Raw genomic sequence first — 57,671 nt, 5'->3', positions numbered from 1 at the left:
GATGCGTGGTTCGCCCGCATGTTTGAGGCCGGCGCCGACGCGCTCGGCATGCATCTGGAAGCCTGCACCGAAGAGGTGCGACACCAGATCATGCCCGGCAAGGCGCAGGTGTCGGTCGAGCGTTATTTCGAGGCCTTCGCCGCCGCCGTGCCGGTGTTCGGGCGTGGGCAGGTGTCGACCTATATCCTCGCCGGGCTCGGCGACAGCCGAGAGGACATCCTCTCTGTGTGCGACCGGCTCACCCGCATGGGCGTCTATCCCTTCGTGGTGCCCTTCGTGCCGATTTCAGGCACGCCGCTGGAAAGCCACCCGACGCCCACGCCCGCCTTCATGAACGCCATCCTCGGCCCACTCTCGGGGATGCTGCTGGCCACCGGGCTGAAATCCATTGACGTTAACGCCGGCTGCGCCAAATGCGGCGCCTGCTCGGCGCTCTCCACCTATGAGCGGCAGGCCCTTGGTCGGGAAGAGCTGCGGCAGGGGGACAGGCAGCACGGGGGCTGCGCATGATGTACGGCACCTTCCGCCCCTTTCGCGCTGCCGATTTCCAGGTGAAGTTCGCCACCCAGACCTGGGAGAAGCGCGGCGCCGCGCGCCTGCGTCACGAGGTGTTCTGCGACGAGCAGGGCCTGTTCGCCGGCGACGACCGCGATTGTATCGACGACATCGCCATTCCTATTGTGGCCGTCTCGCTGCTCGGGCTGCTGGCCGATGATGTGGTCGGCACGGTCCGCATCCATGAGGCCGAGCCGGGCCTGTGGTGGGGCTCGCGCCTCGCCGTGGCGGAGGATTATCGAAAGGTCGGCGCGCTGGGCGCGGCGCTGATCCGCCTCGCCGTCTCCTCGGCTCATGCGCGCGGCTGCACCCGGTTTCTCGCCCATGTGCAGGCGCAGAACGCGCTGCTGTTCCGTCGCCTGCACTGGAAAATGGTGGAGGAGAAGGAACTGCACGGCCGGCCGCATGTGCTGATGCAGGCCGACCTTGCGCATTACCCGCCGATCCTCGACGCCGAAACCGGCTTCCACGCCCAGCCCAGACGGGCGGCGTGACATGGAAGCGCGCGCACTGAGCACCCGCTTCTCCGACGTCGCCTTCTCCGAGGTGGTAAGCCGGCTACGCACCTCGGCCGGGCTCGCCTCCAAGGCCGATATCGCTCGCGCCGCCGCCCGGCTCGGCTTTGACGGGCGCGAGGCGATCCGGGTCGGCGACGACTGCGCCGCGATCCCCGATGGCGACGGTTATCTCCTCTTCGCCATTGAAGGCTTCATGAACGAGTTCGTCGCCACCGACCCCTGGTTCGCCGGCTGGTGCGGGGTGATGGTCAACCTTTCCGACATCGCCGCCATGGGCGGGCGCCCGCTCGCGGTGGTGGATGCGGTGTGGGCCAAGGGCGAGGACGGCGCCGCCCCGGTGCTGGAGGGGCTGCGCGCCGCCTCCGCCCGCTTCGGCGTGCCGATCGTCGGCGGCCACACCAATCTGGCCAGCGATCGCGGCCAGCTCTCCGTCGCCGTGCTCGGCCGGGCGAAAAGGCTCCTCACCTCCTTCGACGCCCGCCCCGGCGAGGTGCTGGTGGCGGCGATCGATCTGCGCGGGCGCTACCGCGAGCCGTTCTCGAACTGGGACGCCGCTACCGACGCCCCGGCCGAGCGCCTGCGCGGCGACCTCGACCTGCTCCCCCGTCTCGCCGAGGCCGGGCTGGCCCGCGCTGCCAAGGATATCAGCCAGGGTGGGCTGGTGGGCACCGCCGCCATGCTGGCGGAAGGGTCCGGCGTCGGTATCGAGATCGACCTCGACGCGGTGCCGACGCCTGAAGGGGTCGATCCGGTGCGCTGGCTGATGACCTTTCCGAGCTTTGGCTACCTTGTTCCCACTGCACTGACTGTCCACCCCACTGTCCTCACTACCCTCAGGGAGCGCGGCATCGCCGCCGCCGTCATCGGCACCGTCACGGCGGAGCGCAAGGTCACGGTGAAACAGGGCCTAAGCCACGAGACGATATGGGATTTTTCCCGCGCGCCGCTGATTGGCTGCGGGCCGGCGGAGGATGCGGCATGACGCGCCCGCTGCGCCGCCCTCTTCGCATCGCCCTTCTCGCCCATTCCACCAACCCGCGCGGCGGCGTCGTCCACGCGCTGGAACTCGGCGAAGCGTTGGTACGACTGGGTTTCGAGGCGGTGGTGCATGCGCCCGACCCGAAGGGCGCGGGCTTTTTTCGCCCCAGCCTGTGCGAAACGGTGAGCGTGCCCGCCGGCCCGGCGGGCGGCGACATCACCGGCATGGTGCGCCAGCGGATCGGCGAATATGTGAGCCATTTTAATGTGTTGGAGAATCGCCGCTTCGACGTGTTCCACGCCCAGGACGGCATCTCCGGCAATGCGCTGGCGACGCTGAAGGAGCGCGGCGTCATCCCCGGCTTCGCCCGCACGGTCCACCATATGGACGCCTTCCGCGATCCCGAGCTTAAGGCCTTGCAAAATAGATCGATTTTCGCCGCCGACCGGCATTTCGTCGTCAGCCATCTCTGGCAGGGGCTCCTCGCCGAGCGGTTCGGCATCGCGGCCGCCATGGTCGGAAATGGCATTGATATCAAGCGCTTCTCCCCCGTGCCGGACGGTCGGGAGGCGGCGCTGGCGCGGCGTCTGGGGCTTGATGTCGGGCCTGTCGTACTCAGCATTGGCGGGGTGGAAGAGCGCAAGAATACCACCCGCATCCTGGAGGCCTTCATCCAGCTGCGGGCTATGCACCCGCGCGCCCAGCTCGTTATCGCCGGCGGCGCCAGCCTGCTGGACCATCACGAATACGCGAATGAATTCAAGGCACTGCTCGCATCCTCCGGCCTGCCGGCAGAGGCGGTGATCCGCGCCGGGCCGCAGGCGCAGGAGGATATGCCGGCGCTCTACCGCCTCGCCGACGTCCTCGCCTTCCCTTCGGTGAGGGAGGGGTTCGGCCTGGTGGCGCTGGAGGCGATGGCCTGCGGCGTGCCCACCGTGGTTTCCGCCATCGCGCCCTTCACCGAGCATATCGGCGCGGAGGAAACCGTGTGGTGCGACCCGCTGAACGCCGGCTCCATCGCCAACGCGCTGATGCTGGCCCTGCAGCCTCAAACCCTTGCACGCCTTGCGCAAAAGGGGCCGGAGGCCGCCGCCCGCTTCGACTGGGCCGCCACCGCCCGGGCGCATTTGCCCACCTATGAGACCCTCGCGGAGCCTGTCCATGCCTGAAATGCGCTTCACCATCCGCTGGCCGGACGGCACGGTCGAGGGTTGCTATTCCCCCTCGCTGGTCATCAAGGACTACCTTGTCCCCGGTGAGAGTTACAAGCTGCTGGAATTCCTGGAGAAATCGCGCGAGGCGCTCACCATCGCAAGTGATCGCGTCGAGGCGCGCTACGGCTTTCCCTGCTCGCGCGCGCTGGGTCAGCTCGCCCGCATCGAGGCCGCCGGCCGCACATTCGCACCCCTTCCCGACGCCTGCGTCGCCGTCGAGTCCTTCGACGAATGAACCGGAGAGACCCCATGAACGAGAACCGCGTCACGCATTACCCCGTGGTCATCGTCGGCGGCGGACAGGCCGGGCTGTCCACCAGCTACCACCTCTCCCTTCAGGGCATCGACCATCTGATGTTCGAGAAGCACCACGCGATGCACGCTTGGGAAACGCAGCGCTGGGACAATTTCTGCCTCGTCACGCCGAACTGGCAATGCGACCTGCCCGGCCATCCCTATGCCGGTCCGGACCCGGACGGCTTCATGAAGAAGGAAGAAATCCTTCGTTATCTCAAGGAGTTTCGCACTAAGGTCGATCCTCCCATCCGCGAGGGTGTGAGCGTGCGGCGGGTAACGCCCCGGCCGGAAGGCGGCTTTCTCGTCGCCACCAGCGCGGGCGATTTCAGCGCCGACAATGTCGTGGTCGCCTCCGGCGGCTATCACGAGCCGATCGTGCCGCGCATGGCCGAGCGCCTGCCGCCGTCGATCACGCAGATCCACTCGGCGCAATACCGCAATGCCGGCCAGCTTCCCGAAGGGCCGGTGCTGGTGGTCGGCTCCGGCCAGTCCGGCGCGCAGATTGCGGAAGACCTTCACCTCGCCGGTCGCCAGGTGCATCTGGCCGTCGGCAACGCCCCGCGCTGCGCCCGCTTCTATCGCGGCCGCGACGTCGTCACCTGGCTCGCCGACATGGGCTATTACGACATGCCGGTGGAAGAGCACCCGCTGCGCGAAGGCGTGCGCGACAACACCAATCACTATGTTACCGGCCGCGACGGTGGGCGCGACATCGACCTGCGCAAATTCGCCCTTGAAGGCATGGAGCTCTATGGCGCCCTGCGCGCGTTCGACGGGGAGCGGCTTCTCTTCGACGCGAACCTCGCCCAGGCGCTCGACGATGCCGACAGGACCTATAACGGCATCAACGCCGCCATTGATAAACATATAGCGCAGAAGGGGTTGGAGGCGCCGCCACCCTCGGTCTACGAGGCTGTCTGGCAGCCGCCGGAGGAGCGCCCGACGCTCGACCTTGCCGCATCCGGCATCGCCTCGATCGTCTGGTGCATCGGCTTCCGGCCTGACTTCCATTGGCTTGACGCGCCGGTGTTCAACGGCGCCGGCCACCCCCAGCACCGGCGCGGCATCACCGCGCGCGAGGGCGTGTACTTCATCGGCCTGCCCTGGCTGCACACATGGGGTTCCGGCCGCTTCGGCAGCGTCGGGCGCGATGCCGCACACATCGTCGCCCATATTGACGCGCGGGCGCAGCTGGCCCGCCGGGGAAGCGCCGCATGAACCTGGTCCCGTCTCCCGGGTTGTTTGCGACCCCGCCGGCGCTCATCGCGGAGGCAACGGTTCAGCTCGGCATGCCGCAGCTCTGTCTCGGCGGTCTTTCGGAAACGTGGCTGCTCAAGGAGTTGGGCCATCGCCACTGGATGGCCCTGGCGGCAATGGCCGGCCGCGCGGTTCCCGATTTCCGCGACGCCGACGGCGCTCCGGTCTACGCCGCCTTCAGCGCGCTATCGGTGGAGGACGCCGATTTCGCCTCGCTCCGTGAAAATGACCGGCTGACCATCCGCAGCGAGACCTGCCGCCTTTCCCGCACCCAATGCGCCAGCCGGCATGATCTCGCCTGCCGGGGGCGCGCCGTCGGTTCGGTGCATCTGGTGTCCGCCTTTGTGCGGCGCGCGCCCGGTGGCGGCAACCATACGGTGGCGCGCGTGGCACTGGACGGCTTTCCCGCCCCGCCCGTGATGGGTGCGGGCCGGCGCGAATCAGCGCTCGCCGCCCGCGCCGCTTCCTTCCGCGCTGGCCGCGGGGCACCGGATGCGCGATTCGGATCCGGCCTTTCCTCGGAACCGGAGGCGGTGCTGGAGATCGACCCGTGCCCGGCGCAGGACTTCAACGGCGCGGGCTTCCTCTATTTCACCAGCTTTCTTGCCTTCATCGACCGTGCCGAATGGCAGTTCGACGGACGCCGCGCGCCGCTGGCGACCACGCGCGCGCGCGAGGTGTATTTCCACGGCAATATCGATCCCGGCGAGCGGGTGGTGGTGCGCCGGCTTAAGGGCGAACGCCAGCCGGGAGAGCTGTTTCATCACTGCCGCCTGGAGCGAGCCGGCGATGGCGCCCGCCTCGCGGACGCCTTCACGCGCCGAGCGCTGTGAGGTTCGAAAGGCCCGTCGCGACCGGCGGAAAGAGACGCTGTCATCGGCCTGTGAGAAATCTGCGAAACCCCGTTGCATTCTCTGCGAGGCTGGGGCATAGAGACGGCCCGTTCGGGGCCGCAGACAAGCGGCGCGGGACGGCGGAGCGGGCGGGTGTAGCTCAGGGGTAGAGCACAACCTTGCCAAGGTTGGGGTCGTGGGTTCGAATCCCATCGCCCGCTCCAATTTTACCCAATAAAATCAGATGGATAACAAGCGCCCTTAGGGGCGTTTTCTGTTTTGACTTGTCGGCCGCGCGCGCGAATCTGAGCGGATCAGTGCGCCCGGAAGAGAGTGTCCGCATGCCATGGCGTGGGGTGCAAAGCGCTCGGTGGAGCGCCCCAGTTGCCGCGGCGCGTTCGTAAAAACCGGCGCCTGCCGTCTCCTTCTGCGCCATCACCGCACCGGTGAAAGTCGGTTCGCCGGATGCTCTCCAGCCTTTTGCTGTTACGCATCTTCATCACGCGAACCGGAACCCATTTCGCGCAAAAATGGTCTAACTCTGGCCGAGCGAGACCAGCCAGTCGTGCAGCCGAAGGGGCGAGGCGTCACCCTCGCTGCCCTGCCACTGCGCCATGTGCGGGCGCACCACCGCCAGGGCGAAGGGAGCGGCGGCGAAGGCGATGCCCTCATACTGGGCGAAGTTCTCGAAGCGGGCCCGCACCCCGCCCGGCAGCGGCGCGAGGCTTGCCACTTCCAGCAGGCCAAACGGCACGGTCAGCCCGCAGCGCAGCGCCTTGGAGAGCGCTTCCTTCAGGCACCACAGCAGCAGCAGGCGCTGGGGTTCATTAAAGGGCAGGGCGGCGTGCGCCCGTTCCCGTTCCCGCGGCGTGGTCTGCTCGCGCAGCGCGCCAAGCTGCTCAGGCGCGGCCCGCTCCAGGTCCACGCCCATCGGGCAGGATTCGGGGTGCGCCACGGCAAGTGCCGCCCCGCCGGCATGGGCCAGCGTGACCTGCAGATTGGCCCGGCCCGGCAGCGTGGCCACGGGCTGCTCGAACAGGCCCGGCAGGATGCGGATGTCGCGGGCGGCAATGCCGGGCGCGAGCAGGCCGAGAGCGTTCTTCGCCGCCCATCGCCCGGCGAGGAGCGACTGGCGCCGGGCGGGGGCGAGCCGCTCGGTCAACAGTGCCGCCTCCTCGGGGGCGAGCCAATCAGGCGCCGCCGCGTCCAGCGCCTCCAGCGGCGCCGCTACCAGCGACATGGCGCAGGCGAGGGTGCGGCCGCCGGCCTGGAGGGCGAAGGCGGCCTCGCGGGCGAAGACCGGAGAGGCGGCGCCGGGGACGGTCATGTCACGCCGAGGCCGACGTCGCTGCGGTCGCCGGCTCGGACTCGTCGCGATGGCTGAGCAGCAGGTAGAAGGCGGGCACCACGAACAGGGTGAACAGCGTGCCGATGGACAGGCCGGAGGCGATGACCAGACCCATATTGTAGCGCGAATTGGCGCCCGCCCCGGTGGCGATGATCAGCGGGGTCACGCCCAGCACCATCGCCGCCGTGGTCATCAGGATCGGCCGCAGGCGGATGGTCGCCGCCTCGATGACCGCCTCGCGCTTGGCGAGCCCCTGCTTGCGCAGCGTGTTGGCCACTTCCACCATCAGGATGCCGTGCTTGCTCACCAGACCCATGAGCGTCACCAGGCCCACCTGGGTGTAGATGTTGATGGTGGCGCCGCCAATGCCGAGCCAGATGAAGACCAGCGCGCCGGCGAGCGACATCGGCACCGAGACCAGGATCACGAGCGGGTCGCGGAAGCTGTTGAACAGCGCCGCCAGCACCAGGAAGATGATGACCAGCGCCAGCGCGAAAGTGGTGACGAAGCCGTTCGATTCCTGCTCCAGCTGGCGCGAGGAGCCGGCGAAGTCGTAGCTGTAACCCGACGGCAGCGAGCGGGCGGCGATGGCCTCCAGTTCCGCCAGCGCCTCGCCATCGGACACGCCGGGCATGGCGATGCCGGAAATGGTCGAGGAATTGAGCTGCTGGAAATGGTTCAGCGACTGCGGCACGGTCTTCGTCTCGATCCAGGCGATGGTCGAAAGCGGGACCGAGGTGCCGTCCGAGGCCTTGATGTAATAGTTCAGCAACTGGTCGGTGTTGAGCCGGTGCTGCTGCTTCACCTGCGGGATGACCTTGTAGGACTTGCCGCCGAGATCGAAATAATTGGCGTAGTTGCCGCCCAGCATGGTGGCCATGGCGGCGCCGACATCGCTCATGTTCAGCCCCAGCGAGGAGACCTTGTCGCGGTCGAAATGGATGGCGGCGTGCGGCTGGTCGATCTTCATGTCGCTGTCGAGAAAGATGAATTTGCCGCTCTTCATCGCCTCGCCGAGGAAGTTCTGCGAGGCCTCGTAGAGCCGCTCATAGGTGTCGTTGGACTTCAGCACGAACTGGATCGGCAGGCCGCTGCTGCCCGGCAGGGGCGGCAGCTGGAAGGCGGCGACGCGCACGCCGGCGATCTTGTTGAACTCCTGCTGGATCAGCGGGGCGAGCGCCAGTGCCGAGACGCTGCGCTGGTCCCAGGGCTTGAGCACCCAGCCGCCGATGACCTGCCCGGGCATGTCGATCTGGAAGACGAGGTCGGTTTCCGGCCGCTTGTCGAGAATGTCGTAAATCTGCTGCACGTAGAATTCGCGCTGCTCCAGCGTCGCATTCGGTGCCGCGCTCATCATGGTCAGGATCACCCCCTCATCTTCCGGCGGCGCCAGCTGCGAGGTGGAGTTGGAGTAGAGCCAGTAGATGCTCGACAGCACCAGCGCGCCGAACAGAATGGTGAGCGGCAGCACGTGCAGCGAGGCGGAGAGCGCGGCGCGGTAGACCCGGGTGACGGCCTTCATGGCGCCGTCGATGGTGCGGACCATGCGCGCCTCCACCGTGCGCGCGGAGGGGTCGTAGGGCGCCAGCAGATAGGCGCAGCTCATCGGCGACAGGGTGAGCGCGATGACCGCCGACACCATCACCGCCGCCACCAGGGTGAAGGCGAATTCGGTGAACAGCGAGCCGGTGAGCCCGCCCTGGAAGCCCACCGGCACATAGACCGCGATCAGCACCGCCGTCATGGCGATGATCGGCCCGGCCAGCTCCCGCGCCGCGGCGATGGCGGCGTCCACCGGCTTGAGGCCCTGCTCCATGTGGCGGTTCACCCCTTCCACCACGATGATGGCGTCGTCCACCACCAGGCCGATGGCGAGCACCAGAGCGAGCAGGGTCAGCAGGTTGATGGAGAAGCCGAAGGCCAGCATCAGCGCGAAGCTGCCAATCAGCGAGAGCGGAATGGCGACGATGGGAATGAACACCGAGCGCCAGGAGCCGAGGAACACGAAGACGACGAGGGTGACGATCAGCGCCGCCTCGAACAGCGAGCTGACCACCTCGTGGATCGAGGTGTTGACGAAATCGGTGGCGTCATAGAGCACCGTGCCGGACAGCCCGGTTGGCAGGTCGGCGAAGATGGTCGGCAGCATCTCCCGCACGCCGGCGACGACGTTCAGCAGATTGGCGGAGGGTGCCACCTGGATGCCGATATAGACGGCGGACTTGCCGTCGAAGCTGGTGCGGGAATCGTAGTCGTCGCTGCCCAGCGAGACATTCGCCACGTCCTTCAGGCGGATCACCGCGCCGTCGACATTCTTGATGATGAGCTCGCGGAACTCCTCCACCGAATGCAGATTGGTGGCGGCGGAGAGCTTCACCTGGATCAGCCGGCCCTTGGTGGTGCCGACGCCGGCGATATAGTCGTTGGTCTCCAGCGCGGTCGCGACATCGGTGGCGGTGAGGCCGAGCGAGGCCAGCTTGTCCGGGTCGAGCCAGGCGCGCAGGGCGAAGTTCTTGCCGCCGAGGATTTCCGCCACCTGCACGCCGGCCACCGCCTGCAGCTTGGGCTGCACCACGCGGGCGACATAGTCGGTCACCTCGTTCTCGGCCAGCACCGTGCTGGAGAAGGCGATGTACATGGCATCGATGGTGGAGCCGGTCTTCAGCGCGAGGATCGGCTGCTGGGTGCCGTTCGGCAGCTGGTTCAACACCGAGCTCACCTTGGTGCTGATCTCGGTGAGCGCGTCGCCGGTATTGTAGTTCAGCCTGAGGTTGACGGTGATCGAGCTCACCCCGGTCTGGCTGGACGAGGTCATGTAGTCGATGCCGTTGGCCTGGGCGATGACGTTTTCCAGCGGCGAGGTGATGAAGCCTGCGATGATGTCGGAATCGGCACCGGCATAGGTGGTGGTCACCGTCACCACGCCGTTCTGCATCTCCGGATATTGCAGGATCGGCAGCGCGAACATGGCGCGCACGCCGATCACCAGGATCAGCGCGCTGACCACCAGCGAGAGCACCGGGCGGCGGACGAAGATGTCGGTGATGGGCATGGCCGCTCCTGTCAGTCCGACACGTTCGGATCAAGCTCGACCTTGGGAATGTGGCTGTTGTCGACTACGGCGGGGGTGCCGTTGCGCAGCTTGATCTGGCCGGCCACCACCACTGTCTCGCCCTCGCTCAGCCCGGAGGTGACGGCGATGAAGTCGCCGCGCGCCTGCCCCAGCTTGACGAAGGTCTCGCGCGCCACCAGCCCCTTGCCGTCGGCGGTCTTCTCCAGCACGAACACGGTCGAGCCATAGGGGTTGGCGACGATGGCGGTCTGCGGCAGGGTGACGAAACGCTCGGCGGCGCCGACGTCGAGGGCCACCTTGGCGAACATGCCCGGCACCAGCTTGCCATCCGGGTTCTTCAGCGTCGCCCGCACCTTGACGTTGCGGCTGCCGCTTTCGACCTTCGCATTGATGGCGCTTACCGTGCCGGGGAAGCTCTCGCCGGGATACGCATCCACGGTCACCTTCACCGGCTCGCCCACCTTCAGCTGCCCGAAGAACTTCTGCGGCACGAAGAAATCGGCGAAGAGCGGGTCGAGCGCCTGCAGGGTGACGATGGTGGTGCCGGCGCTCAGATACTGGCCGAGATCGACATTGCGAATGCCCAGCCGTCCCGTGAACGGCGCCTTGAGCGCGTAGTAGGAGACCAGTGCCTCCTGCTGCTTCACCAGCGCCTGCGAGTTTTTCAGATTGGCCTCGTCGGTATCGACCGTGGCCTGGCTCACCGCCTTGATCTTCAGCTGCTCGGTATCGCGCTTCAGGATGATGGCGTTGAGCTCCGCGGTGGCCTTGAGAGAGGCGAGCTTGGCGACCTGGTCCTCGGCGACCAGCTGCAGCAGCGGCGTGCCGGCCTTCACCGTCTGCCCGGACTCGAAGGCGAGCGATTCCACGACGCCGGAGACCTGGAGCGACAGATCGGCGCCTTCGGAGGCCCGCAGATCGCCCACCAGTTCCATGGTCGGCTGCCAGGTCTGCATCTGCGCCGGCTGCGCTGCCACGGTCTGCGCCGGGGCGCCGCCATGGGCCGGGGCGCCTGCCGGGGACATGCGCTCCTTCACGACATAAAAGGCCCCGCCGGCAAGGGCGGCGACGGCCAGCCACAAGATGACACGCGGTTTGCTCACCGGGATTTCTCCTTGCCAGTGCCGGGCTCGGGCGTGGGCGGCAGGTCGGGCAGGCCCGGCCGGGTGGCGGCGAGGGCGGGCCCGTCCGGCCCCTCGAAATAGCCGCCATTGCGAATGGCGGCGTCGCTGGTTTCGTCGACGCGGTTCCACCAGCCACCGCCCAGCGCCTGGAACAGCGCCACGGTATCGCTGTAGCGCATGGCCTGGGCCTGGATGCGGGCGATGACGGCGTTCTGATAGGCCTGCTGCGCCTCGATGACGATGGCGTAGCCGATGGCGCCGACCTTGAACTGTTCCTGCGCCATCTTCAGGCTGTCCAGCGCCGATTGTTCCGCCAGAGCCTGCGCACGCAGGGTGCCGGCGTCGTACTGCACGGCGCGCAGCGCGTCCGCCACATTCTGGAAGGCGGTGAGCACGGTGCTCTGGTACAGCGCATAGTCCTGCTCGAACGCGGCGACGCTGGCTTCCTTGGTGCGGTAGAGCTGGGCGCCGTCCATCAGTGTCTGCGCGATGCTGGCGGCGGCGGTCCAGGCGAGGCCCTGCGGCGTGAACAGCTGGCCGACGGTCAGCGCCTGCGAGCTCACCGACGGGGTGAGGGTGAATTGCGGCAGCAGGTTCGCCGTGTTGACGCCCACCGTCGCCGCCGCCTGGTGCAGCGTCGCCTCGGCCAGACGGATATCGGGACGCTGGCGCACGAGCTGCGAGGGCAGGCTCACCGGCAGTTTGCGGGGCAGGCGCAGGCTTCTGAGATCCACGCTCTCGCCGCGATCCTCACTGGGCAGGCGGCCGAGATAGGCCATGAGCTGGTTGCGGCCCTGGGCCAGCTGCTTCTGCAGCGGTGGCAGGGTCGCCTGGGTCTGCGCCAGCGTCGTCTGCTGCGCCAGCACGTCGGCCTGCGATACCGCGCCGACCTCGAACTGGCGCTGGACGCGGAGCAGCTGGTCGGTTTCCGCCGTCACGATTGCCTGGGTGGCGGCGATCTGCGCGCGCAGCGAGGCGTCGGTGATCGCTGAGGTGACGACATTGGCGGTGAGGGAGAGATAGGTCGCCTCCATCTCGAACCGTTGGTACTGCGCCTGCGCCTCGGCCGATTCCACCTGCCGGCGAATGCCGCCGAACACATCGAGCGTGTAGGAGACGTTCACCGTCGTCTCGTAGAGATTGTAGAGCGTTGGGGCGCCCGTTGTTCCGCCGGAGGCGGCGGTGATCTGTTCGCGCGTGGCCGAGACGTTGCCACTCACCTGCGGCACGAACTGACCCCGCACCTGCAGCGTCGTCTCCCGGGCCGAGCGCAGGGCATATTGCGCCGCCCGCACATCCGGATGGTTGCGCACGGCCTCCTCGACGAAGGCGTTGATCTGCGGCGAGTTGAACTCCCGCCACCATTGCCCGCCCACATCAAGCGCTTCGACGAAATTCTGCTGCGCGCCGCCGACGACATCGGTCGCCATCGCTGGCCGCAGCCGGGTCTCGACGGTGTAGCCGCTCACGTCAGGCGCCGGCGGGGCCTGGAAGTTGGGCCCCACCATGCAGCCCGCCAGCAGCAGCGGAGCGGCAATGGCGCTCAGCCGCCCCGCGAGCACTGCGGCGGCAGCCGGGCGCGCATGGCGGGGACCATGTGGCTTTGTCTGTCGCGTGCGAATCGGGGGGGCGCCCATGGCGTTATTCTACCTGCGCGCCGGGCAAGGCACGTCGAGAAAAGCGGCGATGGCCGCCGCTGCCTGCGCCGCCCCCTCACCCGAGAGCATGGATACATGGTCGCCGGCAACCGTGTTCACGCCGAGGAGGCGATCATTGAGGCGCGACCAGCCCATGTCGGGCGTTGCGAGGATCGCCCGGTCGGCCTCGCTGAGATCGCCCTGGTGCAGGCTGGCGGCCCGCACCAGGCACAGCGGCAGGTTGCGCGGCGCCCCCACAGCGGGGGCATAGGCGAGGAATGCCTCATAGAGGGCGCGGCTGGCGCGATAGGCCCGGCCAAGCCAGGCGACATTGGATTCCGGGGCGATCAGCCCGGCCTCGCGCATCCGCGCCCAGGCGAGGGCAAAGCGGGCCGCCTCGTCGAGCGGCAGCAACTCGTCGACGTCGAGATCGAGCGGGGTGCGGTGGTGGCGGGCCCGCACATCGGCCATCCGCAGCAGCCAGTGCGCCTGTGCGTGTTCCGGGTCCGGCGGCAGCACGGAGCGGCTGCCGAGCGGGGCGGGGGTGTCAATGATGACGAGCCGCTCGGGCGGGGTGCCGCGCGCGCTCAGCTGGCAGGCCATCTCATAGGCGACGATGCCGCCGAAGGAATAGCCGCCGAGCAAGCGCGGGGCCGGTACACCCCGGCGGGCCAGCGCGGCAAGGTTAGCCTCCGCCAGCGCCGCGACGCTTGCCGGTGCCTCCTGTCCTGGCTCCAGCCCCGGCGCCTGAACCGCCCAGAAGCCGGTTTCGGGCGGGAAGGCGCGGGCGAGTTCGAGGAACGCGCTGACATCGCCGGCGATAGGATGGACGCAGATGAAGGGCTCGCCGCCCCCGCCGGTGAGCGGTACCACCGCGTCCCATACCGGTTGCGAAGGGCCTGCACGCGACAGGGCGCGGGCCAGCGCGGCGGCGCTGCGATGCTCGATCAGCGCCGTGACCGGCACCGGGCGGCGAAGGCGCTCGGAGAGGCGCGCGGCCACGGTCGCAAGACCGAGCGAGGTCAGCCCGGCATCGAGCACGTCCTCGGTGAGGCCCAGGCGACGGCCGAGAATCGCCGAGAGCACGTCGAGCGCCGCTGCCTCCGTGGCGTTGGCGGGAATAGGCGCGGGCGCCTGCCGCTCCGCCTCCGCACGCGCCGCCGGCGCACCGTGCTCCGCCGCGCTGGCAACCGGGGCGGCGGCGGGGAGCGGCACCAGTGCGACCGTTTGCTCGATGGCGCCGGGAAGGGCGGCGAACAGCGCGGCAAACTCAGCAATCATCGCCTCGCCGAGGGCTTCGGCGGTGCCGTCCGTGTCCGGCAGCACCAGCGACAGGCCGACGCGCTCGCCCGGGATGACCACGCCGGTGAGGCTGTAGGCGGATTTCAGCGCGTTGTGCACGCTCTCCACTCGCAGCCCGCCGGCGCCGGTCCAGGCGTCGGAGCCCGCCGGCATGTTCTCCACCACCAGCAGCGTGTCGAATAGCGAGGAGGCGCGGTTGCCAAGGCCCGCGGCTTCCGTCACTTCCATCAGCGACAGCTGCGCCTGCGACTGCAGGGCGACGATCTGGCGCTGCATCTCCTGCGCGAGAGCAAGCAGCGGGCTTGAGGGCGCGAAGCGCAGGCGCACCGGCAGATTGTTGATGAACAGGCCTACCATCTGCTCGACGCCGGGCACCTGTGGCGGCCGGCCGGAAACGGTGGTGCAGAAGACCGTGTCGTCGACACCGCGCCGCACGCCCGTCCAAAGCCCCCAGGCCAGATGCGCCAGCGCGGCGATGGTGAGGCCGCGCCGGCGCGAGAGATCGCTCAGGGCCTTGCTCTGTGCCACCGAGAGCTGGCGGCGGACGGTCACATAGGCCGCCGCGCCGTGGCCACCCGCAAGCAGCGCCGGCTGGGCCGGCGCGCCGGCGAGAAGCGGGACGAAGGCGGCGCGCAGGCCGGCCCGCTCGAGGGTGGTGGTCCAGGCGATGAAATCGCGAAAACGGGCGGGCGGCGGCAGCGCCGGCGAAACGCCGCGCCGGAAGGCCTCATAGGCAGCGCGCGCCTCGCGCTCCAGCTGGGCGAGGCACCAGCCATCCGCCAGCATGTGGTGGAAGCTGGCGATGAGATAGGCCTCGCTCGCGCTCACCCGGATCAGGATCAGCCGGGCGAGCGGGCCGGCCTCCAGGTCGAAGCCCTCCCTACGGTCTTCCGCCAGCCGCTGTTCCAGCCGCTCGGCGCTGAAGCCCGGCCAGGTTTCCAGCTCCACCGGCGGGCGGGCGTTGCGGCGGACCAGCTGCAGCGGGCGCTCCAGCCCGCGCCAGCGGAACACCGTCCGCAGCACCGGGTGGCGCTCGAACACCAGCGCCCACGCCTTGCGCAGCGCGGCCACGTCGAGCGTGCCGCTGAAGCGCATGCAGCTCTGCTCGAAATTCACCGCCGAGCCCTGCCGGCTCAGCGAATGCAGCAGCATCGCCTCCTGCATGGGCGAGAGCGGGTAGATGTCCTCGATATCGCCGCCGCTTCCGGCCACTTCGTCCAGCGACGCCGCATCAAGGCCGGCGAGCGGGAAGTCGCCCGGGGTCAGCAGAGGTGCCGTCTGGTGCGGCGCCCATTGCGCGATGGCACCCAGGGCCTGCGCGATTGCCTCCAGCCGCGCCTGCGCCGCCGGGGCAGGCGCGGCCTGCGACCAGCCGAGCGCGAGGCGTCCGCCGCTCACCCGCACGGTGAGGCTGGCGCGTACCGAGGCCGGGACGTTCGGCGTGTGGGGATGCAGGCGGATCGCCGGGTCGTGGGCCGGGGCCGGCAGCAAGGCGAGGCCGATCGTGGGCGGCGCCAGACGAAAGGCCGAGCGCACGGCGCTGAAGGCGAGGCCGAGCGGCTCGGCGCGCTGGCGGGCCGACTTGGCCTCGCGCAGCCGCAGATCGAGCGGGCGGTCCGGTGGGCACGCCTGCAGCGGCAGGAGCGTATCGAGATTGGCGACGAGGCCGGCGGCTTCCGGCGCCCCGGCGGGCAGGGTGCGGCGGCCATCCACCAGCTCGATGGCGGGCGCGCCGCCCAGCGCCTCGCCCAGCGCCACCAGAAGCGCGTCGAGCAGCGACACCCCGAGCCGGCCCGGCAGGTCCTCCAGCAGCACGCGCGAGGTGCCGGCGTCGAGCACAAGCTCTGCCCCGGCAAAGGTGGCGGCGGTGGCGGCGAAGCCCTCCGGCGGGGCCTCGGCCTGCGCGGTCTCGCAGGCGATCGCCGCTTCGCGCACATGGGGGCTGGCGGCGTGGCTGGCGAGCCAGGCCAGCCAATGGGAGAAGCTCAGCGAGGGGGCCGGCTGCCGGGCGCTGTCCGGCCCTGCCGCCAGCGCGGCCTCCAGCTCGGTGGCGAGCAGCAGCAAGGCGCGGTCGTCGGCCACCGCCTCGTGCAGCGCCAGCACCACGGTGGAGCCAGCCCCCGAGGGGGCTTCCTGCTTCACCAGCGTCGCGGCGATGGTGACGCCCGCCGCGAGATCGATGCCGCGCGCCAGCCGGGCGCCGTGTTCGTTGATCCAGCCGTCGAGGTCGTCGAGCGTGCCCGCGGCCACGTCGACGAAGCGCACCGGCACGGCGGGGAGGAAATCCGAGACGGCGAGAGAGCGTCCGCTCGCATCCTCCACCCGAATAAGGCGCAGCGCGTCGTGCCGCTCGGCGAGGCGCTGGATGGCATAGCCGAGATCCACCGCCGAAACCGTCGCGGCGACCGTGACGCTGACGAAGCGGCAGGGATTGCGGGGGTCGCAGGCGGCGGCGATCAGCTCCGCCCCGTAGCGGGCACCGTGGCCCTGCGCCTGCACCGCCCGCTTGCGGCGCAGCGCGATGGCGGCGAGGCCCTCGATGGTCGGCTGGTCGAAAACGTCCTTCAGCTCGATGTCGAGCCCGGCTTCAAAAGCCCGCGCCACCAGCCGGATGGTAAGGATGGAATCGCCGCCGACATGGAAGAAATTGTCCTGGATCCCCACAAGCGGTCGGCTTCCGGCACCGCTGCCGAGCAGATCGCCCCAGATGCGGGCCAATATCCTCTCTTCCGGCGTGCGCGGTTCCAGCGGCGGCTCGGCCGGGGTATCGATTAGTTCCGCCGGCGGCAAGGAGCGGGCGTCGATCTTGCCATTGGCGTTCAGCGGCAGCTTCTCGAGCACCATGAAGGCGTGCGGCAGCATCTGCCGGGGCAGGCGCGCCTCCAGATGCGCGCGCAGTTCCCCCGCGGTAAGCGTCTGGCCCGGCTTTGGCGCGACATAGGCGAGCAGGTCGCGCTCGCCGCTTGGCCGGCGGGGGGCGAGAACGGCCGCGCCGCCGACTGCCGGGTGCAGCGCCAGCACCGCCTCGATTTCGCCGAGCTCGATGCGGAAGCCGCGGACCTTCACCTGCTTGTCGGCGCGGCCGAGGAAGACGATGTTGCCGTCCGCCCGCCAGCGGCCGAGGTCGCCGGTGCGGTACATGCGCGCCCCGGGCGCGCCGGCGAACGGGTCCGGGCGGAAGCGCTCGGCGGTCAGCGCGGCATCGCCGGCATAGAAGAGCGCAAGGCCGTCGCCGCCCAGCCAGATATCGCCCACCAGGCCCGGCGGCAGCGGCCGGCCCGTGGGGTCCAGCACATAGGCGGTGCTGTTGGAGATCGGCATGCCGATGGGGATGCTGAGCTCGTCTTCGGCGAGGCCGGCAATGTCGAACAGTGTGCTGAAGGTGGTGTTCTCGGTCGGGCCATAGCCATTGAGCAGCACCAGCCCCTGGTCGCGGCCCGCCGCCAGCACCGCCCGCGCCGCCACCGGATTGACCACGTCGCCGCCTGTTATGACCACGCGCTCGCCGGCGAAGGCGGCGGGGTCGAGCGCGGCGATCTGCTGGAACAGGCCGGCCGTGACCCAGAGCAGCGAGACGCGCGCCTCGGCCAGGAACAGGCGCAGCGCGCGCGGGTCCATCACCACGGTGCGGTCCACCGGCAGCAGCGTGCCGCCATTGAGCAGGGGCAGCCAGATTTCCAGCGTCGAGGCGTCGAAGGCGGGGTTGGAATAGACGGCGGCGCGCAGCCCAGGCGCCGCCAGCCCACGCGCCCGTGCCAGCCGCACGATGGCGCGGTGCGGCACACACACGCCCTTGGGGGCGCCGGTGGAGCCGGAAGTGAACATCACGTAGGCTGGGCTCTGCGCGCTCACGACGAACCCGGGGTGCGGCGCGGCGGTCTCGGCCTCGACCACGAGCTGCGCCCAGTCGAGCGTGGCGCAGCCGGCTGTGGCCAGCGTGTGATCGAGCACCACGGCGTGCCGGGCCCCGGTGATACGGGCGCGCTGGTCGCGCTGTTCGGCCGGAAAGGTCGGGTCAACCGGGGCATGGGCGGCACCGAGCGTCAGCACCGCCAGCTGCGCCTCGATAAGCGCCGCCGAGACGGGCAGGGCGAGAAGGGCGACGTCGCCCTGGCCCAGCCCACGGGCGGCAAGGACGCTCGCCAGACGGCGCACCCGCGCGGCGAGTTCCCCATAACTCAGCGCGACGCCGTTCTCCTCGATGGCGGGAGCGTGGGGATGGCGCTCGGCCTCGCGGAAGAACAGATCGATGGCGCTGGCCTCGCGCTCATAGGCAAGGGCGGTGGCGTTGAAGCGCGCCACCAGTGCCGCGCCATCCGCCGGCGCCAGCAGCGGAACCTCCAGCACCGCCTGGTCCGGCTCCCCGGCCAGCGCCTGCGCGAGACGGCCGAAGCCGTTCAGCACCGCCGCGATGGTCTGCGCCTCGAACAGGCTGGCATCGTAGCGGCACCACAGGCGCAGCCCGTCCTCGCCGCTCGCATAGACCACGGACAGATCGGCCTTCGCCTCCTGGTCGAGCTGCTCGGGCAGCCGCTCGAAAACCGTGCCGTCGCGGGCGATGAGCGGGGCGGAAGGTGGCTGCGCCGCGCCGAACAGCACCTGCAGGAACGGCGCTGCCTCGCCGCGCCGCTCGACGCCGCTTGCCTCGACGATGCGCTCGAAGGGCAGGTCGCGATGCGCCATCGCGCCGCGCAGCGCGTCGCGCAGCTGCGCCACCAACACGGGAAAGCGGGTGTCGTCGGCCAGCACGGCGCGGATCGGCAGCGTGTCCACCAGCAGGCCGACCATTTCGGCCAGTTCCGGCCGGTCGCGCCGCGAGGCGGGAATGGTGACGACGAGATCGTCCAGCCCGCTCCAGCGCCGCAGCACCGCGAACATGAGGGCGAGGTAGAGGCTGAACTCGCTGGTGCCCTCCTGCCGCGCCAGCGCCGCGAGGCGGGCCGCGACATCGCCCGGCACCTCAAGCTCGGCCTGGGCCGACGGCGCCCCGTGCAGGCCGCCCGGGCGCCGGTCATAGGGAAGGTCGAGCCGCGCCGGGGCACCCTGCAGCGCCGTGCGCCACGCCGCCATGGCTGCCTCCAGCGCCGGGCCGCCGGCGCCGAAACACTCCTGCTCCCAATCGGCGACATCGGGAAACTGCAGCGCCAGCGCGGGGCGAGGCCCCAGGCCGGCACCCAGCGCCGCGTCATAACCCGCCTTCAATTCGTCGAGGAACAGGTCGAGCGAGGCGCCGTCGCAGATGATGTGATGGAACACCGCCACCAGCGCCGCCCCGTCATCGCCGGCGCGCAGCAGCAGGAAGCGGGCGAGCGGCCCCGCCGAGAGATCGAAAGGCTCGTCCACCAGCGCCTGGGCCCGTGTGGCCATCAGCGCCGTAAAGGCCGGGCTGGCGAAGGGCAGTTCCGTGGCCTCCACGGCCAGGGGGAGTTCCACCTCATCGGCCACCGCCTGCACCGGGGCGCCGTCCACCAACGGAAAGGTCGCCCGCAGGCCATCATGGCGGCGGACCAGCGCGGCGAGCGCGGCGCGCAGCGCGGCGTCGTCCACCCGCCCCGAGAGCCGCACGAGAAGCGGCATGGCGAACAGGGTGCGCCCCGGCCGCAGCAGTTCCGCCATCCGGATCTGTCGCTGGCCGAAGGAGAGGCCGGCAATGTAGCCGCTCGCCATCAGCGGCCTCCCGGCAGAGGGGGGAGGGTCACGAGGGCAGCTCCACGCGGGCGCGCTGGCGCCCAGCGAGGGCGGGGCCGGTCTCCGGCCGGTTCGCCGCCGCCAGCCGCTCCGCCAGCGCCGCCAGCTGCGGTGTCTCGAACAGGTCGGCAAGGGTCGCCGTCGGCGCCAACTCCCGACGCACCCGGGCGATCATCTGCATGGCGAGGAGCGACGTGCCGCCGAGGGCGAAGAAATGGTCGTGCCGCCCGACCCGGACCCCGCCCAGCGCCTCGCTCCACAGGGCGGCCAGCGCGGTCTCGAAGGCCCCCTCCGGCGGGGCGTCGACGGCCTCGGCGAGAGGGGCGTGCGGAAGAGCGGACAGGTCCACCTTGCCATTGGCGGTGCGCGGCAGGTGGGCCTGGCGCAGGAAGGCGTGCGGAATCATGTAGGCCGGCAGCCGGGCGGCGAGAAGCCGGCGCAGCGCGGCGTCGTCCGGCGTGGCAGGCCCGGCGCCGAGATGGGCGACGAGGCGGGCGGGCCGTCCCTCGGTCTCGTCCACCAGCACGGCCACGTCGAGAATGCCGGGCAGCGCCTGCAGCGCCGCCTCGACCTCGCCGGGCTCAACCCTGTAGCCGGCAATCTTCACCTGCCGGTCGCGGCGGCCATGGAAGAACAGCCGTCCGTCAAAGTCGAGTGAAACCCGATCGCCGGTGCGATAGGCCGCAACGGCCGGAGTGCTGCCCGGGTCGCCGAGCGGGGTGCGCAGGACGATCCCCGGCTCCGCGCCGATATAGGTGCGCGCCACCGCCGGCCCGGACACGACCAGCTCGCCGACGGTGCCGAACGGGCAGGGCCGGCCCTCGGCATCCAGCACATGCAGTCTTGTACCGGGAATGGGATGGCCGATGGCGACGCTGGCGCCTGTTGTTTCCGGCCGGCAGCGCTCGACGCAGACCCACACAGTGGCCTCGGTCGGGCCGTATTCGTTGCACAGCACAGCGTGCGGGGCGCGGGCGGCATGGGCCGAGACCAAGGCCGGCGGGCAGGGCTCGGCCGCCACCTTGGCGAGGCGCAGCCCGGGCAGGCCCTGCGGGCCGGCAGACTCCAACAGCAGCGCCCAGAGCGAGGGGGTCAGGCAGACATGGGTGACGGCGTTGGCACGGATCAGCGCCAGCAGCTGGTCGACGTCGCGCGCCTGCGCGGCATCGGGCAAGACCAGCGTGCCGCCCTCGCACAGGGTGCAGAACAGCCCGGTCACCGAGCCGTCGAAGAACAGCGGGAAGGTCAGCAGGAAGCGGCCGATCGGCAGGTCGGCATTCTCGGCCGCGCTGGCCGCCACATGGGTGCGCAGATTGTCATGGCCGACACTCACGCCCTTCGGCCGCCCGGTGGAGCCGGAGGTGAAGATGACATAGGCCTCGTCGGCCGCCGCCGGCCGCGTCACCGTGTCGAGATCGGCCGGTTCCGGCGCGATGTCCTCCATCGCGAGGGTCGCAAGCGCGGGGAAGCCGTCGGCGAGGGCGCGGCGGGTGACGAGCGCGGCGACGCCGGCGGCCTCAAGGATCATTGCCCGGCGCTCGGCTGGCGCCTCGGGGTCGAGCGGGACATAGGAGGCCCCGGCGCAGAGGATGCCGAGAATGGCGGCGACCGCTTCCGGCCCGTGTTCCAGCATCACCGCGACCCGGGCACCGGGCCGCACCCCGGCTCCGGCAAGCCGTGCCGCGATGGCGGCGGCGCGCCCGCCGAGGTCGCCATAGGTCCACACGCCGCCGGTGGTGATGAGCGCCGGCGCTTCCGGCCGCGCCCGCATCTGCGCCAGGATGAGGTCGAGGGCCGTGCCCGCTGGCGTGGGCAGAGGCCGCCCTGTTAGAGCCGCTTCGATATCCCGGCGCATGGCGTCCGGCATCACGTCCAGCGCGTTGGCGGGGGCATCGAGATGAGCGGGAAGGCGCTCCAGCGCGGTCGCGAGCATGTCGAGAAGCTGGCGCGCCTGCGCCAGCGAGACATGCTGCTGGTCGACCATCAGGCGCAGCTCGAACGCCTCGCCGATCTCCACCATCAGGTTGAGCGGCATGTCCGGCAGGGTTACGTCGCCGCTGGCGAGAATGTCCAGCCCGGCGGCGCGGAAGGCGGCGGCAAGCGCGAGCGGATAGGTCTGCACCGCGATCAGGCTGCGCAGCGGCAGCGCGTCGCTCGGCAGGGCGAGGAGGTCGCGCATTGTGTCGAGCCCTAGCGGCCCGGCCTCACGGCCGGTGGCCCGGGCGTTCTGCATCTCGGCGAGCCAGTGCCGCAGGGGTGTGGCGTCGCGGCGCACCCGGCTGGGGAGCAGGCCGATCTGCGGCCCGACCATGTGGCTTGAACGATCACCCAGAAGCTCGGGCGGGCGCACCGTCTCGACGCAGCCCATCACGAGGTCGTCGGTGCCGTCAGTGCGGGCCAGCACCAGCGCCCAGGCGCCTTCCACCAGCGTGCTGAGCGTCAGCCGCTCGGCACGCGCGAGGGCGCCGAGCTTGTCGGCAAGGGCGGGGGCGAGAACATGGCATGCCTCGCCGATGTGCGGGGCATGAACGGTGGAGCTGCGGGCCGCCACATCCGGGCTGTGGCCGGCCAGCACCGCGCCCCAATGCGCCCGCGCGGCGTCAACATCGCGGCCCTGCCACCATTCCACATAGCGGCGGAACGACAGGGCGGGCGGCACTGTGCCGCCGCGATACAGGGTCAGGACCTCGTCCATGATTTCGCCCAGCGACCAGCCATCGACCGCGAGATGATGGCGCGTCCACACCAGCAGATGGCGCGGCGCCGGGCCGTGAGGTGCAAGGGTGACCAGGCGCACCCGCATCAGCGGTGGGCGGCGCAGATCGAACGGGTGAGCCCGGTCCTCTTCCAGCAACGCGTCGAGGGCGGCGCGCCAGTCATCGCGGGCGCTCCAGTCGAGGCGCTCGACCTCGAAGGCGGGCGCGGTGGCCACCACTTGGGCCGGCACGCTCTTGAGTTCCCAGTGGAAGCCCGAGCGCAGCGCGCTGTGGCGCTGAACGACGGCAGCCCAGGCGGCGGCGAAGCTCCCGGCATCGAGAGGGCCGGCCAGCTCCGCCCACCACTGACCCATGAAGAGAGGCTGGTCAGGATAACTTACGCATCGCACCAGCATAGCGCGCTGAAGATCGGTCAGGCCATAGATGTCTTCGATCGGACCTCGGGCCACATCACAACCTTTTGAAGAAAAGAGCAGTGCCACGGGCTCGTCCAGCGTGTAACCGCCGCGGAATCTGCTTATCGGCGTTCATTCCGTGTGCCGTCGAAAGACCGCCGGGCAAAGGTGCGTCGAGCCGCGCCTGCCCTGCACGACATAATCCTGAATCTACAATTTTTGCGTGTATCGCCGGCCCTCCGGCGCGGGGAACCGGCGGCGGCCATGGCCGCCGCCGGAAGTATCAGAGGCTTTCGATGTAGAAGCCTTCGCCCTTGATGTCGCCGTCGCAAAGCTTCTGCAGCTTCTCGACGATCCCGCCGCCGTCCTTGGCGCGGGGGTTGGCGGCCATCTTGTCGAAAGCAGCTTCGCTCTCCCACACAGTCGCGATACCGTACATGGACGGGTCCTTCTTGGACTTCATAAGTCCAAAGCCGACCAGGCCTTCGATGACATCGCCCGGCTTCTTGCCGTCGTTGGGGAGCATTTCCTTCTCGAGAAGCGCGCGCGCATCCTGCTCGCTACCCGCCTTAACGTGACAACGAGAGATCGTCATAAACATACTTGCCACAGGATCTTCTCCAGCCAGAGTTGCGGATGATGGCATACAGCGGGGCGTGCAAACCGGCAACTGTCTATTTTTGTTCCCTTCGCAGTATTTTCTCGCAAGCCGTTCAATAAGGTTCTAGCAATTCATGAATGCTCCACATGTCCAGAGTATCATGTCTAGCTCAGTCGACTTTGAGTTCGGTCCTATCTGCAGATCAACCCCCGCGTGCGGCGCGTGCGCTGGAAGTGTCGCGGCGCCGGCGGTGGAGGCCTGCAGCGGACGGCGGCGCGCACCCGTCGCCACCCCGGGAGCCGGGTCGGTGTGGCGATGATGGGCCGCTGCTGATGCATTCCGTAGAGGAAGTCGCTCGCCATTCGGGCAAGAGCGCGGGTGGGCCCCTCTCTGCCCCCGGCCGGAACGGTGCCGGCTGCGCAAATGATCGCGACGCCTCGGCAGGCGGGCGGACCGCGCCCGTCCGGTGCCCGGCGAGCACGTGGGACCATTGCGCCGCCGCCGGACGGCAGCCTGCCCTCTCGAGTCGGCTCGACACTGTCCCGACCCGGCCCACGCGGTGGCGCTACGCCCGCCCGGCCCGGGCGGGCTCCGCACCTATTGGATGTAGCTTACCTGTGTCGAACCGCCGGTCCCCCGGCCTCTCAGGCGCGGGGCGAGAGAACCGGGAACAGATTTCCGCGAATGGGCGCGCCGACGGCGAGATCCACCTCGAAGCCCTCGGCCACCAGCCGGTCGACCACGGTGCGGCCATGCGGCGCCAGCACCGCCGTCTCGTCGACCCAGCGCGTCACCATGCGGCGTGTGTCGTGGTCGAGCGTGTTGCCCGGCGAGCCGTGCAGCGTGCGGGCGTGGAAGACAAGGCAGTCGCCCGGCTCCATGTCCCAGCTCAGAATGTCGTACTCCGCGCGGTGGCCCTGGATGTCGGGCACGCGGGAGAAGGTGTCGCTGGCGGAAATATCGAATTCGCCGTGGTAGCGGGCATAGAACTCCTCCACCGCCGGCAGCGCCTCCTGTTCGCCCTCGAAGAAGTTCGCCGGCATGAACAGCTTGTTCCAGCGATGGGAGCCGCGGACGAATTCCAGCGCGGCTTCGCGCGGGATGGGGTCGAGCGCGACCCAGATGGAGCAGAACGGTCCAAGCACGACATTGTCGTGGTGCCAGGGCGTGCGCGCCTGGGTGCCGGGGCTCTTGTAGAACCAGGTGTCCTGCAGCAGCCGCACGGTCGGCGTGCGCAGGCAGCGGGCGGCGATGGCGGCGGACGGCGATTCGAGCGCGAAGGTCTCCAGCTGGGAGATGTGCCGGCGCGACCAGATGTCGGAATAGAAGGCGCCCTTGTCATTGGGCGAGAAGCTCTGGAACAGGGCGCCGGGGCTTTCGATGTTGCGCCTTATGCCCTCCGCGGCGAGATCGACCCATTCCGGTCCGAAGGCGCCCCTCAGGCAGATGGCGCCGTCGCGGTCGAGGGTCTCGATCATGGCCTCGTCGATGGGGGAAGTGTCGTTCGGCATGAATCCTCCTGGACATGTGCGCGGCTCAGCCGTTTTCCCCGGGCGCTCCCCCTTGGGAGAAGGCGGGCCGCGCGAAGGGCGCGGCGTGCGACGGGGCGGTCACGTGGCACCGCATGCCCACGGTGGGGCACATTGGCGGGCGCTGTCCATTGGCGAATTTTGGCATGATTTCGCTCCCGTCGACGGTCCGGGCCGATCCCGAAGCGGTGTCGCCCGCCCTGCTGCGCTGGGTGCGCCGGCCGGCGGGCGCGGCGACGGTCATCTGCTTTCCCCATGCCGGCGGCAGCGTCCTGTCCTGCCTCGGCCTCGCCGCCGCTCTGCCCGCTACGCTCGCCATCGCGACGGTGGAGCTGCCCGGCCATGCGCCCGATGTGCCGGGAGCGCCGGAGACCGATGTCCGCCTGCTGGCGGCCCGGCTGGCGGGTGAGATCACCGGCACCCTTGGTGCTGAACTCGCGCCGGAGGGGGCGGGGCTGACCCTGCTGGGAAACAGCTTCGGCGCGCTGCTCGCCTTCGAGACGGCGCTGGCGCTGGAGCGTGCCGACGCCGCCTGCGCGCCCCGGCTGCATCTCGTCGTCTCCGGCTTCCGCGCGCCGAGCCGTCCGCCCTTTGAGGCGCCCTTGCACCTTCTCCCGCGTGCCGTGCTGCTGGCCGAGCTGCGCGAGTGCTTCGGCGCCGTCGGGCCTGATCTCACAGAGCTGCTCGGCCCGCGCGAGGAGGCGGCGCTGCGGGCCGATCTCGAAGCCTGCGAGACTTATCGGCTGGGCGACGCGCCAGCGCTGCGCTGCGCGGTTTCCGTTATCCGCCTCACCGCCGACCCCTCGGTGTCCGCCGAGGAATGCGAGGCCTGGCGCGAGGTGTGCGCCGGACCCGTTCGCAACCGCGTGCTCGACGCCGGTCATTTTCCCTGGAGCGGCACCACCGCCGCCTTCGCCCGCCTTGTTGGCGAACTGGTCGCGCCCGCGCGCCCGGTTGCTGCCGTTCCGGCGCTCGCCGGGCGGTCCGCCCTCTCCCAGCCCACACGCCAATCATAAAGAGCCGCCATGTCCACCCGGCATTTCGACTGGTTCAAGAAACACGAGACCGAGGACGAGGTGCAGCACAAGCTGCAGCGCCTCTACGGCCTCGCCTGCGACCGGCTGGCGATGAAGCCGGACAAAGGTTTTATCGCTGCCGCCATGGCCGCCGATCCGGAAGAGGCCCGGCGCGACCCGGCGCGCCGGCTTGCGCATCACCTGTTCACCTACAAGCTGGCGATGCCCACCGGCGCCTGGGGCCTGCTGGGGCTCGGCCTGCTGCATTCGGTGCTGCAGGAAGTGGCGCGCGACGACGGCAAAAAGCCGGCGCCGGTGCGGATCCTGCGGACCGAGGCGCATGATCTCAACGGTTTGGCGAGTCGCCTCCTGCTGCCGGACGTGGACCAGAAGGATGTGCGCCGGGCGGCGGCGTTCGTTGAATATCTGCTGAAGGCCAAGGGCGCGCGCGGCTTCATCAAATTCGGGCGCAAGATGGGCGCCAATGGCAATGTCGACGCCGCAAGCGAGGCCGTGGCCGGCATCTCGGCCGGGGCGCTGGAGCTGAAATGGCAGGACGCCATCCGCGCCGGCACACCGGAGCGGGGGCCGACCCATCTGGTGGCCTGGGTGGCGAAGGCGGCGGCGCGGCACAAGATGCTGCTGTTCTGGTTCCTGCTCGCCAATGCGGTGCAGATTCTCTACGCCGTCTATGTGCCGCTCTGGCTGCAGGCGCTGTTCGACGAGGGCATCAAGCCCAGCGATGTCGCGGTCATCCGCACCTATCTCGCCTATCTGACCTGGGGCTTCCTGGCGGCGTCCTTCTTCGGCGTGATCCTCGACTATACCGTGGCCAAGCTTGGGCCGCGCATCATCAACGACCTGCGCGCGCGCATGTTCGCCAAGATCAACAACATGGACGCGCGCGAGCTCGCCAGCTCCGACACGGATGAGATCATCGCCGATTTCTCCAACGACATCACCGTGGTGGAGAAGGCGGTCATCTGGGCGGTGCCGGGCCTGTTCTCCAAGGGGCTGATGCTGATCGGCTCGGTGGTGGTGGCGTTCTCGCTGGACACCCAGCTGGCCATCGCCACCCTGGTCTCGCTGCTGATCGCCTTCTGGCTGCCGAGGGGCTTCAGCAAGCGCGCCGTGCGCTACAATTACGAGCGCGGCGCGGAAGACGCCAAGGTCGCCCATATCGTCAAGGAAACCCTGCTCATGCAGCGGGTGATCCGCATCTTCGGCTTGCGCGAACTGCAGTTGAAGCTGTTCACGGGGCAGCTCGGCAAGCTCTTCAAAGCCAGCTACCACCAGTATTTCTCCTCCGGCCTCGTCGGCCGGCTGACCAGTTTCGGGGTCAGCGCCGCGCAGCTGCTGGTCATCGGGCTCGGCGCCATGCAGTCGGTCGAGGGCGAGGTGTCGTCGGGCACCATCGTCGCCTTCATCACGCTGCTGCTCACCATCGGCGGCGCCGCCGGCTTCATCGGCGCCCAGCTGCCGCTGCTGATCCAGGGCGTTGGCGGGCTGGAGCGGGTGCAGGCGCTGCTCGGCAAGCCCGATGCGGCGGCGGACCCGGAAAGGCCGGAGGACATTGGCGGCAAGGTGCACTCGCTGCGCTTCGACGAGGTGAGCTTCAGCTATGATGGCGGCGGCGCAACGCTGGACAAGGTGTCGATGGCCATCGACTGCCCGCGCAAGGTGATGGTGGTGGGGCCGTCCGGTTCGGGCAAGTCGACCATCCTGCGCCTCATCGAGAACCAGTTCTCGCCGGGCAGCGGCCATGTGCGGGTGAACGGGGTCGACATGCGGCTTCTGGGCGAGAAGCAGGTGCGCTCCCTCATCTCGCTGGTGCCGCAGGAAGCGATCCTGTTCCAGACCTCGGTGCGCGAGAATATCCGCATGGGCAAGCTCGGCGCCAGCGATGCCGAGGTGGAGGCCGCCGCCAAGGCCGCCGACATCCACCCCATCATCATGTCGCTGCCGGACGGCTATGACACCGATGTCGGCGAGGGCGGCAGCAAGCTCTCGGGCGGGCAGCGCCAGCGCATCGCCATCGCCCGCGCCATCCTGCACGACCCGCAAATCATGCTGCTGGACGAGGCCACCTCGGCTCTCGATCCGGCAAGCCGCGTGGCGGTGGAGGAGACGCTGCGCAAGGTAACGCAGGGGCGTACCGTGATCGCGGTCACGCATGATCTGACCCAGTGCGAGCAGGCCGATCTCATCTATGTCGTGAAGGCGGGCCGGGTGGTGGAAAACGGCACTCATCAGGCCCTGCTCGACGCCGACGGGGTCTATGCCGATCTCTGGCAGCGCAGCGTGATCGCCGGGTCCGAGGGCACCGTGCCGCGCGACCAGCTGCTCGACCGGCTGCGCAAGCGGCCCATTCTCAAGGGCGTGCCGGATGTCTTCCTGGAGCGCCTTCTGGCGCGGATGACCCTGGAGACGGTCGGCCCGGACACGGTGCTGATCGAGGACGGCAAGCCCGCCGACCGGCTGATCTTCCTGACCCAGGGCGAAGCGCAGGCGAGCATCCGGCTCTCCGACGGAACGTTTATGCCGGTTGGCATTCTCGAGCCGGGGGATTCCATGGGCGATTATGCGGTGCTTGGAGATGCCGAAGAGTTCACCCGCGTGGTCACCCGCAAGACCTGCCATCTGCTGAGCATCGAGGCCGGCGCCCTGCGGGCCTTCGTCGCCGGCGACGCCGACACCGAGCTGCGCATCCAGACCGCGCTCGCCGCCCGGCATGAGGCGATGCTGGAGCATTATGCCTGGCAGAAGCTGCAGCAGCAGGCGCAGCCGCAATGAGCGCCGCGTCCATGGGCACCATCGCCACCCGCCTCGCCGACCTCGCCGCGAGCCCCGATCACCGCTGGTCCATCACCTTCCTCGACAGCCATGGCGCGGTGTTCGAGCGCTGCGGCGCGGCGGAGCTGGCGGCGCGGGCGGCCCGCGTCGCCGGTTTTCTGGAGAGGGAGAGCGCGCCCGGCGCGCCTGTCCTGCTGGTTTTCCAGCCCTGCGTCGACTTCCTGGTGGCGTTCCTCGCCTGCCAGTGGTCAGGGCGCCTCGCGGTGCCGATCAACCCGCCGCGCCGGCATCGGCTGATCCAGCGCCTGCAGGCGGTGGCCGCCGACAGCGGCGCCACGGTGGCCCTGACCGGCGGCGGAGTGGCGGAACAGTCCGCGCTCTGGCAGGCCGACAGCGCCGAGCTGGCGGCGATCCGCTGGCAGGATATGGGCGATATCGACAGCGATCCGGCGCAGGCCACCCCCCTGCGCGCGGTCGACCCCGCCGCCACCTGCTTCATCCAGTACACGTCCGGCTCCACCGCCCTGCCCAAGGGTGTGGAGGTGAGCCACGCCAATCTCATGGCCGACATGGCGCGGATGGAGGCGGCGTGGGGCCTGTCGCCGGCCAGCGCCATGGTCACCTGGCTGCCGGCCTTCCACGATCTCGGCCTGATCTTCGGGCTGCTGCAGACGCTGTATTCCGGCTGTCCCGTCGTGCAGATGGCGCCGAACAGCTTCCTGCAGCGCCCGGTGCTGTGGCTGGAGGCGATCAGCCGCTTTCGCGGCACCCACACGGCGGCGCCCAGCTTCGCCTATGATCTGTGCGCCCGCCGGATCCCGCCCGAGGCGCACGAAGGGCTCGACCTCTCCTCCCTCGTCATGGCGATGAACGCGGCCGAGCCGATCGACCCGCAGGTGATGGAGGATTTCGTCGGCGTGTTCGGCCCGCACGGCTTCCGCCGCGAGACCTTCGCCCCCGCCTATGGGCTCGCCGAATCGACGCTCGCCGTCACCGCCAGCCCCGTGGGCGTGGCACCCCGGCTGTTCGCCCTCGATGCCGCCGCGCTGGAAGCGGGACGCATCGTCGAGGCCGGCGCTACGGCCCGGCGTCTGGTGATTCCCGGGAGTGGCGCGCCGCTGGCGGATGTGAGCGTGGCCATCGTCGATCCCGAGACCGGGCGCCGGCAGCCGCCCGACCGGGTCGGCGAAATCTGGCTCGGCGGTCCCACCATTGCGCGAGGCTATTGGCGCCGGCCGGAGGAGAGCGCCGCCACCTTCGGGGTGCGGGTTGCCGGCGAGGACGACCCGACGGGCTATCTGCGCACCGGCGATCTCGGGGCGATGATCGGCGATGAGCTCTGCGTCACCGGCCGCATCAAGGATCTCATCATCCTGTCGGGCGCCAATCATTACCCGCAGGATATCGAGCGGGTGGCGCAGGGCGCGCATCCGGCGCTGCGCGCGGGCGGCGGAGCCGCTTTCGGCGTGGTTGGCGAGCCGGGCGGCGAGCAGGTGGTGCTGGTGCAGGAGCTGGAGCGCACCCAGCGCCGCACCGACCCGGCGCCGCTGTTCAGCGCCATCAGCGCTTCGGTGTGGCAGACGCTGGAGCTGCAGCTCTCGCGCATCGTGCTGGTCGAGCCCGGCGCGGTGCTGCGCACCTCCAGCGGCAAGATCCAGCGCGCCGCCAACCGGCAGGCCTGGCGCGAGGGCGTGCTGCCCGTCATCGCCGAGTGGCGCAACGCGCGGCAAGAAGCGTTGGACGCGGCGCTGGACGCGGCGCGGGAATCCCCGCCGCTCGCCCCGCCAATGGCCCTCGCGATGGAGCCATCGGCGCTGGAAGTCTGGCTGCGCGACTGGCTGGCGCAGCGGCTTTCCCTGCCCGCTTCCGCCGTGCCGTCCGATCGCGGCGTGGGCGAGCTCGGCCTCACCTCGCTCGACGCGGTCGATCTCGCCGGGGCGCTCGGCACCCATCTTGGCCGCGCTTTGCCGCAAACCCTCGCCTTCGACCACCCCACCATTGCCGCCATGGTGGCGCATCTGACCGGGGCGCCACCGGCGAGCCCGGCGCAAGCCTCGCCTTCGATACCAGCGCCGTCGCCGGGTGCCGGCGGTGATCTGGAAGAACTGTTGTCGATGATTGAAGGAGGCGCCCGTGGCCACGAGTGAGGAACGGCGCGCGGGCTTGCTGACCCGGCTGAGCCGGCTGCATCCCGAACAGATCACCGATCTGATGCTAGCGCTGGAAGGGCGCATCGACGCGCTGCGGGCCGAGACCGCGCGGGCGCGCCAGCCGGTGGCGATCATCGGCCTCGCCGCCCGCTTCGCCGAGGCCGCTTCCGCCCCGGCCTATGGCGCGCTGCTGTTCGAGGGCCGCGACGCCGTCCGCCCCGCCCCGGCCGACCGGCCGGAGCGCGAGGGCCTGCCGCCCGGCGGCTATATCGATGGGGTGGAGCGCTTTGACCCCGGCTTCTTCGGCCTCCGCCCGATCGAGGCCGAGGCCATGGACCCGCAGCACCGCCTGGCGCTGATGCTGGCCTTTCAGGCGCTGGAAGATGCCGGTTATGCCGATGCTCGTCTGCGACCCCGCGCGACCGGCGTGTTTCTCGGCCTCGGCGCCAATGAATATGAGGCCCGGTTCCAGGCGACCGACACACTCTCCCCCGCCGCCATTCTGGGCAATGCCGGCTCGATCGCCGCCGGGCGCATCAGCCATTGGCTTGATGTCACCGGCCCGGCGCTGGTGATCGACACCGCCTGCTCCTCCTCGCTGGTGGCCGTGCATGCGGCCTGCCGCGCGCTGCGCAGCGACGAATGCGATCTCGCCTTGGCGGGCGGGGTCAATCTGACACTGGACGCCGACGTCACCGCCGCCCTCGCCGCCGCCGGCATGCTGGGGCCCGGCCATGCCTGCCGCACCTTCGACGCGGGCGCGGACGGCTATGTGCGCGGCGAGGGCGGCGGGCTGGTGGTGCTGAAGCGGCTGTCCGACGCGTTGCGCGACGGTGACGCCATCCGCGGCATCATTCGCGGATCGGCCATCAATCATGACGGCCATTCCAGCGCGCTGACCGCCCCCAATGGCGCCGCCCAGCGGGCGGTGATCGCCAGCGCCCTTGCCGATGCCGGCCTGTCAGCGGCAGATGTTCAGGTGGTGGAATGTCATGGCACCGGCACGCCGCTCGGCGATCCCATCGAGGTGCAGGCGCTCGCCGCTGCCTATGGCGAGCGCCGCGCGGCGCCGCTGCTGCTGGGTTCGGCCAAGACCAATATCGGCCATCTGGAAGCCGCCGCCGGCATTGCCGGCCTCATCAAGATGGTGCTGGCGCTGGAAGCCGGGCGGCTGCCGGGCACACTGCACCAGGCGCAGCCCAATCCGCGCATTGCCTGGGACGAACTCCCCGTGCGCGTCGTCGACCGGGCGATGGACTGGCCGGCCTGCGACACGCGCCGCGCCAGCGTGAGCAGCTTCGGCTTTTCCGGCACCAACGCCCATCTCATTCTCGAACAGGCCCCGCCGGTTGAACCGGCGACCCTCGACACGCCGCTGCCGGTCGTCCTCGCTTTCTCCGCTCCGGATGAAGAGGGTCTGCGCCGTATGGCCGCCGCGCTGGCCGACCATCTGGTCGTCGATCCGCAGGCCTCGCTGGCCGGCATCGCGGCGGCGCTGAATTCCGGGCGCGGGCGTTTTTCCCACCGTGCCGCCCTGCTGGCGCGCAGCTATGAGGAAGCGCTGGCGGGCCTGCGCGCCGTCGCCGAGGGCGAGGCGCCGACCGTAGGTGCCACCGGCCTCGCCTTGGTCGGGCGGCCGAAGGTCGCCTTCCTGTTTTCCGGCCAGGGCAGCCAGTGGCCGGGCATGGCGGCGGAGCTCTATGAGGTCGATCCGGCCTTTCGTGCCCGCATCGACACGGCCGGGGCGCGGCTCGGCCTCGATCTCGCCGCGCGCATGTTCGATCCGGCAAGCGGGCCGCTGACCGAAACGGCCGAGGTGCAGCCGGCGCTGTTCGTGCTGGAAGTCGCGCTGGCCGAGCGGCTCAAGGCGTTCGGCGTGACGCCCGACATCGTCGCCGGCCATAGTCTGGGCGAATGGTCCGCCGCCTGCGTCGCCGGCCTGCTGCCCTTCGAGGCGGCGCTCGACCTGGTGGCGGCACGCGGCGCGCTGATGGGCGCGCTGCCGCAGGGCGGCGAGATGGCGGCGGTGTTCGCGACGCCCGAGCGCCTCGCCCCGCTGCTGGAGCCTTACGGCGCCCGGCTCGACATCGCCGCGTTGAACGCACCGGAAGAGGTGGTGGTGGCGGGCGAGAGCGAGGCGATCGCGTCGCTGCTCGCCGCTCTCGACGCGCAGGGCATCCGCAGCCAGCGCATCGCTACCAGCCACGCCTTCCATTCCCATCTGATGGATGATGTGGTCGCGCCGTTCGAGGCGAAGGTGCGCGAGGCATCGCTGGCCGCGCCGCGCCTACCGGTGGTCTCCAATGTGACCGGCGATCTCTCCGCCGATCTGACCGATCCCGCCTATTGGGGGCGGCAGATCCGCCAGCCGGTACGGTTCGGCGCCGGCCTCGACACCATGGCCGGCGAGGGCGTGCAGGTGGTGGTGGAGATCGGCCCGGCCGCGACGCTGGTCGGCTTCGCCCAGCGGGCCCCCGGCTTCGAGGGCCGTGACGCCCGCTTTATCCCGACTCTCCGCCGCAACCGCGCGGCGGGCGAAACCCTGGCGCTGGCGCTGTGCCGCCTGTTCGCCGCCGGCATCGATGTGCAATGGCCGGCCAGCGGCGCGCCGCGCGCGCACCTGCCACCCTATCCTTTCGCCGGTGAACGGCATTGGATCGACGCTCCCTCCCGGCGGCAGGTGGCGCCGCTCGCCCTGCACGCGCCCGCAACCCCGGCGGCGGCGGTCGTGTCGGTCCTCCCGACGCCGAGCCGCGAGGACATGCGCGCCGGCATCGCCGCCAGCCTGCGCCGCAGCTTGCAGCTGAGCGAGGCGGCGCTGTCCGGCGACGCCGGTTTCTTCACGCTGGGGGTGGATTCGCTCGCCCTCACCGAGGCGCTCTCGACGTTGGAGCGGCGGTGGAAGGTGGCGATCCCGCGCCGCGAGCTGTTCACCACCCTCACCACGCCACGGGCGCTGCTGGAACGGGTGCTGCGCGAGGTCGAGGCCCAGGCCTCTACCTCCGCCTCCGACCCTGCGGCCGCGCTTTCGACCCCGCCCTCTTCCGCCATCCCGATTGCGGCCGCCATGGGTGCGGCCACGGAGGCTCATGTGTCCAGCCCAGCCCTGCCCCCGCCGGACGCTCCTCCCGCCGCGCCGGCCGAAACGCTGAGCCCGCAGGCGGCCAGCTTCATCACCGATTTCGCCGCCCGCTACGGTGCCGCGCACGGCGCCTCCCGCCACCAGCGCGAGGCCTATGGCGCGGTGCTGGCCGACAGCCGGGCAGTGGCCGGGTTCCGACCCGAAACCAAGTCGCTGCTCTACCCGATCATCGGCGTGAAGGGGCAGGGCAGCCATGTCGTCGACGCCGACGGCAACGACTATGTCGACCTCACCATGGGCTTCGGCGTGCAGCTGCTTGGCCACAACCCGCCCATGGTGGTGGAGGCGATCCAGCGCCAGATCGCCGAGCAGGGGCTGTTCCTCGGCCCGCAGGCGGAAAAGGCCGGCGAGGCGGCGGCGGCGATCGCCCGGCTCACCGGCAATGAGCGGGTGCTGTTCTGCAACACCGGCACCGAAGCTGTCATGACCGCGCTGCGGCTCGCCCGCCACGCCACCGGCCGCCCGCTGGTGGCGATGTTCGCCGGCTCCTATCACGGCCATTTCGACGGCACGCTGGCGCGCTCCGGCACGGACGGCGCCAGCCTGCCGCTCGCTAGCGGCACGCCGCCCGGCATGCTGGCCGATGTGGTGGTGCTCGACTATGCCGACCCCGAGGGCAGCCAGAGCGCACTGGAAGCGCTGGGCGACCGGCTGGCGGCTGTCATCGTCGAGCCGGTGCAGAGCCGGCGCCCCGGCCTGCAGCCGCGCGACTTCCTGCAATGGCTGCGTGGCTTCACCGCCCGTGCCGGCGCGGCGCTGATCTTCGACGAGGTGCTGCTCGGCTTCCGCGTCGCCGCCGGCGGAGCGCAGGCCTGGGCCGGCGTGCGGGCCGATCTCGTCACCTATGGCAAGATCGTCGGCGGTGGCCTACCGATCGGAGTCGTCTCCGGCAAGCGGGCCTTTCTCGACGGCATCGATGGCGGCGTCTGGCCGCTGGAGGGCGCCGGCGGTCCCAAGGCCGAGCGGACCTTCTTCGCCGGCACCTTCAACAAGAACCCGCTCGCCATGGCGGCGGCCTCCGCCATGCTCGGCCATCTGGAAGCCTCCGGCCCGGCGCTGCAGGAGCGGCTGAACGCCCGCACGCAGGCGCTTTGCGCTACGCTGAACGCGGGACTGGAGGAAGATGGCAGTCCGCTGCGGGTAGAGCACTTCTCCTCCGTGCTGCGCTTCTCCGGGGCGAGCGACCTGTTCTACAGCCAGCTCATTTCGCGCGGGGTCTATGTGTGGGAGGGGCGCACCTGCTTCCTCTCCACCGCCCATAGCGAGGGCGACCTCGACACGGTGTCGCGTGCGGTGCGGGAGAGTGCCCGCGCCCTCGCGACGGTCGGCCTGATGGGCGGGGCGTCCCTTCCCGCCCTGCTCGATGCCCCCGCCGAGTCCAAAATCATCGCCACCGCCCCGGGGCAGCAGGCGCTGTGGACGCTCGCCGCCTTCAGCCCGGAGAGCGCGGCGGCCTATAACCAATCGCTGGTGCTGCGCCTGCCCGGTTCGATCGATACGGCGGCGCTGAACGCGGCGCTGGCCGATCTCGTGGCGCGCCATGACAGCCTGCGCCTGCTTTTTTCGGACGGCGGCGGCGAGGCGGTGATCGAGCCGCACGCCATCGTGGCGCTGGAAGAGGCCGATCTTCTCGACGACGTCGCCGTTGACACATGGGTACGGCAGGCGGCGGCGCGGCCGTTCGATCTGGCGCGCGCCGGGCAGATGCGGGCCGGCGTGCTGCGCTGCGGGGCGGAGACGGCGCTGGCGCTGATCCAGCCGCATATCGTCACCGATGGCTGGTCGCTGCAGGTGCTGGCCAATGAGCTGGGCCTGCTCTATTCCGCCCGTCTGGCGGGGACCGAGGCCGCGCTGCTGGCCCCCGTCGCCTATGAGCGCTTCGCCACCTTTGCCCGCGACGCCGCCGCCGACCCGGAAGCGGCCGCCCATTGGCAGGCCATCTTCGCCAGTCCGCCGCCGGCACTGGCGCTTCCCACCGACCGGCCGCGCCCGCCGTTGCAGACCTATGCGGGCGGCACCGCGCGGGCGCTGCTGCCGCCGGCCTTCGCCACGGAACTGTCGGCGCGGGCGCGGGCGCTCGACTGCTCGCTCTTCACCCTGTGCTTCGCCGCCTATGGCCAGCTGCTGGCGGAGCTTTCCGGCCAGGACGATCTGGTGGTGGCGATCTTCGCCGCCGGCCAGCCGCTGGTCGGGGAGCCTGGACTGACCGGCTATTGCATCTCCACCGTGCCGGTGCGGCTTGCCGGGCTGGGTGGCGATGCGCTGGGCGCCAGCCGCACTGCCATGGCGCAGGCGATGGCCTTCCCCGCCTATCCGCTCTCCGCCATCGTCAAGGCGAGCGGCGTGCGGCGCGATCCTTCCCGCCCGCCGCTGGCGAGCGTGTCGTTCAATCTGGACAAGGTGGAGAAGCTGGCACCCTTCGCCGGGTTGGCACCGGCGATCCGCGCCAATGCCCATGGCAGCGTGCGCTGGGACCTGAACTGGAACCTCGAATCCAGCGAGGAGGGCCTCGTCGTCGAGGCCAATTTCAACACCGATCTGTTCGATGCCGCACGGGTGGAGGGGTGGGTTTCCCGCTACCGCACCTTGCTGGAGGCGATCGGCAAAGGCCCGGCCGAGACGGTGCCCACGCAGGTGGCCCCGGCCATCGCCCCACAGCCGACCAGCCTCGCCGATCATGTCGCGCACTGGGCGGCGCTGCAGCCGGAGGCGCCGGCGGTGATCGACCGCGAGGGCACGCTCAGCTGGGCGGAACTCGCGCGAGCCAGCGGCGCGCTCGCCATGCGGCTGGCGGTACAGGGCGTGCGGCGCGGCGATCGCGTCGCCTTCTGCCTGACACGCGGTGCCGGCCCGCTGGTGGCGATGGCGGCGGCGAGCCATCTCGGCGCGGCCTTCGTCCCGCTCGATCCCGACTTCCCCGCGCCCTACCGCGCCACGCTTCTCGCCGAGAGCGGCGCCAAGGTGCTGGTGGCGGATGGCGACCTTGAGGACGAGCCGGCCCCGGTGCCCGTGCTCGGCTGGAGCCGTCATCCGGCAAAGATAGCGCCGCCCCCGCGGGCGACCTGCACGGCCGGCGACCTCGCCTATATCCTGTTCACCTCAGGCTCCACCGGGCGGCCGAAGGGGGTGCGGGTGTCCTGCGGCGGGCTCGATGCCTATACCCAGGCGCTGCTGCACCGTCTGGCGCTCCCCGGCCCGCTTGTGTGTGCCATCGCCACCTCCTTTGCCGCCGATCTCGGCTATACCAGCGTCCTCGGCGCCGTGGCTTCGGGCGGCACGCTCAATGTGGTGGACGCGGCGACCGCGCGCGACCCCGCCGCCTTCATCGACTGGATGGCGCGCCACCCGGCCGACGTGCTGAAGATCGTTCCCAGCCATCTCGCGGCGCTGATGGCGCATCCCGAGGCGGCCGCGCTGCTGCCCCGGCAGGCGCTGATCTCAGGCGGCGACGTGCTGACCTTTGGCCTGGTCGAGAGGCTGAAGGCGCTGCGGCCGGAGCTGCGCGTCTTCAACCATTACGGTCCGACCGAGACCACCATTGGCTGCACCCTGGTGGAGGTAACGCCGGCGCTCGCCGCCGGCACGCAGGCGCCCGACCGCGTGCCGGTGGGCCGGGCGCTCGATGGCGCGCGGATCGACATCGTCGACGAGGATGGCGCGGTGCTGGCCGCTGGCGAAACCGGCGAAATCCGGGTGAGCGGGGCGGGCGTGGCGCTGGGCTATGTCGGCCAAAGCGATGAGGAGCCGGCCGCCACTTCCGGCTTCATCCAGCTGGCCGACGGTACGCGGGCCTATCTCACCGGCGATCTCGGCAGCCGCGATGCCGACGGCCTCATCCGCTTTCTCGGCCGCAAGGACGACATGGTGAAGGTCCGTGGCCACCGGGTCGATCCCAATGGCGTGGCGGCGCAGCTGCGCGCCTGCCCCGGGGTGCGAGATGCAACGGTGCTGGCCCTGAGCGAGGACGACGGCACGGTGCGCCTTGTCGGCGCGGCGGTGGCGCCCGGGGAGAGCGCGCAGAGCCTCAGTGCCCTGCTCAGCGAGAAGCTGCCCGAAGCCCAGCGCCTGTCGCGCCTCATCATCCTTGAAGCGCTGCCGCTCACCGCCAATGGCAAGGTGGACCGGCCGGCGCTGCGGGCGCTGTTCGCCGCACCCCCGCCCGACGAGAGCGCTGCCCCCGCTGTGCCGGCCCCCGCCGCCGCTGCCGACGCGCAGGACCCGCTCGCCACGGTTCTCGCGCTGTGGCGGGAGCTGTTCGCCAGCCTCGGCACCTCGAACATTGGCCCGGAGGATGACTTCTTCGCCTTGGGCGGCGATTCGATCCTGGCGATCCAGCTGGCCGGCAAGGCCCGCGCGGCGGGCTGGCTGCTCTCCCCGGCGCAGATCTTCACCGCGCCGACGCCGCGCGCTCTGGCCGGCGTGATGCAGCCCGTGTCCACGCACCCAACCGAAGAGCGGGGGCCCGTGCCCGAGCCGGTGCCGCTGACGCCGATCCAGAACTGGTTCATGGGGCTCGCCATGCCCGACCGCCGGCACTGGGCGCTGACCGCCGTGTTCGACCTGCCGCTCGGCACGAAGGGCGAGGCGGTGGAAGCGGCGCTGGCGGACGCGGTGCAGCGCCATGACGGGCTGCGCGTGCGCCTGCAGGAAGGCGTGCCGGCGCTCCAGCAGGTCGAGGACGCCGCCGCGCTGCCGGCGCTGCTGCGCCAGCAGGTGCCGGTCGGGCAGGATGTGTCGCCCCTTGAGGACCGCATGGCCGATCGCCTGGTGACGATGCTCGACCCCGTGGCGGGCCGTCCCTTCGCCGCCGGCATGATCGAGGCCGGCGCCGCGCTGCGTCTCGTCCTCGCCGTGCATCACCTTGTCTTCGACATGGTGTCCTGGGCGATCCTCGCCGATGATCTCGCCAAGGCGCTGTCCGACCCGCCGCTGCCGGTGCTGGCGCCGCCGACCTCCTGGTCGTGGTGGTGCCGCCATCAGGCCGGGATGGGCGCGGCCTTCGAGGTCGATCGCGCCTATTGGCAGAGCGTGACGCAGGCACCCACCACCGTCCCGCTCGATCATCCAAACGCGCCGGACGTTGAGGGCGCCGCGCAGATCCGCGATCTCCGGCTGGAGGCGGCACTGTGCCAGCCGCTGCTGGCCGATCTCACCGAGCGCTTCGGCCACCAGCCGCAGGAGAGCGCGCTCGCCCTCATCGCCCGCCCGCTGGTGCAGTGGACGGGGGGAGCGCTTCAGATCGAGCTGGAAGGCCATGGCCGCGAGCCGGGCGATGCCGCCATCGACCTCTCGCGCACCATTGGCTGGTTCACCACCCGCTATCCGCTGGCGCTGCCGGGGCAGGCGAGCGACCTGCCGGGCTGGCTGCTGGCGGTCAAGGATCTGGCGCGGGCCGCCGCGGGGCGCTCCATGGGCTATGGCCTGCTGCGCGCCGCCGCCGTGCCGCTCGCCGGGGCGCGGCCGCACGTGTCGTTCAACTTCCTCGGCGACATCAGCCGCTTCGGCCATGCCGGCCTCGCTCTGGTGCGGCTGGGGGCGGGCCGGGAGCGGGCGGCGCAGGCGGCGCGTCCGCACCGCCTCGCCTTCAATTGCTGGCAGGAGGGCGGCGCCCTGGTGATACGCTGCGAATTCGGCGCCGGCCACAACGCCGCGACCATCGAGCGCCTGCTCGCCGCCATCCGCGACGAGGCCGAGGCCTGCCGCGCGGTCGCGGCGCGCTCGGAGCGCCGCTATTCGCCGAGCGACTTCGCGGCGCTCGATCTCAGCCAGGAGGACCTCGACACGCTGACCCAGTTCAGCTGACCGGCGGCCATCTCAATGCTGTGACGGGGACGACCGCCGCCACAGCCCTTCCGCCCCGAGCGGGCCGCCGCCGAACACCACCAGCGCGAAGGCCATGGCGGCCCAGGGCAGGTGAAAATTCGCCCAGCCCTCGGGAATGGTGAGCTGGATGATGGCGGTCATGACCAGCAGGCCGAGCGCGGCGAAGCGGGTGCCGAGGCCGAGCAGCAAGAGCAGCGGCAGCACGATCTCGCCCGTTCCCGCCGCCGCCGCCATCAGGGTGGGGAAGGGGTAGGCATAGGTACCGCCGAACAGGTGCAGCCGGAACTCTTCCTCGAACAGGAAGTGCGCCCCAGCCGACAGGGTGAGAAAGCTCTCCCATTTGGTCAGGCCCGACAGGAAGAACGGCACCGCCAGCGCGACGCGCAGGCCAAGGAGCGGCAAGGCGGCCGGGATCGACGCCAGCAGGTCCTCGGCCCGCGCGAGCAGCGCGAGAAGCGGAAGCGGCCGGCGCTGCGGAAGAACACGGGTCTCTGTTGTCATGGCACGTCCCCTTGATGGATGTCGGCAAAGGCACTGAGGGTGAGAAGGCCGACCAAGGCGGCGCCGAAATCAAAGCCGGGCTCTTCATTGAGCGCCGCCTCCGCCGCCGCGCCGAGCGTGCCGCCGGCAAACAGAAGCGCGGCGAAGGGCCCGTCGCCGGCCGGCAGGACATGGACGTTCACCGCCATATCCGGCCGCACGACCAGCACGGTCTCGGGCTGCCACGCCTCGATGTCGGCGAGCTCCGCGCCCTGATGCGCGGCCCAGATCGCACCGGCGGGAAAGGGCGAGCGCAGCAGCGTCGCGGAAGGGTGCGGTTTCAGGGTGAGCGTCGCCAGCGCCTCCGGGGCGAACGCGGCGAGCCGGGCAAGGGCGAGCGGGGCGGCATCGGCCGCGTGATAGGCCCGCGTCCAGGCCGCCTCCAGCCGGGCGACATCGGGGAGATAGGGCAGCGCCTGCGCCGGTTCGAAGCCGGCAATGAAATCCGGGAAGTCGTCGCCATAGTCGATGATCAGCGGCGAGGAGGGCTTGTGGTCCTGCGCATAGGCCCGCGCCATGCCGGCGAAGAAATCTCCGCCCACCAGCCTCTCCGTCACGCCGAAGCGCTGCGCCAGCGCCCGGGTCAGCCCGACATGGACATTGTTGCGATAGACCGCGAAGCGCGCGGCGTCAGCCACCCCGCGCGCGCCCGTCAGGCCCGGGGGCAGGGGAGCGTCGGCATGGAGCAGCGCCTGTGCGAAGGCGTGCTGGCCTGTGGCGAAGTCCATGGCTCAGCCCGCCCGCTTCAGCACGTTGCGCCGCGCCGCCTGCCCGGCGATCAGCGCGTCGACGCGCACTGCCTCGGCATGCAACGTGGGGAAGGCCGGCACGTCATTGTCCCATTCGATCAGCGTCGGCACCGGCCCGGTGCGCGCCAGAGTGAGCGCGTACAGCGCCATCACGTCGGTCTTGACTGGCGAGCCATGGGCGTCGATCAGCAGCCGGTCGCCGGCGCCGTCCACGGTCTCGTCATAGCCGGCCAGGTGAATCTCGCCGACGCGCTCGACCGGGAAGCGGTCGATATAGGCGGTCGGGTCCAGCCGGTGATTGACGCAGGACACCATCACATTGTTGACGTCGAGCAGCAGGCCGCAGCCGGTGCGCTCCGCGACCGCCTCCAGGAAGTCGATCTCGTCGATCGTGCTCTCGGCGAACAGCAGATAGGTCGAGGGGTTCTCCAGCAGCAGCTGCCGCCCGATCGCCTGCTGCGCCTCGTCGACATGTTTGCTCACCCGCGCCAGCGTTTCCTGCGTGTAGGGCAGCGGCAGCAGGTCGTTGAGAAAGCCGGTGTCGTGCGTCGACCAGGCGAGATGTTCGGAAAAGCTCTGCGGCCGGTAGCGGTCAATCAGGTCGCGTAGCCGGCGCAGATGCGCCGTGTCGAGCGGTCCGGCCGCGCCGATGGAGAGGCCGACGCCGTGCAGCGAGAGCGGGTAGAGGCTGGCCACCGCTTCCAGATAATGGTGCGGCGGCCCGCCGGCGCCCATGTAGTTCTCGGCATGAACCTCGAAGAAGCCGATATCCGGGCGCGCCTCCAGCACATGGCAGTAATGCTCCGGCTTAAGCCCGAGCCCGGCGCGGGCGGGCAGGCAGTCGCGGGGGACGGCGTTCATCATCGGTCTCGCGGCTTTGGGAACGGGGAGTTGCGAGAAGAGGAGGCCCGCGGCGCGGGCCTCCTGAGCCGGCTCAGCTCTTGATCGGGGTCAGCGAGCCCATATGCATGCCGCCCTTCATGGTCACGCAGGTGCCCTTGGGAACCGCCTTCCAGGCATTGCCCTGGTAGTCCATGGTCGAGGTGCCGGCGCAGGTGGTGCCGGCACCCGCGGCGCAGTCATTCTGGCCCTTCAGGGCAACGCCGTAGCACTTCTCGTTGCCGGCCATCTTTTCCGGCGAAAGCGGGGCGGCGAAGGCGGCGCCGGCAAGGGCAGTGGCGAGGGAGCCGGCGAGCGCGAGAGCGAGGGTCGAGCGGTTCATGGGTCGTCTCCTGTTGATCGGTGCAGAGGGCCGTGCTTGACCCTGCATCGGTCCATTCGAGACGGGAGCCGGCGGTGTTACGCTCCTCTTCGACACGAATTCGTGATGAGGTGGGCGTGGCATTCGCAGATTATTTCCGCCCGACCGTAACAAGGCGGCCCGGGCGCGCGAAAAGGAGAGACCGGCGTTGAGCGGCAAGAACGAGCGCGAACTTGCCGATCTGCTCCGCGCCGCCCTCGCGGGCGACGAGCGCTGCTATTCAGCGTTTCTCGACCGTGTTGCGGGCCTTGTCCGTGCCTATGCGCGCGGCAAGATCACCCATGGCGGGGTCGATGCGGAAGATGTGGTGCAGGAGGTGCTGCTGGCGATCCATCTGAAGCGCCATACATGGCTGCCCGAGGCGCCCGTGCTGCCCTGGGTCTATGCCATTGCGCGCTTCAAGCTGATCGACGCCTTCCGCCGGCGCGGCCGGCGGGTGGAAATCGACGTCGACGACATCGCCGAAACCTTCGCCCAGCCGGAGGTCGAGACGGTGAGCGCGCGCGACATCACCCGGGCACTCGACGGGCTCGCCCCGACGCAGCGCTCGGTGGTGGCGGCGATTTCGGTCGACGGCCGTTCCGTCGAGGAGACGGCCCGGACCTATGCGATGACCGAGGCGGCGGTGCGGGTGGCGCTGCACCGGGGACTGGCCGCGATCGCGCGGCGATTTGGACGCGAGTGACATGGACACGCAAGATCTCATCCGGGCGATGGCCGCCGATACACGCCGCCGGGCACTGCCGCTGGGCACGGCCTGGCGCGTGGCGATGGCGCTCGCGCTTGTGCTCGCCGGGGCCGTGTTCGCGCTCGCCCTTGGTCCACGCCCCGATGCGCTGGCCTCGCTGGAGACGGCGCGCTTCGTGTTCAAATTCGTGGTGACGCTCGCTTTGGCCGCCAGCGCGTTCGTCCTGCTGCGCCGGCTGGTGCGGCCGGGCGAGGAGGCGCGTACGCCGCTCGTCTGGCTGCTGGCCGGGCCGCTGCTGCTGATCGCCGCCGTGGGGCTGGAACTGCTGGCGGTTCCCTCCGCCGATTGGGCCGCGCGGCTGGTCGGGGTCAATGCCCGTGTCTGCCTCACCTTCATTCCGCTGATCGGCGCCGCGCCGCTGGTGGTATTCCTGGCGGTGCTGCGCCATGGCGCGCCGGCACGCCCGGCGCTGGCCGGGGCGGTGGCGGGGCTGCTGGCGGGCGGGCTGGCGGGCGCGTTCTATGCCGCCCATTGCCCCGACGATTCTCCGCTCTTCGTCGCCAGCTGGTACAGCCTGGCCATTGCCGGCCTCGCCGTCGCGGGGGCGATCCTCGCACCGCGCGTGGCGCGCTGGTAGTTAAACACCGCTCCGACCCTATGCGCTAGCCCGGGATCTCCGGCTCCACCAGCCGGGCGAGGTTCTCCAGCGATTGCTGCCAGCCAAGGGTGCAGGCCTCGGGCGGAATGGCGTCCGGTATGCCCGCCTGCTCGATCTCCAGCTCGGTGCCGACGGAAACCTCCTTCAAGCTCACGCTCACCACAATCTCGCCGGGCAGGGCGGGGTCGTCGAAGCGGTCGGTGTAGCGCAGGCTCTTGCCGGGGCTCAGCTCCAGATAGGTGCCGCCGAAGGCATGGCTTGCGCCGGTGGTGAAGTTGCAGAACGCCATGCGGAACGTGCCGCCGACGCGGGCCTCGAGATGGTCCACCGTGCAGGTGAAGCCGTTCGGCGCAATCCACTTCGCCAGCGCGTCCGCTTCGATAAAGGCGCGGTAGACCTTCTCCGGGCGGGTTGCGAGGACGCGGTGCAGGCGTATCGTGCTGGGCATGGCGGGTGAGCCTCCTGATCTGCCGGTGATGCCTCAAGGACGCGCGATCCGGCCCCCCGCCGACAGGGCCGCGAAAATTTTCTCAGTCCCTGTCGGTTTCGTGCCCCGCCCTTCGTCCTCGGGTCGTCGAAGGCAATCAAAGGGAGATCAGCGATGAACGTGCAGGCCTATCTGATGTTCAACGGGCGCACCGAGGAAGCGCTGGCGTTCTACACCCAGGCGATCGGCGCTGAGGTGACGGCGCTGATGCGCTTTGGCGAGGCCCCCGAGCCGCCGCCGCCCGGTATGGTGCCGGACGGCTGGGACGACAAGGTGATGCATGCCAGCTTCCGTGTCGGCGAGGCCGAGCTGATGGCCTCCGATGGCTGCCAGTCGGACGCGGCGGGTTTTGCCGGTGTCTCGCTGGCGCTCTCGGTCGCGACAAGGGAAGAGGCCGAGACGCGGTTCGCCGCCCTGTCCGAGGGCGGGCAGGTGACGATGCCGCTCGGCCCCACCTTCTTCGCCCCGGCCTTCGGCTCGCTGGTCGACCGCTTCGGCGTGTCCTGGCTGGTCGTGGTCGTGACGAGTTGAGCGGAGGGGGCGATGGCACGGCAGGTTTTCGTTCTTGTCGGCACCCGCAAGGGCGCCTTTGTGCTGGAGAGCGACGCGGCGCGGCGCTCCTGGCAGCTGCGCGGCCCGTTCTGCGAGACCTGGCCGACCAATCACGTGGTCGCCGATCCTTTGAGCGGCACGCTCTATGCCGGCGGCGGCAATGAATGGTTCGGCCCGGCGGTGTGGAAATCGACCGATCTCGGCGCCAGCTGGACCCATTCGAGCCAGGGCCTCGCCTATGAGGCCGGGCAGGCGCCGGTGAAATCGGTCTGGAGCCTTGCGGTGGCGGCGGATGGCAGCCTCTATGCCGGGGTCGAGCCGGCCGGGCTGTTCCGCAGCACCGATGGCGGGGAGAGCTGGAGCCACATTGACGGGCTGCAGCAGCACCCGAGCCGACCGGAATGGAACCCCGGCGGCGCCGGGCTGATCCTGCATTCGCTGGTGCTCGACCCGGCCGATCCGAACAAGATCTGGGTCGGCATTTCCGCAGCGGGCGTTTTCGCCAGCGAGGATGGCGGCGCCACCTGGGAGGCGCGCAACCGCGGCACCCGCGCCGACTTTATGCCGGAGGGGCAGAACTATCCCGAATTCGGCCAATGCGTGCACTGCCTGGTCATGGCGCCGGGCGGGCGGGGGCGGCTCTACCAGCAGAACCATTGCGGCATGTACCGCTCCGACGATGGCGGGCGCAGCTGGGAGAGCATCGAGAACGGCTTGCCCTCCTCCTTCGGCTTTCCAGCCGCCGTGCATCCGCGCGACCCGGACGGGCTCTACCTCATCCCGTTGAACGGCGACATCAAGGGCCGCTTCATGCCGGAGGGCAACGCCGCCGTGTGGCGAACGGGGGACGCCGGCGCCAGCTGGCAGGCGAACCGCGCCGGCCTGCCGCAGGGCGGGGCCTATTTCAACGTGCTGCGCCAGGCGATGGCCACCGACACGCTGGAGCCGGCCGGGGTGTATTTCGGCAGCAATGCCGGCGGGCTCTATGCCAGCGCCGACGAGGGCGAGAGCTGGAACTGCGTGGCCCCGCACCTGCCGACCATCACCTCGGTCGAGACGCTGGTGCTGGAGCGGTGACGATGATGGAGGAGGCGGGGGAGAAGATAGACGTGGCGTCCGCCCCCGCCCCCGTCCTCGTGCGCCTGCCGCCGCATCTCGTCGTGCTGTTTCCCGGCGCCGAGCGGCTGGTGCCGCTCCACGCCTCAAGCGTCGCGGAAATGGTGGACGGGCTCGACGCGCTCTGGCCCGGCATGGGCGAGCGCATCTGCGACGAGACGCCGGCGATCCGGCGTCATATCAACGTCTTCGTGGCCGGGCGCCGCGCCGGTCTCAACACCCCGCTCGCCCCCGGCGCGGATGTCTTCGTCATCACCGCAATCAGCGGCGGCTGATTCCTGCCTCACGAAAGGTGCCCATGTTCTACGCCCTGCTTTGCTACCACCAGGAAGACGTCGTCTGCGCCTGGACCAAGGAAGAAGATGACGCGGTGATGCGCAAGCTCGCCGTGGTGCAGGAGCGGCTCGCATCAGCGGGCAAGCTCGGGCCGGTGGCGCGGCTGCTGCCGACCACGGCGGCCACCACGCTGCGCAAGGACCAGGACCCGCCGCTGGTGCTCGACGGCCCCTTCGCCGAAACCAAGGAGCAGCTGCTCGGCTTCTACATTCTCGACTGCGCCGACCTCGAAGAGGCGCTTGGCATCGCCCGCGAGCTCGGCGCCGCCAATCCCGGCGGGTCTTATGAGATCCGCCCGGTCGGCCTGTTCATGGATGGTGGCGCCCGGCCATGATCGAGGAGGCGCGCACGATCGGCATCACGCTCACGGCGGCGCGCCCACAGGCACTCGCGGCGCTGCTGCGCTATTTCCGCGATCTCGACCTCGCCGAGGAAGCCTTTCAGGAGGCGTGCCTGCGGGCGCTGAAGAGCTGGCCGCTGAACGGCCCGCCGCGCGACCCTGCCGCCTGGCTGATTTTTGTCGGCCGCAATGTCGCGCTCGACAGCGTGCGGCGTCGGGCAAAGCAGACGGAACTGCCGCCCGAGGAAGCCTTCTCCGACACCGAGGACGCCGAGGCGGAGGTCGCCGCGCGCATGGATGGCGCGCATTACCGTGACGATGTGCTGCGCCTCCTGTTCATCTGCTGCCATCCCGAACTGCCGGCGACGCAGCAGATCGCGCTCGCGCTGCGCATCGTCTCCGGCCTCTCCGTCGGCCAGATCGCCCGCGCCTTCCTGGTGAGCGAGACAGCGATGGAACAGCGCGTCACCCGCGCCAAGGCGCGCATCGCTCGTGCGCAGGCGGGGGAGAGCGGCGTGCCGTTCGAGCCGCCGGGGCCGGTGGAGCGGGCGGAGCGGCTCGGTGCCGTCGCCGCCATGCTCTACCTCGTCTTCAACGAGGGTTATTCCGCCGCCGGCGACCAGACCGCCGCCCGCGAGCCGCTGTGCGAGGAGGCGATCCGCCTCGCCCGGCTGCTGCTGCGCCTGTTCCCGGCCGAGCCGGAGATCATGGGCCTTGCCGCCCTCATGCTGCTTCAGTACGCCCGCGCCCGCGCCCGCTTCGATGCCGAGGGCGCGGTGATCCTGCTCGATCAGCAGGACCGCACCCGGTGGAACCGGGCGATGATCGGCGAGGGCCTCGCTTTGCTCGACAAGGCGATGCGCCACCGCCGGCCCGGCGCCTATCAGGTGCAGGCGGCGATCGCGGCGCTGCATGCGCGGGCGGAAACGCCCGGGGCCACCGACTGGGCGCAGATCGACCTGCTCTACGGCACGCTGGAAATCCTGCAGCCTTCGCCGGTGGTGACGCTCAACCGCGCAGTGGCGATTTCCAAGCTGCGCGGGCCGGAAGCGGCGCTCGCGATGGTGGAGCCGCTGGGCGACCGGCTGGGCGGCTATTTTCATTATCACGGCCTGCGCGGGGCGCTGCTGCTGCAGCTCGGCCGGACAAGGGAGGCGCGCGAAGGCTTCATGACCGCCATCAGCCTCGCCACCACATCAGCCGAAGCCGCGCATATTCGCAGCCATCTCGACGGGTTGAAGCTTTAACCCGCTGGTTTGCGCCGCCGGGCTAGGCGGGCGGGTGCGAGCTCGATCCAGGCCGGGGCGTGGTCGCTCGCCTTCTCCCAGCCGCGCACGGCACGGTCGACCCCGGCGGCGGTGAGGCGCGGCGCCAGCGTGGGGCTCAGCAAGAGATGATCGAGCCGCAGCCCGGCGTCACGGGCGAAGGCGTGGTGGAGATAGTCCCAAAAGGTGTAGACCCGCTCGCCCGGATGCAGCGCGCGCAGCGCGTCGGTCCAGCCCTGCGCGATGAGCGCATGGAAGGCCTCGCGCACCTCGGGACGGAACAGCGCGTCGTCCACCCAGCGCTCGGGCTTGTACACGTCGAGTTCGGTCGGCATCACATTGTAGTCGCCGGCGAGGATGACAGGCACGTCGAGTGCCAGCAGTTCCGCCGCATGCGCGGCGAGCCGCGCGATCCAGCGCCGCTTGGCGTCGAATTTGGCTCCCGGCGCCGGGTTGCCGTTCGGCAGATACAGGCAGCCGATCAGAAGGCCCTCGACCGCCGCCTCGATATAGCGGGCCTGTTCGTCGTCCGGATCGCCCGGCAACCCCCGCCTTGTCTCGATCGGTTCGCGTCCGCGTGCGAGGATGGCAACGCCGTTCCAGCTTTTCTGGCCATGCCAGATCGCGCCATAGCCGGCCTGCTCGATGGCGCGGATGGGAAAGCGCGCATCGGGTGCTTTCAGTTCCTGCAAGCACACCACATCCGGGCGCGCCTCCTCCAGCCAGCGCAGCAGCACGGCGAGGCGGCCATTGATGCCGTTGACGTTGAAGGTGGCGATCTTCAGGGAGGCTCCGAAAGCCGCACGCATGTCAGCGCCAGCCCTCCAGCACTTCCTCGGCGCGGGCTACCTCGACCTGCTGGCTGAAACGGTTGAGATAGAGTTCCATCAGCGCGTCATGGGTGGCGTCGGAGGAACTGCACAACGCATCCGTGACCAAGATGACGCGGAAACCCCGGTCGATCGCGCCGAGCGCGGTGGCGAGGACGCAGACATCCGTCTCGCCGCCGCTGATCACCAGCGTGTCCACTCTCGCGGGCGCCAGTAGCGCATCGAGCCGCCCCTCGGTCCAGGGCGAATAGACGCTCTTGTCGATAACCCGCGCCGGCGGCACGAATGCCTCCAGCGCCGGCACCAGCCGTGCCGCATCCGGCCCGATTGCCTCGCCCGTGACTGCGGCCCAGCGCTGGTAATAGCGCGCCCAGCCACCCCGCGCCTCGTCGGGCCGCCGCGGCGGAACGAACCGCGTGAACACGGTTCGTTCCGGCTTTTGGGCGCACAGGGACTCCACCAGCGGCAACACCTTCTCCAGCCAGGGCATCGCCCAGGGAAAGCCCGGGCCGAACAGGCGCTGCATGTCAACGCACACATGCAACGTGTTCGCGCCGAGCGGACCGTGCACGAGGCCCCTTGCCGCCATGATGCGCGCCCCTCAGAGCTTGACCACGCCCTCGCGCGCCCACAGGCGGAGCGTGCGGCAGCTCGCGACGAAGGCGTCCACCGAGGCGCCATCCTCCAGCGCGATCAGTCCCTCATCTTCATCCGGGGCGACGCCGGCCTTGGCCATCAGCGGCAGGGCGGCGGCGGTGAAGCCGATGAACTTGCAATGAGCGAAGGCGTCCGCCACGAAGTCGCGCGCCGCCGCCTCGCCCACCAGCCGTTCGGCCCCCTCTTCGGAAAGCAGCAGCGCCACCGCGTCGAACAACACCGAGGGCCCGCCATCGATCATGTGATGGGCGGGCAGCTTGCTGCCGTCGGCGGTCTCCACGCCGCCGACCTTCGGCGCCACCAGCTCCATTGTCGCGCCTTCCGCCGCCAGCGCCGCCTGGAGCGCCGTCAGCAGCGTGCCGTCGCAGCCATTGCTGACCAGCACGCCGACCTTGCGGCCTTTGAAGCTGTTCGGCCCGTTCTGGACGATGCTGAGGGCGGGCGAGGCGGGCAGGTCGTCGCGCGGGGGCACGGCCGCCTCGGCGGGCTTGGGCAGTTTGTCGATGCCGAGCTTGTCGGCCACCGTCGCGCCCAGCGCCTCGTCGATGTTGAGCAGATGCGCCACCATCCGCTCGCGGATGACCACGTCCTCCACCTTGCTCAACTCGAAGGTCAGCGCCATGGCGATGTGCTTCTGCTCCGGCCCGGTCTGGCTGTTGAAGAACTGCCGCGCCTGGCTGTAATGGTCGGCGAAGCTCTCCGGCCGCAGCCGCACCTTCGGCGCCTCGATCTCTTCGGCGAAGGAGCGGAAGCCGCGCGACGGGTCGGGGCGCGGGCCCTCGCCGCGCGAATTGGGCTGGTAGTTGGTGCGCCCCACCGGGTTGCGCATCGCCATGTGCCCGTCCTGCTGGAAATGGGCGAAGGGGCATTTCGGCGCGTTGATCGGGATATGGGTAAAGTTCGGGCTGCCGAGCCGCTTCAACTGGGTGTCGAGATAAGAGAAGTTGCGCCCCTGCAGCAGCGGATCGTTGGAGAAGTCGATGCCCGGCGGCACGTTCTGCGTCATGAACGCCACCTGCTCCGTCTCGGCGAAGAAATTATCCGGCATCCGGTCCAGCACCAGCCGGCCGACCGGCACCGGCTTGATGATCTCCTCGGGGATCAGCTTGGTGGGATCGAGCACGTCGAAATCGAAACTGTCGGCGAAATCCTGGTCGAACAGCTGCACACACAATTCCCATTCCGGGAAATTGCCGGACTGGATCGCCTCCCACAGATCGCGGCGATGGAAATCGGGGTCGGCGCCGTTGATCTTCACCGCCTCGTTCCACACCACCGATTGCAGGCCGAGCTTGGGCTTCCAGATGAACTTGACGAAGGTCGATTCGTCCTTCTCGTTCACGAGGCGGAAAGTGTGGACGCCGAAGCCCTCCATGAAGCGGAAGGAGCGCGGAATCGCCCGGTCGGACATCACCCACATGATCATGTGCATGGATTCCGGGGTCAGCGAGATGAAGTCCCAGAAATTGTCATGCGCCGACTGCGCCTGCGGAAAGGCGCGGTCCGGCTCGGGCTTCACGGCGTGGATGACATCGGGAAACTTGATCGCGTCCTGGATGAAGAACACCGGGATGTTGTTGCCGACGAGGTCCCAATTGCCTTCCTGGGTGTAGATCTTCACCGCGAAGCCGCGCACGTCGCGAGCGAGGTCGAACGAGCCCTTGGAGCCCGCCACCGTCGAGAAGCGCACGAAGGCGGGCGTCTTCTCGCCCGGGCGCTGGAACAGGTCGGCGCGGGTGTATTCGGCCAGCGATTCATAGGTCTCGAAATAACCATGGGCGCCATAGCCGCGCGCATGCACCACGCGCTCGGGAATGCGCTCATGGTCGAAATGGAACATTTTCTCGCGGAAGTGGAAATCCTCGATCAGCGCCGGGCCGCGCGCGCCGACCTTCAGTGTGTTCTGGTCGTCCGCTACCGGGCCGCCTTGCGCGGTGGTCATGACAGGCGTGTCGCCTTGCGCGAACTGGTGCAGCTCGCCGCCATTTCCGCGCGTCAGCGTCTGGTCGTGAATCCTAGCGGCCGCCCCTGCGGCCCCCTTGGTCTTGCGTGCCATCTATCCGTGCTCCCTCGGCGTGCGATCGGTGATCCGGCGTCGCCCCACTAACCGCAGGGGAGGGGTTTCGTTGCCTCGAGGGCGCGTTCGCGGTCCGGATTCGTCGGCGCGGGCCGCCGCGCTTCGCCGGCTACCGGCCAGGGGTATTCGGCGAGGGTCAGGCGAAGCGGCGGCTGAGAAAAGGCGAGCCGCGCAGGCCGAAGCGCCAGGGCGCATCCACCGCTTTGGTGATGCCGATGCGTGGGCCGGCAACGATATCGGGCGTGCCCTCGCGCTCGCGCCATTCAAAGGGTGGGCGGTCAAGCGGCGCGCCGTCAAGGGCGCCTGTTAGGGCGAGCGCCTGGGTGAGCCGGCCGGGGCCGGAGCACAGCCGGGCCGCCCCGCCACGGCGCGCGACCATGCGCTCCAGCCCAGCCAGCGGCGCCAGCGCCCGCACCAGTACGGCGCCATGGCCCTGCGCTACGATGTTGAAGCACCAGTGCAGGCCGTAGGAGCGGTAGACATAGGCATGGAAGGGCGGGCCGAACATTGCCGCATTGCGCGGCGTGGGGCCGGCAAAGCTGTGCGAGGCGGGGTCGTCGCGCCGATAGGCCTCAGTCTCGACGATGACGCCGCCGACCCCGTCGACCAGCAGCGTCATTCCGATCAGACGGGGGGCGAGGGCGAGCGCATCGCCGTCAAACTCGATCATGCCGCGAGACTAGCATGAGGCGGCGGTGGGAGGGGGCGCCCCGCCCCCTCCCTAGGTGCCGGCTGGTCAGAACGGGCTGTCGGGGAAGTAGAACTGCGCGGCGTTCTCCGCCGTGATCAGCGTCGAGCCGATGATGAAGCGGCCATAGACCGGCGTGGCGGAGACGAAGTTCAGCGCCGTGACCTCCAGCGCGGTGGAGATCAGCGCCGGCGGATAGGACACGTCGACCGGGATCTGCGGGTCCTTGTCCATCACCCGCTTGATGATCTGCTTCATGCCGGCGCCGCCGACGATCCACATCTCCTTCTGCCGGCCGGACTGGGCAATGGCCTCCATCACGCCGATCGCCATGTCGTCATCGGCCGCCCACACGGCGTCGATCTTCTTGTGCTTGGACAGGTAGTCCTGCATCACCGAAAACGCCTTGTCGCGGTTCCAGTTGCCGTGCTGCATGTCGAGGATCTCGATCCCCGAGCCCTCGATGGCGATCTTGAAGGCGTCCACGCGCTCATTGTCGAGCGTGGTCGGGATGCCGCGCAGCACCACGATCTTGGCACCGGGCTTCAGGTTGGCCTTGAAATACTCGCCCGAGACGCGACCGAAGGCGGTGTTGTCGCCGGCGACATAGAGGTCCTCGATGCCGGCCTGCGAGAGGCCGCGATCGACCACCGTCACCCATTTGCCGGCATCCTTCACCGCCTTGACCGGGCTGGTCAGCGGCTCGGATTCGAAGGGCAGCACGACAAGCGCGTCGATGTTGCGGGTCGCCACCATGTCCTCGATGTCATTGACCTGCTTGCCGACCGCACCAGCAGTGGCGAGCACGAATTCGAGGTTGGGATAGGTCGCCTTCAGCCGCTTGATGGTGTCCTGCGCGTGCCAGTTCAGCCCGCCCATGAAGCCGTGGGTGGCGGAGGGAATCGAGACGCCGATCACCGCCTTCTTGCCCTGCGCCATGGCGGGCAGGGAGAGCCCGGTGGCGGCGGCCGCGGTGCCAATGGCGGCGGTGGTGAGAAATGTCCTGCGTTCCATTGTGTTTTCCTCCCGTTATTTCCGCTCTCAGGCGGATGATTTGCTGCGCTGGAGAACCACCGCGAGCACGATAATGACGCCCTGGATCGTCCCGTTGAGATAGGGAGAGACGAGGTCCGCCAGAATGAGGATGTTGTCGATCAGGCTGAGGATCAGCACGCCGATCACCGTGCCCCAGACCCGGCCATAGCCGCCCTTCAGCGCCGTGCCGCCGATGATGACGGCGGCGATCGCCTCCAGTTCCCACAGCATGCCGGTGGAACCCGAGGCCGAGCCGAGGCGCGGCACATACATGATGGTGGCCAGCCCGACGAGCAGGCCGAGCAGCACATAGGTCATCAGCCTTATGCGCTCGACATTCACCGCCGAATACAGCGCCACCTTGTCGTTGGAGCCGATGGCTTCGCAGTAGCGGCCAAAGCGCGTATGGCGCATCGCCACCTGCCCGGCGATGGCCACCACAGCGAAGACGAGGATCGGCCAGGCGATGCCGAACAGGCCGGAATAATAGACCGGCCGGTAAAGCTGGCGAACGCCGAAATCCAGGCTGATCGTGCCGCCATCGGCCAGCCACGTCACCAGCGAGCGGAAGATGCCCATGGTGCCGAGCGTGACGATGAACGGCTCGATCCGCGCCTTCGTCACCAATAGCCCGTTGCCGAGCCCGGCCAGCAGCCCGGCCCCGAGCGCGATGCCCATGCCGGCGAGAATCAGCGGCACGCCGACGCCCATCGAGGGCAGCAGCGCGTTCATGGCGAGGATCATCACTCCGGCGATGAACGCCGCCATCGAGCCGACCGAGAGATCGAGCCCGCCTGACGTGATGACGAAGGTCATCCCCACCGCGATCATGCCGATGAAGGCGGAGCGGGCCAGCACATTGGTGACATTGCCGGCGGAGAGAAAATTCTCGTTGAGATAGGCCCCCAGCGCCACCAGCAGGATCAGCGCCAGCAGCGGGCCGAGCGCCGACAGGCCCGGCAGGCGCGCCGCGAGCGAAGGCCGCGCGGTGTCGGCGCGCGCGAGGTCGGCGCGCGTGGAGTCAGAGCGCGTGGAGTCAGACATGCGAGGCGCTCCCTGAGGCCTGTTCGTTGGTGCCCATCACCAGGCGCACCACGGCGTTTTCGGTGAGGCGTTCGCCCTCCAGCTCGCCGGCGATCCGGCCATGGCGCATCACCAGCACCCGGTCGGACAGGCCGAGAATCTCCGGCATGTCGGAAGAGATGACGATGACGCTGCGCCCCTCGGCGGCCAGCGCGTCGATGAAGGCGTAGATCTGGCTCTTGGTGCCGACATCGATGCCGCGCGTCGGCTCGTCGATGATGACGACTTCGGGGTCGCCGAGCATGGTCTTGGCCAGCAGCAGCTTCTGCTGGTTGCCGCCGGAGAGGTTGCCTACCTTCATGTCGCGGCGCGGGGCGCGGATGTCGAAATCGCTGATCGCCCGGGTCAGCGCCGCCTCCTCGCGCCCGGCATCGATGAAGGGCGTGCCGAAGCGGGCCAGCGTCGAAAGCGTGAGGTTCACCGCAAGGTTCTTGTCGAGCAGCAGCCCGTGCTCCTTCCGGTCCTCGGTGAGATAGGCCATGCCGCAGGCGGCGGCCTCGCGCACCGAGCCGACCTTGACCGGCACGCCGTGGCGCAGGATTTCGCCGCTGGCGGGGCGCAGGCCCACCAGCCCCTCGGCGAGTTCCGTGCGACCGGAACCGACCAGGCCTGAGATGCCCAGCACCTCGCCGCGCCGCAGGGAGAAGGAAATGTCCTTCACCAGCGGCGGCACGGAAAAGCTCTTCACCTCCAGCGCCACCGCGCCGGCATGGTGGCGCTTGGCCGGGTAGATATCCTCCAGCTTGCGCCCGACCATGGCGGTGGCCATGCCGTCCTCGGTCAGCTCGCCGCGCCCGGCCCTGCGCACCACCGCGCCGTCGCGCAGCACGGTGACGCGGTCGGCCAGGCGGGTGATCTCCTCCAGCCGGTGCGAGGTGTAGAGCAGCGCCACGCCCTGCGCCCGCAGCCGCTCGATCTGGCGGAAAAGCACCTCCACCTCTTTATGGGTGAGCACGGCGGAAGGCTCGTCCATAACAAGCACCCGCGCCTTGCGGGCCAGCGCCTTGGCGATTTCCACCATCTGCCGGTCGGAGACGGGCAGGTCGCGGATGCGCGCCTCCGGGCGGATCGGGCTGTCGAGCTCGTCGAGCAGCGCCTGCGTGCCCGCCCGCATCGCGCGGTGGTCGAGGAAGATCCCGCCGAGTTCCCGCCCGAGCCAGATGTTCTCGCTCACCGTGAGGTCGGGGGCGAGGTTGAACTCCTGATGGATCACCACCACACCCAGCGCCTCGGCCTGCGCCCCGGTCGCATAGGGCGCCGGCTTGCCGTCGAGCCGCACCGCGCCGGAGGAGGGGGCGAGAAAGCCGCCGAGGATCTTCATGATCGTCGACTTGCCGGCGCCGTTCTCGCCGATCAGCGCGTGCACTTCCCCCGCGTGGAGCGCGAAGTCGATGCCGTGCAGGATCTCGATCGGCCCGAAGCTCTTGCGCACATCGACGAGTTCGAGCACCGGGGCGGCCGCGCGCTCCGGGGCGGCGCTCACAGCGTCACCCAGCCGGCATTGCGGCGCGAGGACTGCACGCAGGCCTCGACGAAGCGCATCCCCGCCAGCCCGTCCGCCAGTGTCGGGAACAGCACGCCCTCTGGCGCCGCCTCACCCTTCTGATGGGCGCGGATGGCGCGCGCCGCCTCGGCATAGATGTTGGCGAAGCCTTCCAGATACCCCTCGGGATGGCCGGGCGGAATGCGCGAGACGCGCCCCGCCTCCGGCCCCGCCCCGGCGCCGTTGCGGGTGATGCGGCGCCTCGGTTCGCCGAAGGGGGTGAACCAGAGATAGTTCGGGTCCTCCTGCGCCCATTCCAGCCCGCCCTTGTCGCCATAGATGCGCAGGCGCAGGCCGTTCTCATTGCCCGGCGCCACCTGGCTCGCCCACAGCATGCCGCGCGCCCCGCCTTCAAAGCGCAGCAGCACATGGGCGTTGTCATCCAGCGCCCGGCCCGGCACGAAAGTCTGGAGGTCCGCCGCCAGCGCTTCCGCCGTCAGGCCGGAGACGAAGCCGGCGAGGTTGTAGGCATGGGTGCCGATATCGCCGGTCGCCCCGCCCGCGCCCGAGCGTTCCGGGTCGGTGCGCCATTCCGCCTGCTTGGAGCCGGATTTCTCCGCCGCTTCGGTCAGCCAGTCCTGCACATATTCCACCTGCACCAGCCGGACGCGGCCGATCTCGCCCGCCGCCACCATGGCGCGTGCCTGTCGGATCATCGGGTAGCCGGTGTAGTTGTGGGTCAGCACGAACAGCGCCTTGGCCTGCTCCGCGACTTTGGCGAGCTTCTTCGCTTCCGCCATGGTCGCGGTCAGCGGCTTGTCGCAGATGACGTGGATGCCGCGCTTGAGGAATTCGATCGCCGGGCCGGCATGCCTATGGTTCGGCGTGACGATCGCCACCGCCTCGATGCCGTCCTTGCGCCGCGCCTCGGCTTTCGCCATGGCGAGGTAGTCGTCATAGGCGCGCGGGATTCCCAGCGCCTCGCCCGAGGCGCGGGATTTCTCCGGAGTGGAGGACAGCGCGCCGGCAATGAGCGTGAATTCGCCGTCGAGCCGCGCGGCGATGCGGTGTACGGCGCCGATGAAGGCGCCCGAGCCGCCGCCCACCATGCCGAGCCGCAGCGGTCGGGTTGGGACAGGGCCGCTCATCGGTCCAGCCCCAACAAAGCGCGATTGGCGGCGCGGTCGGTGGCGCCGGCGGCGAAGTCGTCAAACGCCTTCTCGGTGACGCGGATGATGTGGTTCTTGACGAACTGCGCCCCCTCGCGCGCGCCGTCCTCGGGGTGCTTGAGGCAGCATTCCCACTCCACCACCGCCCAGCCGTCGAAATCCATCGCGGCGAATTTCGAGAAGATGGCGCCGAAATCGACCTGCCCGTCGCCGGGGCTGCGGAAGCGCCCGGCGCGCTTCAGCCAGGGCTGGTAGCCGCCATAGACGCCCTTGCGGCCGGTCGGGTTGAACTCGGCATCCTTCACATGGAACATGCCGATGCGCTCGGCATAGATGTCGAGATGGTCGAGATAGTCGAGCTGCTGCAGCACATAGTGCGAGGGGTCGTAGAGCATCTTGGCGCGGGGGTGGTTGTCCACACGCTCCAGGAACATCTCGAACGTGTCGCCGTCGTGCAAATCCTCGCCGGGGTGGATCTCGAAGCAGAGATCGACGCCGCACTCATCGGCGAAGTCGAGCAGCGGCCGCCAGCGGCGCGCCAGCTCGTCGAACGCCTCTTCCACCAGCCCGGCCGGGCGCTGTGGCCAGGGATAGACATAGGGCCAGGCCAGCGCGCCTGAGAACGTCACCATGGCGGTGAGGCCCAGATGCTTGGAGGCGGTGAGC

40 protein-coding genes and 1 tRNA gene (2 of these 41 running past the window's edge) are annotated in these 57,671 nt (G+C 69.8%); 19 read left to right on the top strand and 22 right to left on the bottom strand.

Going from position 1 to position 57,671, the window contains the following annotated elements; translation table 11 throughout:
• From A3M1_RS0107775 to A3M1_RS0107740, 8 genes are all read left to right on the top strand, one after another.
• Positions 1–510 carry the final stretch of an MSMEG_0568 family radical SAM protein gene (locus tag A3M1_RS0107775; protein WP_018388395.1) on the top strand. 663 nt of this gene lie to the left of the window's left edge, so 510 of the gene's 1,173 nt are visible here — the last part of the coding sequence; the start codon falls outside the window, past its left edge; it ends in the stop codon at positions 508–510.
• Positions 507–1,049: an MSMEG_0567/Sll0786 family nitrogen starvation N-acetyltransferase gene (locus A3M1_RS0107770; protein WP_026221207.1), complete on the top strand. Its 543-nt coding sequence runs from the start codon at positions 507–509 to the stop codon at positions 1,047–1,049. Before A3M1_RS0107775 ends, A3M1_RS0107770 begins: the two co-directional genes overlap by 4 nt.
• Position 1,050: 1 nt before the next feature.
• Positions 1,051–2,055 (top strand): sll0787 family AIR synthase-like protein, encoded by a 1,005-nt coding sequence (locus A3M1_RS0107765; protein WP_018388393.1) that lies wholly within the window; start codon positions 1,051–1,053, stop codon positions 2,053–2,055.
• Positions 2,052–3,221, top strand: coding sequence for an MSMEG_0565 family glycosyltransferase (locus tag A3M1_RS0107760; protein WP_018388392.1), 1,170 nt, complete (start codon positions 2,052–2,054; stop codon positions 3,219–3,221). Before A3M1_RS0107765 ends, A3M1_RS0107760 begins: the two co-directional genes overlap by 4 nt.
• Positions 3,214–3,501 carry an MSMEG_0570 family nitrogen starvation response protein gene (locus tag A3M1_RS0107755; protein ID WP_018388391.1) on the top strand — a complete coding sequence of 96 codons (288 nt, stop codon included), beginning with the start codon at positions 3,214–3,216 and terminating at the stop codon, positions 3,499–3,501. Before A3M1_RS0107760 ends, A3M1_RS0107755 begins: the two co-directional genes overlap by 8 nt.
• A 14-nt stretch (positions 3,502–3,515) precedes the next feature.
• Positions 3,516–4,781 carry an MSMEG_0569 family flavin-dependent oxidoreductase gene (locus A3M1_RS0107750; protein WP_018388390.1) on the top strand — a complete coding sequence of 422 codons (1,266 nt, stop codon included), beginning with the start codon at positions 3,516–3,518 and terminating at the stop codon, positions 4,779–4,781.
• Positions 4,778–5,653, top strand: a complete 876-nt coding sequence (locus A3M1_RS0107745; RefSeq protein WP_018388389.1) for a Pnap_2097 family protein — start codon at positions 4,778–4,780, stop codon at positions 5,651–5,653. Before A3M1_RS0107750 ends, A3M1_RS0107745 begins: the two co-directional genes overlap by 4 nt.
• 149 nt (positions 5,654–5,802) lie before the next feature.
• Positions 5,803–5,877, top strand: a tRNA-Gly gene (locus A3M1_RS0107740).
• 311 nt (positions 5,878–6,188) lie between these two features.
• Here the strand turns inward: A3M1_RS0107740 and A3M1_RS0107735 are convergent.
• From A3M1_RS0107735 to A3M1_RS0107700, 8 genes are all read right to left on the bottom strand, one after another.
• Complete coding sequence (locus A3M1_RS0107735) at positions 6,189–6,980, bottom strand: 4'-phosphopantetheinyl transferase superfamily protein (protein ID WP_018388388.1); 792 nt, start codon at positions 6,978–6,980, stop codon at positions 6,189–6,191.
• A gap of 1 nt (position 6,981) precedes the next feature.
• Entirely contained in the window at positions 6,982–10,053 is a 3,072-nt protein-coding gene (locus A3M1_RS0107730; RefSeq protein ID WP_018388387.1) for an efflux RND transporter permease subunit, read from the bottom strand.
• Between the two features lie 11 nt (positions 10,054–10,064).
• Positions 10,065–11,177 (bottom strand): efflux RND transporter periplasmic adaptor subunit, encoded by a 1,113-nt coding sequence (locus tag A3M1_RS0107725; RefSeq protein WP_018388386.1) that lies wholly within the window; start codon positions 11,175–11,177, stop codon positions 10,065–10,067.
• Entirely contained in the window at positions 11,174–12,835 is a 1,662-nt protein-coding gene (locus A3M1_RS0107720) for an efflux transporter outer membrane subunit (RefSeq protein ID WP_371258740.1), read from the bottom strand. Before A3M1_RS0107720 ends, A3M1_RS0107725 begins: the two co-directional genes overlap by 4 nt.
• 9 nt (positions 12,836–12,844) lie before the next feature.
• Positions 12,845–19,804, bottom strand: a complete 6,960-nt coding sequence (locus A3M1_RS0107715; protein WP_018388384.1) for a non-ribosomal peptide synthetase — start codon at positions 19,802–19,804, stop codon at positions 12,845–12,847.
• A 28-nt stretch (positions 19,805–19,832) separates the two neighbouring features.
• On the bottom strand, positions 19,833–22,991 hold the full coding sequence (locus tag A3M1_RS0107710; protein WP_018388383.1) for a non-ribosomal peptide synthetase: 3,159 nt from the start codon (positions 22,989–22,991) through the stop codon (positions 19,833–19,835).
• 229 nt (positions 22,992–23,220) lie between these two features.
• Positions 23,221–23,532, bottom strand: coding sequence for a putative quinol monooxygenase (locus A3M1_RS0107705; protein ID WP_126278432.1), 312 nt, complete (start codon positions 23,530–23,532; stop codon positions 23,221–23,223).
• 650 nt (positions 23,533–24,182) lie between these two features.
• Entirely contained in the window at positions 24,183–25,049 is an 867-nt protein-coding gene (locus A3M1_RS0107700) for a phytanoyl-CoA dioxygenase family protein (RefSeq protein ID WP_018388381.1), read from the bottom strand.
• A 164-nt stretch (positions 25,050–25,213) separates the two neighbouring features.
• On the opposite strand from A3M1_RS0107700, the gene A3M1_RS0107695 reads away from it, so the two are divergent.
• From A3M1_RS0107695 to A3M1_RS0107680, 4 genes are read left to right on the top strand one after another with little or no spacing between them, the layout of a single operon-like run.
• On the top strand, positions 25,214–26,083 hold the full coding sequence (locus tag A3M1_RS0107695) for a thioesterase II family protein (protein ID WP_018388380.1): 870 nt from the start codon (positions 25,214–25,216) through the stop codon (positions 26,081–26,083).
• 9 nt (positions 26,084–26,092) lie between these two features.
• Positions 26,093–28,876, top strand: a complete 2,784-nt coding sequence (locus A3M1_RS0107690) for an ATP-binding cassette domain-containing protein (RefSeq protein WP_018388379.1) — start codon at positions 26,093–26,095, stop codon at positions 28,874–28,876.
• A complete protein-coding gene (locus A3M1_RS0107685; protein ID WP_245261606.1) occupies positions 28,873–31,023 on the top strand; it encodes an AMP-binding protein in 2,151 nt (716 codons plus the stop codon). The genes A3M1_RS0107690 and A3M1_RS0107685 overlap by 4 nt, the downstream gene beginning before the upstream one ends.
• A complete protein-coding gene (locus A3M1_RS0107680) occupies positions 31,010–39,970 on the top strand; it encodes a type I polyketide synthase (protein WP_018964164.1) in 8,961 nt (2,986 codons plus the stop codon). The genes A3M1_RS0107685 and A3M1_RS0107680 overlap by 14 nt, the downstream gene beginning before the upstream one ends.
• A gap of 12 nt (positions 39,971–39,982) precedes the next feature.
• On the opposite strand, the gene A3M1_RS0107675 is transcribed toward A3M1_RS0107680, so the two are convergent.
• The 4 genes from A3M1_RS0107675 to A3M1_RS0107660 form a co-directional block, all read right to left on the bottom strand.
• Positions 39,983–40,492, bottom strand: coding sequence for a DoxX family protein (locus A3M1_RS0107675; protein ID WP_018388376.1), 510 nt, complete (start codon positions 40,490–40,492; stop codon positions 39,983–39,985).
• The gene (locus tag A3M1_RS0107670) at positions 40,489–41,259 is read right to left on the bottom strand and encodes a DNA-binding domain-containing protein (protein ID WP_018388375.1); all 771 of its coding nucleotides are present in this window, start codon (positions 41,257–41,259) and stop codon (positions 40,489–40,491) included. Before A3M1_RS0107670 ends, A3M1_RS0107675 begins: the two co-directional genes overlap by 4 nt.
• 3 nt (positions 41,260–41,262) lie before the next feature.
• Positions 41,263–42,144 (bottom strand): DUF692 family multinuclear iron-containing protein, encoded by an 882-nt coding sequence (locus A3M1_RS0107665; protein WP_018388374.1) that lies wholly within the window; start codon positions 42,142–42,144, stop codon positions 41,263–41,265.
• 70 nt (positions 42,145–42,214) lie between these two features.
• A complete protein-coding gene (locus A3M1_RS0107660; protein ID WP_018388373.1) occupies positions 42,215–42,502 on the bottom strand; it encodes a DUF2282 domain-containing protein in 288 nt (95 codons plus the stop codon).
• A gap of 187 nt (positions 42,503–42,689) precedes the next feature.
• Between A3M1_RS0107660 and A3M1_RS0107655 the strand changes: the two genes are divergently transcribed.
• Both A3M1_RS0107655 and A3M1_RS0107650 read left to right on the top strand, forming a co-directional pair.
• Entirely contained in the window at positions 42,690–43,226 is a 537-nt protein-coding gene (locus A3M1_RS0107655; protein WP_018388372.1) for a sigma-70 family RNA polymerase sigma factor, read from the top strand.
• Between the two features lies 1 nt (position 43,227).
• Positions 43,228–43,866 carry an NrsF family protein gene (locus tag A3M1_RS0107650; RefSeq protein ID WP_018388371.1) on the top strand — a complete coding sequence of 213 codons (639 nt, stop codon included), beginning with the start codon at positions 43,228–43,230 and terminating at the stop codon, positions 43,864–43,866.
• A gap of 25 nt (positions 43,867–43,891) precedes the next feature.
• Here the strand turns inward: A3M1_RS0107650 and A3M1_RS0107645 are convergent, their stop codons facing one another.
• Complete coding sequence (locus A3M1_RS0107645; RefSeq protein ID WP_018388370.1) at positions 43,892–44,335, bottom strand: SRPBCC family protein; 444 nt, start codon at positions 44,333–44,335, stop codon at positions 43,892–43,894.
• Between the two features lie 153 nt (positions 44,336–44,488).
• Between A3M1_RS0107645 and A3M1_RS0107640 the strand changes: the two genes are divergently transcribed.
• From A3M1_RS0107640 to A3M1_RS0107620, 5 genes are read left to right on the top strand one after another with little or no spacing between them, the layout of a single operon-like run.
• Positions 44,489–44,905 (top strand): VOC family protein, encoded by a 417-nt coding sequence (locus tag A3M1_RS0107640; RefSeq protein WP_018388369.1) that lies wholly within the window; start codon positions 44,489–44,491, stop codon positions 44,903–44,905.
• A 12-nt stretch (positions 44,906–44,917) separates the two neighbouring features.
• Positions 44,918–46,003: a sialidase family protein gene (locus A3M1_RS0107635; RefSeq protein WP_018388368.1), complete on the top strand. Its 1,086-nt coding sequence runs from the start codon at positions 44,918–44,920 to the stop codon at positions 46,001–46,003.
• 2 nt (positions 46,004–46,005) lie between these two features.
• Complete coding sequence (locus A3M1_RS0107630) at positions 46,006–46,317, top strand: sulfur transfer protein (protein WP_018388367.1); 312 nt, start codon at positions 46,006–46,008, stop codon at positions 46,315–46,317.
• Between the two features lie 23 nt (positions 46,318–46,340).
• Positions 46,341–46,712 carry a YciI family protein gene (locus A3M1_RS0107625; RefSeq protein ID WP_018388366.1) on the top strand — a complete coding sequence of 124 codons (372 nt, stop codon included), beginning with the start codon at positions 46,341–46,343 and terminating at the stop codon, positions 46,710–46,712.
• Complete coding sequence (locus A3M1_RS0107620; protein ID WP_018388365.1) at positions 46,709–47,965, top strand: RNA polymerase sigma factor; 1,257 nt, start codon at positions 46,709–46,711, stop codon at positions 47,963–47,965. Before A3M1_RS0107625 ends, A3M1_RS0107620 begins: the two co-directional genes overlap by 4 nt.
• Here the strand turns inward: A3M1_RS0107620 and xth are convergent.
• The 9 genes from xth to A3M1_RS0107575 all read right to left on the bottom strand — a co-directional run.
• A complete protein-coding gene (xth, locus tag A3M1_RS0107615; protein ID WP_026221204.1) occupies positions 47,962–48,768 on the bottom strand; it encodes an exodeoxyribonuclease III in 807 nt (268 codons plus the stop codon). The two genes, A3M1_RS0107620 and xth, sit on opposite strands and share 4 nt — an antisense overlap.
• 25 nt (positions 48,769–48,793) lie before the next feature.
• Positions 48,794–49,402: a cysteine hydrolase family protein gene (locus A3M1_RS0107610; RefSeq protein ID WP_026291373.1), complete on the bottom strand. Its 609-nt coding sequence runs from the start codon at positions 49,400–49,402 to the stop codon at positions 48,794–48,796.
• 12 nt (positions 49,403–49,414) lie between these two features.
• Positions 49,415–51,526, bottom strand: coding sequence for a catalase (locus A3M1_RS0107605; RefSeq protein WP_018388362.1), 2,112 nt, complete (start codon positions 51,524–51,526; stop codon positions 49,415–49,417).
• A 157-nt stretch (positions 51,527–51,683) separates the two neighbouring features.
• On the bottom strand, positions 51,684–52,217 hold the full coding sequence (locus A3M1_RS0107600; RefSeq protein ID WP_018388361.1) for a DNA-3-methyladenine glycosylase: 534 nt from the start codon (positions 52,215–52,217) through the stop codon (positions 51,684–51,686).
• A 66-nt stretch (positions 52,218–52,283) separates the two neighbouring features.
• Complete coding sequence (locus A3M1_RS0107595) at positions 52,284–53,249, bottom strand: ABC transporter substrate-binding protein (RefSeq protein WP_018388360.1); 966 nt, start codon at positions 53,247–53,249, stop codon at positions 52,284–52,286.
• A gap of 27 nt (positions 53,250–53,276) precedes the next feature.
• Positions 53,277–54,314: an ABC transporter permease gene (locus A3M1_RS0107590; RefSeq protein WP_018388359.1), complete on the bottom strand. Its 1,038-nt coding sequence runs from the start codon at positions 54,312–54,314 to the stop codon at positions 53,277–53,279.
• Complete coding sequence (locus A3M1_RS0107585) at positions 54,307–55,836, bottom strand: sugar ABC transporter ATP-binding protein (RefSeq protein WP_018388358.1); 1,530 nt, start codon at positions 55,834–55,836, stop codon at positions 54,307–54,309. The genes A3M1_RS0107590 and A3M1_RS0107585 overlap by 8 nt, the downstream gene beginning before the upstream one ends.
• Complete coding sequence (locus tag A3M1_RS0107580; RefSeq protein ID WP_198291121.1) at positions 55,833–56,984, bottom strand: Gfo/Idh/MocA family protein; 1,152 nt, start codon at positions 56,982–56,984, stop codon at positions 55,833–55,835. Before A3M1_RS0107580 ends, A3M1_RS0107585 begins: the two co-directional genes overlap by 4 nt.
• Positions 56,981–57,671, bottom strand: partial view of a sugar phosphate isomerase/epimerase gene (locus A3M1_RS0107575; protein ID WP_018388356.1) — the 3' portion only. Its footprint extends 368 nt past the window's final position; 691 of the gene's 1,059 nt are visible here — the last part of the coding sequence; its start codon lies beyond the right edge, outside the window; its stop codon occupies positions 56,981–56,983. Before A3M1_RS0107575 ends, A3M1_RS0107580 begins: the two co-directional genes overlap by 4 nt.

The sequence above is a fragment of the Ancylobacter sp. FA202 genome (assembly GCF_000380205.1).
In the GTDB taxonomy this organism is placed as follows: Bacteria; Pseudomonadota; Alphaproteobacteria; order Rhizobiales; family Xanthobacteraceae; genus Ancylobacter.
Note: the sequence above shows the minus strand (reverse complement) of the source record. Positions and strands in the feature narration are given on the sequence as shown.

Coding starts and splice junctions, on each gene's coding strand:
- A3M1_RS0107770 (WP_026221207.1), top strand. CDS start 507: ATGATGTACGGCACCTTCCGCCCCTTTCGCGCTGCCGATTTCCAGGTG.
- A3M1_RS0107765 (WP_018388393.1), top strand. CDS start 1,051: ATGGAAGCGCGCGCACTGAGCACCCGCTTCTCCGACGTCGCCTTCTCC.
- A3M1_RS0107760 (WP_018388392.1), top strand. CDS start 2,052: ATGACGCGCCCGCTGCGCCGCCCTCTTCGCATCGCCCTTCTCGCCCAT.
- A3M1_RS0107755 (WP_018388391.1), top strand. CDS start 3,214: ATGCCTGAAATGCGCTTCACCATCCGCTGGCCGGACGGCACGGTCGAG.
- A3M1_RS0107750 (WP_018388390.1), top strand. CDS start 3,516: ATGAACGAGAACCGCGTCACGCATTACCCCGTGGTCATCGTCGGCGGC.
- A3M1_RS0107745 (WP_018388389.1), top strand. CDS start 4,778: ATGAACCTGGTCCCGTCTCCCGGGTTGTTTGCGACCCCGCCGGCGCTC.
- A3M1_RS0107735 (WP_018388388.1), bottom strand. CDS start 6,980: ATGACCGTCCCCGGCGCCGCCTCTCCGGTCTTCGCCCGCGAGGCCGCC.
- A3M1_RS0107730 (WP_018388387.1), bottom strand. CDS start 10,053: ATGCCCATCACCGACATCTTCGTCCGCCGCCCGGTGCTCTCGCTGGTG.
- A3M1_RS0107720 (WP_371258740.1), bottom strand. CDS start 12,835: ATGGGCGCCCCCCCGATTCGCACGCGACAGACAAAGCCACATGGTCCC.
- A3M1_RS0107715 (WP_018388384.1), bottom strand. CDS start 19,804: ATGGCGAGCGGCTACATTGCCGGCCTCTCCTTCGGCCAGCGACAGATC.
- A3M1_RS0107705 (WP_126278432.1), bottom strand. CDS start 23,532: ATGACGATCTCTCGTTGTCACGTTAAGGCGGGTAGCGAGCAGGATGCG.
- A3M1_RS0107700 (WP_018388381.1), bottom strand. CDS start 25,049: ATGCCGAACGACACTTCCCCCATCGACGAGGCCATGATCGAGACCCTC.
- A3M1_RS0107695 (WP_018388380.1), top strand. CDS start 25,214: ATGATTTCGCTCCCGTCGACGGTCCGGGCCGATCCCGAAGCGGTGTCG.
- A3M1_RS0107690 (WP_018388379.1), top strand. CDS start 26,093: ATGTCCACCCGGCATTTCGACTGGTTCAAGAAACACGAGACCGAGGAC.
- A3M1_RS0107685 (WP_245261606.1), top strand. CDS start 28,873: ATGAGCGCCGCGTCCATGGGCACCATCGCCACCCGCCTCGCCGACCTC.
- A3M1_RS0107675 (WP_018388376.1), bottom strand. CDS start 40,492: ATGACAACAGAGACCCGTGTTCTTCCGCAGCGCCGGCCGCTTCCGCTT.
- A3M1_RS0107670 (WP_018388375.1), bottom strand. CDS start 41,259: ATGGACTTCGCCACAGGCCAGCACGCCTTCGCACAGGCGCTGCTCCAT.
- A3M1_RS0107665 (WP_018388374.1), bottom strand. CDS start 42,144: ATGATGAACGCCGTCCCCCGCGACTGCCTGCCCGCCCGCGCCGGGCTC.
- A3M1_RS0107660 (WP_018388373.1), bottom strand. CDS start 42,502: ATGAACCGCTCGACCCTCGCTCTCGCGCTCGCCGGCTCCCTCGCCACT.
- A3M1_RS0107650 (WP_018388371.1), top strand. CDS start 43,228: ATGGACACGCAAGATCTCATCCGGGCGATGGCCGCCGATACACGCCGC.
- A3M1_RS0107645 (WP_018388370.1), bottom strand. CDS start 44,335: ATGCCCAGCACGATACGCCTGCACCGCGTCCTCGCAACCCGCCCGGAG.
- A3M1_RS0107640 (WP_018388369.1), top strand. CDS start 44,489: ATGAACGTGCAGGCCTATCTGATGTTCAACGGGCGCACCGAGGAAGCG.
- A3M1_RS0107635 (WP_018388368.1), top strand. CDS start 44,918: ATGGCACGGCAGGTTTTCGTTCTTGTCGGCACCCGCAAGGGCGCCTTT.
- A3M1_RS0107630 (WP_018388367.1), top strand. CDS start 46,006: ATGATGGAGGAGGCGGGGGAGAAGATAGACGTGGCGTCCGCCCCCGCC.
- A3M1_RS0107625 (WP_018388366.1), top strand. CDS start 46,341: ATGTTCTACGCCCTGCTTTGCTACCACCAGGAAGACGTCGTCTGCGCC.
- A3M1_RS0107620 (WP_018388365.1), top strand. CDS start 46,709: ATGATCGAGGAGGCGCGCACGATCGGCATCACGCTCACGGCGGCGCGC.
- A3M1_RS0107610 (WP_026291373.1), bottom strand. CDS start 49,402: ATGGCGGCAAGGGGCCTCGTGCACGGTCCGCTCGGCGCGAACACGTTG.
- A3M1_RS0107605 (WP_018388362.1), bottom strand. CDS start 51,526: ATGGCACGCAAGACCAAGGGGGCCGCAGGGGCGGCCGCTAGGATTCAC.
- A3M1_RS0107600 (WP_018388361.1), bottom strand. CDS start 52,217: ATGATCGAGTTTGACGGCGATGCGCTCGCCCTCGCCCCCCGTCTGATC.
- A3M1_RS0107595 (WP_018388360.1), bottom strand. CDS start 53,249: ATGGAACGCAGGACATTTCTCACCACCGCCGCCATTGGCACCGCGGCC.
- A3M1_RS0107590 (WP_018388359.1), bottom strand. CDS start 54,314: ATGTCTGACTCCACGCGCTCTGACTCCACGCGCGCCGACCTCGCGCGC.
- A3M1_RS0107580 (WP_198291121.1), bottom strand. CDS start 56,984: ATGAGCGGCCCTGTCCCAACCCGACCGCTGCGGCTCGGCATGGTGGGC.